Below are 57671 nucleotides of genomic sequence, written 5' to 3' on the forward strand. Positions count from 1 at the left end.
GTTCAGCAGGGACTCGTCGTCCAGTGCGAGCAGGTCGAAGGCGACGAACGAGGCCGGTGTCCGCTCCGCCAGCGTCCGCACCCGCGAGGCCGCCGGGTGGATGCGCTCGCTCAGCGCGTCGAAGTCCAGCCGTCCCTCCCGAGCCACCACGATCTCCCCGTCCATCACGCAGCGCCTCGGCAGCCGCTCCCCCAGCGCCTCCACCAGCTCGGGGAAGTACCTGGTCAGCGGCTTGCCGTTACGGCTGCCCAGCTCGACCTCGGCGCCGTCGCGGAACACGATCGCACGGAAGCCGTCCCACTTCGCCTCGTAGCTCATGTCCGGCGGGATCCGCGCCACGGACTTGGCGAGCATCGGCAGGACGGGGGGCATCACCGGCAGGTCCATGCCCCGATTCTGGCGCCGGGCGTCCGCCTTCGCCCGGTGTGCGAGGTATGCGGCGTACGCCTACCGTGGCTCGCATGGGCGAAGCGGTGGAACTGCGGGTGGCGGGCCGGACCGTGCGGCTGTCCAGCCCGGACAAGGTCTTCTTCCCGGAGCGCGGCTTCACCAAGCTGGACGTCGCCCGCTACTACCAGGCCGTCGCCCCCGGCATCCTGCGCGCCCTGCGCGACCGCCCCACCACCCTGCAGCGCTACCCGGACGGCGTGGAGGGCGAGTGGTTCTACCAGAAGCGCGCGCCCAAGAGCATGCCCGACTGGATCCCCACCGCCCACATCACCTTCCCCAGCGGCCGCAGCGCCGACGAGATGTGCCCCACCGAGGAGGCCGCCGTGCTGTGGGCCGCCCAGTACGGCACCCTCACCTTCCACCCCTGGCCGGTGCGCCGCGGGGACGTCGACCACCCCGACGAACTCCGGATCGACCTCGACCCGCAACCCGGCACCGGTTACCCCGAAGCCGTCCACGCCGCACACGAACTCCGGTCCGTCCTCGAGGAGTTCGGCGGGCTGCGCGGCTGGCCCAAGACCTCCGGCGGCCGGGGACTGCACGTCTTCGTGCCCATCGAGCCGCGCTGGACCTTCACCCAGGTGCGTCGCGCCGCCATCGCCGTCGCCCGCGAGGTCGAGCGCCGGATGCCGGACCGGGTCACCACCGCCTGGTGGAAGGAGGAGCGCGGCGCCAGGATCTTCGTCGACTACAACCAGACCGCCCGCGACCGCACCATCGCCTCCGCCTACTCGGTACGCCCCGAGCCGCACGCCCCCGTCTCCGCCCCGCTGCGCTGGGAGGAGGTCGCCGAGGCCCGCCCCCGCGACTTCGACCTGGGGACCATGCCCCGCCGTTTCGCCGAACTCGGCGACGTCCACGCGGACATGGACGCGCACGCGTACTCCCTGGACGCCCTCCTCGAACTCGCCCGCCGCGACGAGCACGACCACGGACTCGGCGACCTGCCGTACCCGCCGGAGTACCCGAAGATGCCCGGCGAGCCCAAGCGCGTCCAGCCCAGCCGCGCCCGCAAGGGAACCCCTGCCCACCCGCGCGGCGGAGACCGGAGCGCGGCCGGGGACGGCTGAGCGGCCGGAGCTATCCTGGCCGCATCCGCCGAGGAGGAGTGCCGAGTGACCGAGACCGCGCCGCGGCCCACGCTGGAGGAGGTGGCCGCCCTGGCCGGCGTCTCCCGGGCCACCGTCTCCCGGGTCGTCAACGGCGGCGACGGCGTGCGCGAACGCCTCGCCGAGCGGGTCCGCCGGGCCGTCGACGAGCTCGGCTACGTCCCCAACCAGGCCGCCCGCAGCCTGGTCACCAAACGGCACGACGCCGTCGCCGTCGTCATCGCCGAACCCGAGACCCGGGTCTTCGCCGACCCCTTCTTCGCCGTCCAGCTCCGCGGCATCAGCAAGGAACTCACCGCCCACGACTCCCAGCTCGTCCTGCTGCTCACCGAGGGCCGCGAGGACCACACCCGAGTGGGCCGCTACCTCGCCGGCGGGCACGTCGACGGGGCGCTCGTGTTCTCCCTGCACCTCGACGACCCGCTGCCCGGCCTGGTGCGCCGCGCCGGGCTCCCCACCGTGTTCGGCGGGCGGCCCGGCTGGGGCGGGGGCACCGACGGGACGGGGGACGCCGTCTACGTCGACAGCGACAATCGCGGCGGCGCCCGCGAGGCCGTACGCCACCTGGTAGGCCTCGGCCGCACCCGGATCGCGCACATCGCCGGGGCCCTCGACCAGACCTCGGGCGTGGACCGGCTGGAGGGCTTCCGGGACGTCATGGGCGAGAGCGAGCCCGGGCTCGTGGTGGAGGGCGACTTCACGCCCGCCGGCGGGGAGCGGGCGATGCGGGAACTGCTGGCCCGACACCCGGACGTGGACGCCGTCTTCGCCGCCAACGACCTGACCGCCGCGGGCGCCCTGCGGGTGCTGCGGGAGACGGGGCGGCGGGTGCCGGACGACGTCGCCCTCGTGGGCTTCGACGACATGCTGCCGGTCGCCGAGCAGACCGACCCGCCGCTCACCACGGTCCGCCAGGACATCGAGGAGATGGGTCGCCTGATGGCCCGCCTGCTGCTGCGCACCCTGGACGGCGACGGCGACGGCGACGGGACGGGCGGGGCCTTGGACGGCACGCCCGCCGGGATGGTGCTGCCCACCACGCTGGTGCGCCGCGCCTCCGCGTGAATCCGCTCTGCGCCTCCGCCCGCGTTCTCGCGCGCGGGCCGAGCGGAGCGGCAGGTCCCCTCAGTCCTGCCGAGGTGCGGGTCGCAGCAGCGCGAACCGTGCCCCGTAGGGGTCGGTGAGCCGCGCGAGCCGGCCGACGTCCGGCACGTCCGTCGGCGGCAGGAGCACGGTGCCGCCCTCCTCCGCGGCCCTGCTCGCCACGGCGTCCGCGTCCGCCACCGCGAAGTACGGCAGCCAGTACGCGTCCGGCGCCGCCCCGGGCCCCGTCTCCCGCGTCTCGGAGGCCAGCGGGTCCTCGCCCTTCGCGACCAGGCCGCCGAACATGCCGTCCGGGCCGCCCTCCGCCGGGTTCACGCAGGTGTACGTCGTGTCGCCGGGGAAGGGCACGCCCTCGACCTCCCAGCCGAGGACCCGGTGGTAGAAGGCCGCCGAGGCGGGCACGTCCGCGGTGTGCAGCTCCACCCAGCACAGGGCGCCGAGGGTGCCCGCCGCGTCCAGCCCCTTCAGCCGGCCCGGCTGCCAGACCCCGAACGCGGCCCCCGCACGGTCGGCGAAGACCGCCATCGTGCCCTCGCCCATCACGTCCATGGGCGGCACCAGGACCCGGCCCCCCGCCTGCTCGACCGCCTGCGCGGTGGCACCCGCGTCCGGGACCTGGAAGTACACGTTCCACGAGGGCGGGCCCTGCTCGGGGGTGATCGGCATGCCGCCGGCGACGGTCTTCTCGGTGAGCCGGAAGAAGCCGTAGCCGCCGGCGCCGGGACCGGCCGGCCCGAACTGCCAGCCGAAGAGGGCGGCGTAGAAGGCGGCGGCGCCGTCGATGTCGGGGGCGCCGAGGTCGAGCCAGTTCGGTGCGCCGCTGACGTAACGCGTACTGAGCATGTCCGGTTCCTCCGCACGGTCCTGACCGGGTCCCCTGCCGAGTCTGCCACCGCACCCCGTCCGGCGCGCGGGAGTCGAGCGCGTTGATCCCGCGTTGATCGAACGTTTTTCGCCCTACGGCACCATCCCCCCATGCACTCGGAACCGTCGGCCACCTCCGACATCGCCTGGCAGCAGCGCGCCCTCTGTGCCCAGACGGGGGCGGACTTCTTCTTCCCCGAGCCGGGAAGCTCGCTCCGCGAGGCGAAGCGCATCTGCGGCATGTGCGAGATGCGCTCCGCCTGCCTCGACTACGCCCTCCGGCACGACGAACGCTTCGGCGTCTGGGGCGGCCTCTCCGAAGGGGAACGCCTGCGCCTGGTCCGCGTGGACGAGAGCTGAGCATCCGGCCGACCGCCTCCGCCGACCTCGGCTCAGGTGCGCGGAGCGGGCCCGGGCCACCAGCGCAGCACGGCCTCGACGGTCGTCGTCGGGCTCACGTTGAAGCAGAGTCTCGCCCCCGGCATCAGCTCGTGCGTCGTGTTGACCAGCATCTCGAACAGCGGGGTCAGCGCCGGGTCCAGCCGTACCCCGGCGCCGACCATGACCAGGTCGTACTCCTTTCCGGCCAGTGCGGCCCGGTAGACCGCCTCGGCCGTACGGCCGTAATCGAGCAGGCACACGTCGACGGTGAGGCCGAGCTCCTCGAGCCGGGCCCGGGCCGCGGCCACCCCGGCCCGGACCGCCGCCGCGTCGATCTCCGGGAACGCCGCCCGTGAGGAGGGCGCGTCGTCCACGAGCGCGGGGTCGAGACCGACGGAGAGCAGGGACGGGGACATGCCGGTACCTCCTGGTGACGGGGTGTTCCCGGCCGACGGTAGGCGCGCGGGGAGGCGCGCGGCTCTCCCCCTTCCGGGGGATGGAGATACATTCGGTCCGGTGAGACACCCGGCGAACACCCCGGTGGCCCGGCGCGAGGCCGTGCGCGACGTCGAGGCACTGTGCCGCCTCGACCTCGGCTCCCGGGAGCTGCGGCGCCGCGTCACCGAGCGGCTGACGCGGCTCGTCCCGGCCGATTCCCACTGCTTCGGCACGGTGGACCCGGAGACACTGCTGATCACCGACGACGTGAGCGTCAACCTCACGCCGGAGGCGGCCGCGGCAGCCGCTCACAACGAGTACCTGGTGGACGACGTGCTGAAGTTCGCGGCACTCGCCCGCCCCGGGCCGTCCGCGGACACGCTCGCCGCGGCCACCGGCGGTGATCCCCGGTCCAGCCCTCGGTACCGGCACGTGCTGCCGCTGATCGACGCGCGGCACGAGCTGCGGGCGGGCTTCGTGGTGGACGGCCGGTGCTGGGGCGCCCTCGCCCTGTTCCGCGGGGGAGCGCGGCCGGACTTCGACCCGGCCGACGTCGCCGTGTTGCGGCGGCTGTCCGCCCCGGTCGGCGCGGCCCTGCGCCGGGCCGCCCACCGGGCGCCGGTCGAGGCGGTGCCCGGCCCGGACGAGGCGGGAGTGCTCCTGCTCGACGAGGAGCTGCGGCCGCTCTCGCAGAACCCGGCCGCGAAGCTCTGGTGGGACGAGCTGGGGTCCGCCGTGGGCGCCTCCCCGGGCGCAGGGCTGCCGATCGCGGTCCTGGAGGTCGCCGCGCGGGGGAGGGGCGCGACCCTTCCCGCGTACGGGCGGATCCGCGGCCGCTCGGGCCGGTGGCTGTCGGTCCGCGCCGCCCCGCTCGGCGGGGCCGGGCCCGCCCCGGCCGCCGTCGCTGTCACGCTGCACCCGGCGCCGGCCGCGGAGGTGGCCGAGGTGCTGCAGCTCGCCTACGGGCTCACCCCGCGCGAGCGGGAGGTGCTGGCCAAGGTGGTCGCGGGCCTGCCCTCGCGGGAGGTCGCCCGGGACCTGCACCTGACGACGGGGACCGTGCGGGACCATCTGAGGAGCGTCTTCGCGAAGACGGGCACGCACAGCCGGACCGAGCTGGTGGCGAGGATCCTCGGCCTGTGAACCGTGCGCCGCGCCGCGGGGCACGGCGCGGCCGGGGAAGCACGCGCAGGGCCCCGCGCCCTGTTCGGAGCGCGGGGCCCTGCGGTCGTGCGGTGGTGCTTCTGCGGTTGCGCCTTCGTGCGGTGCGGCGGGGGCCCGGAGGGGTCAGCCCGCGGCGCGCGCCGCCATGCGGGCCTTGCGGGCCGCGAGCTTCTCGTCGAACTTCGAGGCCTCGGAGTCCAGGCCCCCCAGGAACATGCCCAGTTCCTCCTGGGCCTTCAGGCCCTCCGGGCCCAGGCCGTCGAGCTGCAGCACCTTCAGATGGCGCAGTACCGGCTGGAGCACGTCGTCGTGGTGGATGCGCAGGTTGTAGACCTCGCCTATGGCCATCTGCGCCGCCGCCCGCTCGAAGCCGGGGATGCCGTGGCCCGGCATGCGGAACTCGACGACCACGTCCCGCACCGCCTGCATCGTCAGGTCGGGGGCCAGCTCGAACGCGGCCTTGAGCAGGTTGCGGTAGAAGACCATGTGCAGGTTCTCGTCCGTGGCGATCCGGGCCAGCATCCGGTCGCACACCGGGTCGCCCGACTGGTGGCCGGTGTTGCGGTGCGAGATGCGGGTGGCCAGCTCCTGGAAGGCGACGTACGCGATCGAGTGGAGCATCGAGTGCGCGTTGTCCGACTCGAAGCCCTCGCTCATGTGCGACATCCGGAACTGCTCCAGCTTGTCCGGGTCCACCGCGCGCGAGGCGAGCAGGTAGTCGCGCATGACGATGCCGTGCCGGCCCTCCTCGGCCGTCCAGCGGTGCACCCAGGTGCCCCAGGCACCGTTCCGGCCGAAGAGGGTGGCGATCTCGTGGTGGTAGCTGGGGAGGTTGTCCTCCGTGAGAAGATTCACCACGAGGGCGGTGCGGCCGATCTCGGTGACCTTGGACTGACCCTTCTCCCAGGCCTCGCCGTCCTCGAAGAAGCCGGGGAAGTTGCGGCCCTCGCTCCACGGGACGTACTCGTGCGGCATCCAGTCCTTGGCGACCTTCAAGTGCCGGTTCAGTTCCCTCTCCACCACTTCTTCGAGCGCGTAGAGCAGCCGGGCGTCGGTCCAGGCGGTGGACGGGCTGCCGAGAAGGGGGGAGGTTACGGTCACGAGGCACTCCAGGGGGACGAACGGATACGGGAGTCGTGCGTGCGGCGAGCGGACCCGAGCGGTGGGCCCGCACCTACGGCACCGTAACCTACGGGCTCGTAGGCTACGAAACCGTAGGTTACGCAGGCGTAGGTTAAGCGCGCTGTAAAGGCCTCTGGCCAGGCACGACTCCCGGGCCTAGCCCGACACCACCTCCTCGGCCGAGGTCTCGCGCAGTTCGCCCCCGTCCAGCTGCAGCCAGCGGGTGATGCCGACGGACTCCAGGAACGGCAGGTCGTGGGAGGCGATCACGAGGGCGCCCTCGTAGGACTCCAGCGCCGAGACGAGCTGCCGCACGCTCGCCATGTCGAGGTTGTTGGTCGGCTCGTCCAGCAGCAGGAGCTGCGGCGCGGGCTCGGCGAGCATGAGCGCCGCCAGGGCCGCGCGGAACCGCTCGCCGCCGGACAGGGTCCCCGCCGTCCGGTCGGCCCGGGCACCCCGGAACAGGAAGCGGGCCAGCCGCGCCCGGATCCGGTTGTCGGTGGCGCCGGGCGCGAACCGGGCCACGTTCTCCGCGACCGTCAGCGCCTCGTCGAGCACGTCGAGCCGCTGCGGCAGGAACCGGACCGGCACATGGACGTCCGCCTCGCCCCGCACCGGCGGCAGCTCGCCCGCGAGGGTCCGCAGCAGGGTGGTCTTGCCGGCGCCGTTGCGCCCGGTCAGCGCGACCCGCTCGGGCCCGTGCAGATCGAGCGCACCCTCCCGCAGGGCCCCGTGGGCCACCTCGAGCGCGCGCAGGGTGAACACGGTGCGGCCCGGGGGCACCGCGGTGTGCGGCAGCTCGACGCGGATCTCGTCGTCCTCCCGGACGGCGTCCGCCGCCTCGTCGAGCCGCTCCCGGGCGGCGCTCAGCCGCTCCTCGTGCAGGATGCGGTGTTTGCCCGCGGACTCCTGGGCGGCCCGCTTGCGCGCCCCCATCACGATCTTCGGCTCGCGTTTGCTGTCCCACATCTTCTGCCCGTACCGCTTGCGGCGGGCCAGTTTCTGCTGCGCCTCGACGAGTTCGCGCTTCTGCTTGCGCAGGTCCGACTCCGCGACGCGCACCATCCGGGCGGCGGCCTCCTGCTCGACGGCGAGCGCCTCCTCGTACGCGGAGAGGTTGCCGCCGTACCAGGTGAGCTCGCCGGCGCGCAGATCGGCGATCCGGTCCACGCGGTCGAGGAGTTCGCGGTCGTGGCTGACCACCACCAGCGCGCCCGGCCCCGACCACGTGTCCACGGCCTCGTAGAGCCGGCGGCGCGCGTGCAGGTCGAGGTTGTTGGTGGGCTCGTCGAGCAGCAGCACATCGGGGCGGCGCAGCAGCAGGGCGGCCAGCCGGAGCAGGACCGACTCGCCGCCGGAGACCTCGCCGAGCGTGCGGTCCAGCCCGATGTGACCGAGGCCCAGCTCGCCGAGGACCGCGAGCGCGCGCTCCTCCACGTCCCAGTCGTCGCCGACGGCAGTGAAGTGCGCCTCGTCCACGTCGCCCGCCTCGATGGCGTGCAACGCCGCGCGCACGGCGGCGATGCCGAGGGCCTCGTCCACCCGCAGGGAGGTGTCGAGCGTGATGTTCTGCGGCAGGTACCCGAGTTCGCCGGTGACGCGCACGGTGCCGCCCGAGGGGGTCAGTTCCCCGGCGAGCAGCTTCAACAGGGTCGACTTGCCCGATCCGTTGACGCCGACGAGTCCGGTGCGGCCGGGGCCGAACGCGGCGTCGAGGCCGTCGAGGACGGGGGTGCCGTCCGGCCAGGAGAAGGAGAGGGAGATACAGGTGAGGGAGGTATGCATGCGGCCTCGCAGAGCGTGTGGGGCGGATCGTGAACACGCGTGCGGGACACCGCGAGGAGGAGGGAAGAAGAAGTGACGGTCCTCCGTCGGCGGGACGGCTCGTGGAACGAGGTCGCACACGACGCGCACACGTCCCGGCCCGGCCGAGTACGACTCGGCACGGCGCGGTAGGAGTGCGGCGCGGTGTCCCAGAACCTCAGACGAGCAACGTCCTTCTCCGATCGACGGCAACAGAACCGTTGTCCACGGTAGGAACGGGTAGCAGGGGTGTCAACGGAATAATCGCGGACCGGTGGCGCCCGGAAGTGCGGCGGCGGCCCGCCCGAGCACCAGGAGGCCGACGTGCTCCATGGCTCCCTCAGCCTGCCCGCCCGCCTCTGCCTGCTGTCCTGGGACACGGCTACGGGCGAACCGCTCGCCGCCGACCGGCTGCCGTACCTGGTGCGGGCCGGGGCCCTCACCGAACTGGCGCGGCGCGGGCCGCTGACCGACGTGGACGGCATCGTCACCCCCGCCGACCTCGACGCGAGGACGGGGGACGACGCGCTCGACGACTTCCTCGAACTGGTCATGGAGTCCCGGCCGCGCACCTGGGCCGAGTGGGTGACGGCGCACGCCTCCGTCACGCTGGACGCGGTGCGGGCCGGTCTGGCCGCCGACGGCCGCCTGCGGCCCGGGAAGCGGCGGGCGCTCGGCTTCCTGCCGAGGGTGGACTACTCGCCGGTGGACCCCGGGGAGACGACGGCCCTCCAGAAGGCCGTCCGGCGCGCGCTCGCGGCACCGTCGGCGGCGCGGGTCCCGCCGGAGGACGCGGCTCTGGCCGCGCTGGCGACGACGGCGGGCGCGCTGGCGCCCCCGTCCGGGGCCGACCTCGCCCGCGCGGAGGAACTGACCCGGGGAGCGGTCGCCGGGGAGATCAGGGGCGGCCTGGCGGCCGCGGTGGAGGCGAGGGCCCGGGCCGCCTGAGGAAGGCGGGCGGGGCCACCCGCCGGGGGCAGGGAAACCGAGGAGGGGCGGACCGCCTCAGGCCTCGCGCATCAGCTCCGCCAGATCGCGGTCCAGGTCGACCTGTTGGTGTTCGAGGCCCACCGGCACCAGCTCCGCCGCCCTGCGCAGGAAGCTGCGCACGTCCCGCGAGTGCACGTGGACCACGGCCGTGCCCTCGGGCGCGTGGAACTCCAGCACCGTCCGGTCGTAGCCGTACGGCCGCACCCGCACGTCGCCCTCGCCCTCCGCGCGCTCCAGACCGCTCGCGAGCAGCTCCCGCGCGAACGTCCAGCACACGTCCACGCCTTCCAGCGTGGCCGGCGCGGGGAAGGTCATGCGGACCGCGAACGGGTCGGCGCGGTCGTAGTGGAGCGCGGCGGGGATGCTCGACATCCGAGGCGCGGCGGCGACCAGGCGTGCCTCGACGGGCTGCTCTATGACGGTGGACATCGCCTTGCTCCCTTGTGGTGGGCTGGACGGGCTCCCGGTGGCCAGAACCCGTCGACCGAAAAGACGCCGGAACCGGCCGTTCCGTGCACACGAGACGCGAGTGACCTCTGTCACCGAGTCCAATCACCGGGGCGCGTGTTCCGCAGAGTGATCCACACCTCGTCCGAAGGACGCCGTGACATGACAGAAGGACACCTCCCGGCGCCTCCCGGTTCCCACCCGGGCGCAACAGGCCCGGGCGGCCCCACGCGTTCCGGCCCGCGCGGGGCTTGCCCGGCCGAGGCGGGGTACCCGCTTCGCACGATGTCCCGAAAGGAAGTGAACGTCCATGCCCAGCGGGTCGAGCCCGAAGCGTGAACGCCAGTACGAGCACATCAAGAAGAGCGCCGAGGACCGCGGCGAGAACACCGGGCGCGCGAAGGAGATCGCCGCCCGCACGGTGAACAAGGAGCGCGCCCGGTCGGGCGAGGCCAGGTCGGCGAGCAGGACCTCGACGCAGGACATGTCCTCGGGCGAGCGGGGCGGTCGGCGGTCCGGCAAGGGCGCGCAGGGGCCGACGTACGAGCAGCTCTACCAAGAGGCCAGGAAGAAGAACGTGCACGGCCGTTCGGACATGAACAAGGCGCAGCTCCAGCGGGCCCTCGGCAAGTGAGCGCGGCCCGCGGGGCCGTACCCTCGTCGGCATCATGACGACCGTACGCATCCCCGCGGGCCCTCCCGTCCCCGCCACCGTGGAAGAAGCCCTCGCCGTCCAGGACGCGCTGCGCGGCGAGGTGATCCTGGACGAGCCCGGACCGCCGCCGGGGACCGGCAGGGTGACGGGTGTGGACGTCGCCTACGACGACGCGCGCGACGTCGTCGCCGCGGCGGCCGTCGTCCTCGACGCGGCCACACTGGAGCCCCTCGCCGAGGCCACCGCCGTCGGCGAGGTCGCCTTCCCCTACGTGCCCGGCCTGCTGGCGTTCCGTGAGATCCCCGCCGTGCTGGCCGCCCTGCGGGCGCTGCCCTGCGACCCCGGCCTCGTCGTGTGCGACGGGTACGGGCGCGCCCACCCCCGCCGCTTCGGGCTCGCCTGTCACCTCGGCGTGCTGACCGGACTCCCGGTCCTCGGCGTCGCGAAGAACCCCTTCACCTTCACCCACGAGCCCCCGGCCGCACCGCGCGGCAGCGCGAGCCCCCTGCTCGCCGAGGACGGCGAGGAGGTGGGCCGCGCCCTGCGCACCCGGGCCGGCGTCAAGCCGGTCTTCGTGTCGGCGGGCCACCGGGTCGGCCTCGACAACGCCTGCGCGCACACCCTGGCCCTGACGCCCCGGTACCGCCTCCCCGAGACGACCCGCAGGGCGGACAGGCTCTGCCGCGAGGCCCTGGCGGCGGCGACCTCCTAGGGCCCTTCGTCCGGATCATCCCGGCGTCGCGGGGCCCGGCACGCCCGCCCGCGGCGTTGTCGTCGGTTGCCAGGACTCCGCCCTGGCGCCCTCCTCCGTCCTGCGGCCGCACGCACCGGACCCCGCTCAGGTCGGCCGAGGACGCACCGCGCCTCCCAGCCCGCCTGATCCGAACGAAGGGCCCAGGGCCAGGGCGCCCGCCAGGGGGGGGCGGGGCCGTGGCGACGTGCGGCTCCTCGGCGGGGGCGCGAACTTTCGCGCCGACGTGGGGGTGGGCTCCCCGGGACGGGTAGGGCTGCAGGGGGCGCGCGGAATCGCGCCCCGTGTCCTACCCTGGACCCACCAGTGACCAAGCGCTTGCTCGCCCCCGAGGATTCCATGCCAGGAGCACCGACCCCGCCCGCACCGCCGCCCTTCGAGGGCCCGCTCACCGGTGTCCGCGTCGTGGAACTCGCCGGCATCGGCCCCGCGCCCTTCGCCGCCATGCTCCTCGCCGACCTCGGCGCCGACGTCGTCCGCGTGGACCGCCCCGGGGGACCCGGCCTCGGCATCGACCCCGCCCTCGACGTCACCAACCGCGGCAAGCGCTCCGTCGTCCTCGACCTGAAGTCCCCCGAAGGCCCCGCGCGCGTCCTCGACCTGGCCGCCCGCGCCGACATCCTCCTGGAGGGCTACCGCCCCGGCGTCGCCGAACGGCTCGGCGTCGGCCCCGCCGACTGCCACGCCCGCGACCCCCGCCTCGTCTACGGCCGGATGACCGGCTGGGGCCAGGAAGGCCCCCTCGCCGACCGGGCCGGCCACGACCTCGCCTACCTCGCCCGCACCGGCGCCCTCGGCATGACCGGCGAGCCCGGCCGCCCGCCCGTCGCCCCCGCCAACCTCCTCGGCGACTACGCGGGCGGCTCCCTCTACCTCGTCGTCGGCTGCCTCGCCGCGCTGCACCACGCCCGGGCCACCGGCACCGGCCAGGTCGTGGACGCCGCCATCGTCGACGGCGCCGTCCACCTCACCGCGATGCTCCACGGCATGCTCGCCGCCGGTGCCTGGCAGGACCTGCGCGGCGCCAACCTCCTCGACGGCGGCTGCCCGTTCTACGGCACCTACGAGACCTCAGACGGCCGGTACATGGCGGTGGGCGCCCTGGAGGAACGGTTCTACGCCGAGTTCACCGACCTCCTCGGGGTGAGCCGGCCGCTTCCGCCGCGCGAGGACCCGGCCCGCTGGCCCGAGCTGCGGACCGCCGTCGCCGCCCGCTTCCGCACCCGCACGCGGGAGGAGTGGACCGAGGTGTTCGCCGGCTCCGACGCCTGCGTGGCCCCCGTCCTCTCGCTGCGCGAGGCACCGAAGGACCCGCACCTCGCCGCGCGCGGTACCTTCACCGACCACGGCGGCCTCACCCAGCCGGCCCCCGCGCCCCGCTTCTCCGCGACCCCCACGGCCGTACGGAGCGGACCCGCGCTGCCGGGTGCCGACACGGCCGCCGTCGCACGAGACTGGAACCTGCCGCACCTCGTCACCGACGCCCCCCGACCCCCGCACGACTCCCGAAAGGTCCGCCCGTGAGCACCGAAGCGTACGTCTACGACGCGATCCGCACCCCGCGTGGCCGGGGCAAGGCCGACGGAGCCCTGCACGGCACCAAACCCGTCGACCTCGTCACCGGCCTCATCCACGAGCTGCGGGCCCGCTTCCCCGGACTCGACCCGGCCGCCGTCGACGACATCGTCCTCGGCGTCGTCGGCCCGGTCGGCGACCAGGGTTCCGACATCGCCCGGATCGCCGCGATCGCCGCCGGGCTGCCCGACACCGTGGCCGGTGTACAGGAGAACCGCTTCTGCGCCTCCGGGCTCGAAGCGGTCAACATGGCCGCCGCCAAGGTGCGTTCCGGCTGGGAGGACCTGGTGCTCGCGGGCGGCGTGGAGTCGATGTCCCGGGTGCCGATGGCCAGCGACGGCGGCGCCTGGTTCGCCGACCCGATGACCAACCTCGCCACGAACTTCGTCCCCCAGGGCATCGGCGCCGACCTCATCGCCACGATCGAGGGCTTCTCCCGGCGCGAGGTCGACGAGTACGCCGCCCTCTCCCAGGAGCGCGCCGCGACCGCCTGGAAGGAGGGCCGCTTCGAGCGGTCCGTCGTCCCCGTCAAGGACCGCGCCGGCCTCACCGTCCTCGACCACGACGAGCACCTGCGCCCCGGCACCACCGCCGACTCCCTGGCCAGGCTGAAGCCCTCCTTCGCCGACATCGGCGACCTCGGCGGCTTCGACGCCGTCGCGCTGCAGAAGTACCACTGGGTGGAGAGGATCGACCACGTCCACCACGCGGGCAACTCCTCCGGCATCGTGGACGGTTCCGCGCTCGTCGCGATCGGCTCCAGGGAGATCGGCGAGCGCTACGGCCTCACCCCGCGCGCCCGGATCGTCTCCGCCGCCGTCTCCGGCTCCGAGCCGACGATCATGCTCACCGGCCCCGCCCCCGCCACCCGCAAGGCGCTGGCCCGCGCCGGGCTCACCATCGACGACATCGACCTCGTCGAGATCAACGAGGCCTTCGCGGCCGTGGTCCTCCGCTTCGTCAAGGACATGGGCCTGTCCCTCGACAAGGTCAACGTCAACGGCGGCGCCATCGCGCTGGGCCACCCGCTCGGCGCCACCGGCGCCATGATCCTCGGCACGCTCGTCGACGAACTCGAGCGCCAGGACAAGCGGTACGGCCTCGCCACCCTCTGCGTGGGCGGCGGCATGGGCATCGCCACCATCGTCGAGCGCGTCTGACCCCTCCCGACGGATCACCCGATCACCTGGAGCACCCCCGCATGAGCACCGAAGCCACCACCATCCGCTGGGAGCAGGACGACACCGGCATCGTCACCCTCGTCCTCGACGACCCCACCCAGTCCGCGAACACCATGAACGCGGCGTTCCGCGCCTCCCTGGCCGCCATCGCCGACCGCCTGGAGGCCGAGAAGGACGGCATCCGCGGCGTCGTCCTCACCTCCGCGAAGAAGACCTTCTTCGCCGGCGGCGACCTGCGCGACCTGATCCGCGTCACGTCCGCCGACGCCCAGGCGGTCTTCGAGAACAGCATGGCGATCAAGCGGAACCTGCGCCGCATCGAGACCCTCGGCAAGCCGGTCGTCGCCGCGCTCAACGGCGCCGCCCTGGGCGGCGGTTACGAGATCGCCCTCGCCTGCCACCACCGCGTCGCCCTGGACGCCCCCGGCTCCCGGATCGGCTGCCCCGAGGTCACCCTCGGCCTGCTCCCCGGGGGCGGCGGCGTCGTCCGCACGGTCAGGATGCTCGGCATCGCCGACGCCCTGCTCAAGGTCCTCCTCCAGGGCACCCAGTACACCCCGCGCCGGGCGGCGGAGCACGGCCTGGTCGACGAGGTCGCCGACAGCCCCGAGGACATGCTCGCCAGGGCCCGCGCCTTCATCGACGCCCACCCCGAGTCCGCCCAGCCCTGGGACGAACCCGGCCACCGCATCCCCGGCGGCACCCCCGCCAACCCCAAGTTCGCGGCCAACCTGCCCGCCTTCCCGGCCAACCTGCGCAAGCAGACGGGCGGGGCGCCCTACCCGGCCCCGCGCAACATCATGGCCGCCGCCGTCGAGGGCTCCCAGGTCGACTTCGAGACCGCGCAGGTCATCGAGGCCCGCTACTTCGTCGACCTGGCCGTGGGACAGACCGCGAAGAACATGATCCAGGCGTTCTTCTTCGACCTCCAGGCCGTCAACTCCGGCGCCAACCGGCCCAAGGGCGTCGCCCGGCGCGAGGTGCGCAAGGTCGCCGTCCTCGGGGCCGGGATGATGGGCGCGGGCATCGCCTACTCCTGCGCCCGCGCGGGCATCGAGGTGATGCTCAAGGACGTGTCCCTGGAAGCCGCCGTCAAGGGCAAGGGGTACAGCGAGAAGCTGTGCGCCAAGGCCGTCTCGCGCGGCCGCACCACCCAGGACAAGGCCGACGCGCTGCTCGCCCGGATCACGCCCACCGCCGAGGCGGCCGACCTCGCCGGGTGCGACGCGGTGATCGAGGCGGTGTTCGAGGACACCTCGCTCAAGCACAAGGTGTTCCAGGAGGTCCAGCAGGTCGTCGCCCCCGACGCGCTGCTGTGCTCCAACACCTCCACGCTGCCCATCACCGCCCTCGCCGAGGGCGTCGAGCGCCAGAGCGACTTCATCGGGCTGCACTTCTTCTCACCCGTCGACAAGATGCCTCTGGTCGAGATCATCAAGGGGGAGCGGACCGGGGAGGAGGCACTGGCCCGCGCCTTCGACCTCGTCCGGCAGATCAACAAGACGCCCATCGTCGTCAACGACTCGCGCGGCTTCTTCACCTCGCGCGTCATCGGGCACTTCCTCAACGAGGGCGTGGCGATGGTCGGCGAGGGCATCGAGCCCGCCTCCGTCGAGCAGGCCGCGGCGCAGGCCGGCTACCCGGCGAAGGTGCTCTCCCTCATGGACGAGCTCACGCTCACCCTCCCGCGCAAGATCCGCACCGAGACGCGGCGCGCGGTGGAGGAGGCGGGCGGCACCTGGACCGCGCACCCCGCCGAGGCCGTCGTCGACCGCATGGTCGACGAGTTCGGGCGGACCGGGCGCGGCGGCGGCGCGGGCTTCTACGAGTACGGCGAGGACGGCCGCCGGGGCGCCCTGTGGCCCGGGCTGCGCGAGCACTTCACCAAGCCCGGGCACGAGATCCCGTTCCGCGACATGCAGGAACGCATGCTGTTCGCGGAGGCGCTGGACACCGTGCGGCTGCTGGACGAGGGGGTGCTGACCTCGGTCGCCGACGCCAACATCGGGTCGATCTTCGGCATCGGTTTCCCGGGCTGGACCGGCGGCGTGCTGAGTTACGTCAACGGCTACGAGGGCGGCCTGCCCGGGTTCGTCGCGCGGGCGCGGGAGCTGGCCGAGCGGTACGGGGAGCGGTTCGCACCGCCGGCGTCCCTGGTGGCCAGGGCGGAGCGGGGCGAACGGTTCGAGGACGCGGGCTGAGACGCGAGCCCCGCGCCCCCTTGGCAGGGGCGCGGGGCCGTATCGCCATGCGGCTCCGCCGCGTGGGTGCGAGCAGCCCTCACCCGGCGTGCACGTCGTTCGTCGCCTGGATCTTCGTCCACGACGCGGGCCGCACGGGGGCCGTACCCCGTGCCGAGGCCGAGGCCACCGCCGGCTGCGCGGGCCGCACCGTGTCGTACAGCCACGTGTCGAACAGCGCCTTCAGCGAACGCCCGGCCACCCCCTCCGCGTACGCCCGGAACTCGCCCACCGACGCGTTCCCGTACGCGTGGCTCTTCGGCCATCCCTTGAGGATCGCGAAGAACGTCTCGTCGCCGACCGCGTTCCGCAGCGCCTGCACCGCGAGCGCCCCGCGGTCGTACACGGCCGCGGCGAACTGGTTGTCCGGCCCCGGGTCCCCGGGCGCGACCGTCCAGAACGGGTCGTCGGCCGGGTGCGAGGCGTAGGTGTAGTCGGCCAGTTCCTGGGCCGTCCCCTCGCCCTCGTGCTCCGACCAGAGCCACTGCGCGTAGCGGGCGAAGCCCTCGTTGAGCCAGATGTCCTTCCAGCCGGCGATCGACACGTCGTCGCCGTACCACTGGTGGGCCAGCTCGTGCACCACGACCGAGGTGTTGGACCCGCCCGCGAACTGCTTCGGCGAGTAGTAGACCCGCGTCTGGGTCTCCAGCGCGTACCCGGTGGTCGTGTTCGGCACGTAGCCGCCGGCCGAGGAGAAGGGGTACGGGCCGAGGTAGCCGCTCAGCCAGTCCACGATCTCACCGGTCCGCTCGACGCTCGCCCGGGCGGCCCCGTCGTTGTCGCCGAGGTCCTTGCTGTAGGCGTTGAGGACCGGGACGCCGCCGTCGGAGGTAGCGGTGGTGACGTCGAAGCGGCCGAGGGCGAGAGTGGTCAGGTAGGTCGCCTGGGGCTTGTTCTGCCGCCAGTTGTAGCGGGTCCAGCCGCGCTGTGAACTCGTCGACTGCAGCGTCCCGTTGGAGAGGGCCTGGGTGCCGTCGGGGACGGCGACCGAGACGTCGTAGGTGGCCTTGTCGCTCGGGTGGTCGTTGCTGGGGAACCACCACCACGCCGCCTCGGGCTCGTCCGCCGCGATCGCCCCGTCCGGGGTGCGGTGCCAGGTGGTGAAGCCGTAGGCGCTCTTCGTCGAGGGCACCCCGCTGTAGCGGACGACGACGGTCACGGGCGTGTCCTTGGCCAGCGGGCTCTTCGGGGTGATCTCCAGTTCGTGCTCACCGGAGGTGGCGAACCTCGCCGCGTTGCCGTTGACCCGCACCTCGCTGACGTCGAGCAGGAAGTCGAGGTTGAAACGGTTGAGGCTCTGCGTGGTGCGGGCCGAGATCGTGGCGGTGCCCGAGAGCTCGTCGGTCGAGGGCCGGTAGGTCAGCCGCAGGTCGTAGTGGGAGACGTCGTAGCCGCCGTTGCCGTAGTACGGGTAGTAGGGGTCGCCGATACCCGGCGCCCCGGGTGAGGCCTCGGCCGCCGATGCCGGGATCGCCAGCAGGAGGGAGGCGGCGGCGAGCGCGCCCGGGGCGATGAGTCTGCGGTGCACGGGAACTCCAAGTCGTGGGGGTCCGGGGTCCGTTGAACCGTTCGGAGCCTATTGAGTCCCCTGCGGGGGCGTGGTGTCCATGGGGCCCCCGCCACACGATCGCCATCCGGCCGTCACAGTCCCCGTGGCGCGCGGCCCGCGCGCCACGGGGACTGTGACGGCCGTGCGGTCAGCGCCCCTTGGGGTTCACCAGCCCGGCCCGGCGCAGGGCGTCCGCCATCGCGCTGTTGGCGGGCGCCGCCTGGCGCGGGGCGGCGCCGCCCCGCTTGCCACCGCCGCCGCCCTGGCGCGGCTGCGGGGCCCGTCCGGCCCGCTGCGGCCGCCCCCCGCCCGCCGAGGGGGCACCGGCCGCGGCCTCGTCGTCGAGGCGCAGCGTCAGCGAGATCCGCTTGCGCGGGATGTCGACGTCGAGCACCTTCACCTTCACGATGTCGCCCGGCTTCACCACGTCCCGGGGGTCCTTCACGAACGTCTTCGACATCGCCGAGACGTGCACCAGGCCGTCCTGGTGCACACCGACGTCCACGAACGCCCCGAAGGCCGCCACGTTCGTCACCACGCCCTCCAGGACCATCCCCGGGGTCAGGTCGGAGATCTTCTCCACGCCGTCCCTGAAGACGGCCGTCCTGAAGGCCGGGCGCGGGTCGCGCCCCGGCTTCTCCAGCTCCCTGAGGATGTCGGAGACGGTGGGCAGACCGAAGGTGTCGTCCACGAAGTCCTGCGGCCGCAGCGAGCGCAGCACTCCCGTGTTGCCGATCAGCGCGGCCACCTCGCTGCCCGCCGTCTTCACCATCCGCCGCACCACGGGGTACGCCTCGGGGTGCACGCTGGAGGAGTCCAGCGGGTCCTCGCCGCCGCGGATGCGCAGGAAGCCCGCGCACTGCTCGTACGCCTTCGGGCCGAGCCGCGCCACCTTCTTGAGCTGCGCGCGGGAGGTGAACGGGCCGTTGGTGTCCCGGTGGGTGACGATGTTCTCGGCGAGGCCGGAGGTGATGCCGGAGACGCGGGCCAGTAGCGGCGCGGAGGCCGTGTTGACGTCCACGCCCACGCCGTTCACGCAGTCCTCCACCACCGCGTCCAGCGAGCGCGAGAGCTTCACCTCGGAGAGGTCGTGCTGGTACTGGCCGACGCCGATCGACTTGGGGTCGATCTTCACCAGCTCGGCCAGCGGGTCCTGCAGCCGGCGTGCGATGGAGACGGCGCCCCGCAGCGAGACGTCCATGTCCGGCAGCTCCTGCGAGGCGAAGGCCGAGGCCGAGTACACCGAGGCGCCCGCCTCCGAGACCATGACCTTGGTGAGCTTCAACTCCGGGTGCTTGGCGATGAGTTCACCGGCGAGCTTGTCGGTCTCGCGGGAGGCCGTGCCGTTGCCGATCGCGATCAGCTCGACCGCGTGCTCCTTCGCCAGCCGCGCCAGCTTCGCCAGCGCCTCGTCCCACCGGTTGGCCGGCACGTGCGGGTGGATGACGTCGGTGGCGACGACCTTGCCGGTCGCGTCCACCACCGCGACCTTCACGCCGGTACGGAAACCGGGGTCCAGGCCGAGCGTGGCGCGCGTGCCGGCCGGGGCGGCGAGCAGCAGGTCGCGCAGGTTGGCCGCGAAGACCCGCACCGCCTCGTCCTCGGCGGTCGTCCGCAGCCGCAGCCTCAGATCGATGCCCAGGTGGACGAGGATGCGGGTGCGCCAGGCCCAGCGGACGGTGTCCTTGAGCCACTTGTCGGCCGGCCGGCCCTTGTCGGCGATCCCGAACCGCGAGGCGACGATCCCCTCGTACGACGACGGGGCGGACGGCGTCTCGGAGGGCTCCTCCGGCTCCAGGACGAGGTCGAGGACCTCCTCCTTCTCGCCGCGCAGCAGCGCCAGGACGCGGTGCGAGGGCAGTTCGGTGAACGGCTCGGTGAAGTCGAAGTAGTCGGCGAACTTGGCGCCCGCCTCCTCCTTGCCGGGGCGCACCTTGGCGGCCAGCCGGCCCCGCACCCACATGCGCTCGCGCAGCTCGCCGATCAGGTCGGCGTCCTCCGAGAAGCGCTCGGTCAGGATGGCCCGGGCACCGTCCAGCGCGGCCTGCGGGTCGGCGACGCCCTTGTCCGCGTCGACGAACGCGGTGGCCGCGGCGAGCGGGTCGACCGAGGGGTCCCCGAGCAGGCCCTCCGCCAGCGGTTCGAGCCCCGCCTCGCGGGCGATCTGTGCCTTGGTGCGGCGCTTGGGCTTGTAGGGGAGGTAGATGTCCTCCAGCCGCGCCTTCGTCTCGGCGCCGAGGATCCGCGCCCGCAGTTCCTCGGTGAGTTTGCCCTGCTCGCGCACCGACTCCAGGACCGCCGTGCGCCGCTCCTCCAGCTCGCGCAGATACCGCAGCCGCTCCTCGAGCGTGCGCAGCTGCGCATCGTCGAGCATCTCGGTGGCTTCCTTGCGGTAGCGGGCGATGAACGGCACGGTCGAACCGCCGTCGAGCAGTTCCACCGCGGCCTTCACCTGCCGCTCCCGCACGCCGAGTTCCTCGGCGATCCTGCCCTCGATCGACCCTGCCCCAGTGGTCCCGGCTGTCGTCACGTTCCCGTACCGCCTTCTCAGATCCCGGCTTGCCGGGCAATTCTTACAGGCGGCACCGACAGCGACCCGCAAGGGGCGCGGGCAGTCGCGCGGCGCACCGGAAGGCGGAGCCGGCGGGGGCGCGCGAGTGGCGCGCCCCCGTTCAGGCCCGTCGCGTACTGCTGGACGCACCTCCGAACAGGCGCGCCACCGCCCGGAACGGCAGCGTCACCACGGTCGCCACCGCCCCGCCGATCTGCCGCAACACATCCGCGATCGCTCGGAACACAGCGTTTCTCCCTTCGTCTCCCCGGCAGGCCCGCCGGGAGACATCCGGGTACCCTCAGCCCTTGCCCGTCATGCCCGCGGGGAAGGCACCCGCCGCGAGCGCCCGCCCGGCGAGCCCGCCGGCCAGCTCGGTCAGCCGCTCGACCCCGGCCGCTCCCAGGTGCGCGTAGGGCGCCCGGTCCAGCCGGTCCGTCTCCGCCTCGATCTCCCGCCGCAGCGCGGCCCCGGCCGGTGTCAGCTCGCCGTCCCCGTCCAGCAGTCCGCGCCCGCGCAGCCGCTCGACCGCCGCGTCCCACTCCGCGCGCTTCCAGCCCCGGGTGCCGAGCGCCCACTGGGGCGCCATGCCCTTGCCGGTCGCGGTGTGGCTCACCAGGGCCTCCAGCGGGTCCAGCTCCGCGGCCAGGAGGACCGCCAGATGCCCGTCGCCGCGGTGCTCGCGCAGCAGTGTGGCCGCGTGCCAGAGGGCCAGGTGCGGTTCCTCGGGCACAGGCAGCCCGGCGTGCGCCGCGTACAGGGGGCGCGCGACCGGCGTGCACGCCTGCGCGGCCACCAGTGCCAGTTCCGCCGCCTCCGCCACCTCCTCGGCGGTGCGCACCTCCTCGCCCAGCAACCGCCGCAGCGTCGCGTCGACGGCCCGCAGCCGGGCCGCGAGGACCACGGCGGGGGAGGCGGTCTCCCAGACGGCGGGCACGTGCCGGGCGACCAGCCCGGGACGGAAGTTGTAGAACGTGGCGGTCACCACCCCGGCGTCCACCGCCCCCATCGCGGCCGCGCGCGCGGCGAGATAGGCGGCCGTCGGGTCCCCGACGCCCAGCGCGGCCAGCTCCCGCCCCAGGTCGGGCGAGAAGTAGTGCGTGGAGTGCAGCGGATTGAGCCGGTTGTGGCAGCGCCGCCCGGCGCGCTCCGGCAGGGGAGAGGTCATGCCACGAGGTTACCGACTGGTCAGTACGTACGGAAGCCGGTGGCCCCCGGACGGCCGGAATCCCGTCTCCCCGGCCGCGGGGCGTGGCAGGAAAGGTGGGAAGCTCGTCATTGCGGACGTCACCGGACGCCACCGAGAATCGAGGACATGCGAAACGTCCTGGTCGTCCTGTTCGACGGTGTGCAGAGCCTCGACGTCACCGGCCCCGTGGAGGTCTTCGCGGGCGCCGAACTCCAGGCCCCCGGGACCTACCGCGTCACCACCGCCTCCCTCGACGGCGCCCCCGTGCGCACCTCCTCCGGTCTGACCCTCGTCCCCGAGGGCACCCTCGCCGAAGCCGCCGCCCCGGACACCCTCCTCGTTCCCGGCGGCAAGGGCACCCGCGCCCCCGACCCGGCCCTGCTCGACTGGCTGCGCCGCCACGGCCCCCGCGCCGGCCGCCTGGTCTCCGTGTGCACCGGCGCCCTGCTGCTCGCCGAGGCGGGCCTGCTCGAGGGGCGCCGGGTCACCACCCACTGGGCGTACTGCGAGCGGCTCGCCGGCCGGCACCCCGGTATCGACGTCGACCCCGACCCCATCTACGTCCGCGACGGACACATCGCCACCTCCGCGGGCGTGACCTCCGGCATCGACCTCGCCCTGGCCCTCGTCGAGGAGGACCTGGGACGCGAGGTCGCGCTCACCGTCGCCCGTCACCTCGTCGTCTTCCTGCGCCGCCCCGGAGGCCAGGCCCAGTTCAGCGCCCAGCTCGCGGCCCAGACCGCCCGGCGGGAGCCGCTGCGCGAGATCCAGCAATGGATCACCGAGCATCCGGCCGAGGACCTCGGGGTCGACGCCCTCGCCGCCCGCGCCCGCCTCTCGCCCCGCCACTTCGCCCGCGCCTTCCGGGCGGAGACCGGCACGACACCCGGCCGCTACGTCGACCGCGTCCGCCTCGAACACGCCCGGCGCCTGCTGGAGGACGGCACCGACGGCGTGGAGGAGGTCTCCCGCGCCAGCGGGTACGGCACGCCCGAGGCGATGCGCCGCGCCTTCGTCAGGACGCTCGGCACGGCCCCGGCCGAGTACCGCCGCCGCTTCCGCCCGCTGCCCCGCCGTGAGGCCCCGGCCGCGTCGTCGCCTTCGTCCTCACCGAGGTCCCGGCCCCTGCGTACGTGACCGCCCAGAGAACCCGAGAAGAGGAACCCCCGCATGCGCATCGCCCTCGTGCTCTTCGACCGCTTCACCGCCCTCGACATCGTCGGCCCCTACGAGATCCTCGGCCGCCTCCCGGACGCCGAGACCGTCTTCCTCGCCGAGCGGACCGGCCCCGTCCGCAACGAGAGCGGAACCCTCGCGCTCACCGCCGACCGCACCCTGGCCGACATGCCCCACCCGGACATCGTCGTGGTGCCCGGCGGCCCGGGGCAGAGCGCGCAGATGGACAACCCGGTCCTGCTGGACTGGCTGCGCACCGCCGACGCCACCAGCAGCTGGACGACCTCCGTCTGCACAGGCTCCCTTCTGCTGGCCGCCGCCGGCCTGCTGGAGGGCCGACGCGCCACCTCCCACTGGCTGGCCCTGACCGAGCTGAAGCGGCTCGGGGCCGAGCCGACGGGGGAGCGGGTGGTCACCGACGGCAAGTACGTCACCGCCGCCGGCGTCTCCTCCGGCATCGACATGGGCCTCACCCTGCTCGGCCGGATCGCCGGCGAGGAACACGCCCAGGCCGTCCAGCTCATGACCGAGTACGACCCCCGGCCGCCCTACGACGCCGGATCACCGGAGAAGGCCCCCGCCCACCTCGTCGAACGGATGCGGACCCGGAGCCGCTTCCTCCAGGCGTAGGGGGACGGGCGCGGGGCGGCCGCGTCACTCGGGCGCGGACGCCGTCGCCCGGTCCGGGGTCCACGCGAAGCGCGGCTCCCGGCGCTCCAGGAACGCGGCCACGCCCTCCGCCGCCTCACCGCTCGCCCCCGCCTGCGCGGCCCAGTACGCGTCCCGGTCCGTGCGCCCGTCGGCGAACTCCTTCGCCGCGGCCTGGGTGAGCCCCGAGCGGGCGGCCAGGACGCCGGTGAACTCCTCGACCCGCGCCCGCAGCGCGCCGGCCGGCAGCACCTCGTCCACCAGGCCGGTGCGCAGCGCCCGCCCGGCCTCGATCAACTCACCCGAGAACAGCAGGTACTTGGCGGTCGCCGGGCCCACCAGTGCGGTCAGCCGCCGGGTGGCGGAGGACGGGTAGACGATCCCCAGCCTGGCCGGCGTCACCCCGAACAGCGCGCCCTCCTCGGCGAACCGCAGGTCGCAGGCGGCCGCGAGCTGCGCCCCGCCGCCCACGCAGTGCCCCCGCACCGCGGCCAGCGTCGGCTTGGGGAAGGCGGCCAGCGCCTCCTCGGCCAGGACCGCGAGCTCCTGCGCCTCCCGCGGCGACTGCCGCAGCTCGGTGACGTCGGCGCCCGCGCAGAACGTCCCGCCCTCGCCGGTCAGCACGAGCACCCGCACGGCGGGATCGGCTGCCAGGGTGTCGAGCAGCGGTGGGAGCGCCCGCCACATGCCGGTCGTCATGGCGTTGCGCCTGACCGGATGGTGGATGACGACGGTGGCGACCGGACCGGTCGCCTCGTGCAGCAACTGGGGCTCCATGAGCATGAGCGGATGGTATCCATCCGTCCCCCAGGTGATCGGAAGCGGTCGGGAGGGCGCAGAGGGCATGCCGCTTCGGTCGGAAGCCGTCGATACCTGCTGACTTCTGTTCAGCTCCGTGGGCGGGCGGGCCGCTTCCCCACACTCGACCCGTGGTGACAATCGAGCGCGAGGACGGCGACCGGACCAGGGGCGGGGAAGGGGGCGCGGCCGGTGGCGGCACCCGCCCCGCCGAGGGAGAGGGCCCCGCGGCCGGCGGACCCCCGGGGGCGCTGCCCCACGAGGGCGTGTGGCGCTTCACGGCGCCCACCGTGGACGCCTCGGTGCCGCAGGCCCGGCGGGCCGTACGGGACCTGCTGGCCCGGCAGCGGGTCCCGGCCGCCGAGGACGTGGTCGAGGGGCTGCTGCTGATCGTCTCCGAGCTGACCACCAACGCGGTCCGGCACGCGGCACTGCTCTCCCCGACGCTCGCCGTCGAGGTGGCCGTCGGCACGGACTGGGTGCGGGTCTCGGTCGAGGACGAGCATCCCTACCGCCCCACCGCCCTGGAGACCGACCACGGGAGGACCGGCGGGCGCGGCCTGCTGCTCGTGCGTGAGATCACGCGGGAGGCGGGCGGGGCCTGCGACATGGCGCGCACGGCGAGCGGCGGCAAGGTGATCTGGGCCACCCTGCCGCTGCGTCCCCTCGTGTGACCCGCTCCGGGCTAAGGCGTCGGGGGCGGCCGCGGCGGAGGCACTCACCAGCCGGCGGTGTCCCCCGTCAGCTCCCGGACCGCCGGGCGGGCCGCGTCCAGCACGGTCATGAACCAGGCGGAGAAACGGTCCCGCGCGTGGCGCTCCGCCAGCTCGGCGGGCGTCACGAAGGCGGTCGCGCCCACCTCCTCCGGATCCGGCCGCACCGGCGACTGCACCAGACCCACGAAGAGGTGGTTGTACTCCTGCTCGACCAGGCCGGAATCGGGGTCCGGGTGGTTGTAGCGGACCGTGCCCGCCTCCGCGAGCAGCGAGGGCGAGACGCCGAGCTCCTCGTACGTCCGCCGGGCCGCCGCCGCGAAGGGCGACTCCTCGGGGTAGGGGTGGCCGCAGCAGGTGTTGGACCACACGCCGGGGGAGTGGTACTTGCCGAGCGCGCGCTGCTGGAGCAGCAAGCGGCCCCGCTCGTCGAAGAGGAACACCGAGAACGCCCGGTGCAACTGCCCCGGCGGCTGATGGGCGGCGAGCTTCTCCGCGGTGCCGATCGTGGTGCCGTCCTCGTCCACCAGCTCCAGCATGATCGCTTCCGCGGTGCCGTTCGACGCGCTGTGCGTCGCGGTGGCAGGTGTGATCGCCATACCCATCCTTCGCCTCGGTCTTCCAGCCCCAAGTCTGCCGCACGAATCCGGCACTCCCGGCACTTCGCTGCCCCGCATGTCCTGCCGGGACGTCACCGGACGGTCACCGGTCGTGGCCGTGATCCCTGATCGTGCCCCGCGCCGAGGGCCGGGAACCGCCCCGCGGGGGCGCACTCACCGGCGTGCGGCCGCCGGGTGGTGCAGGAGCCAGCCCTGCCAGGCCGACTCCACCATCTCGCGCACCCCGCGCCGGGCGCGCCAGTCCAGTTCGCGCGCGGCGCGCGCGGCGGACGCGACGGCGCGCGGGGCATCGCCCGGGCGCCGCGGTTCCACGAGGGCAGGGGTGGTGTCGCCGGTGACCTCGCCGATGAGGGTGATCAGCTCGCGCACCGAGACCCCCTCGCCCCGGCCGATGTTCAGCGTCAGATCGCCCGCCGAGGTCGCCGAGGACAGCCGCCGGGTCGCGGCGAGGTGGGCCTCGGCGAGGTCCGCCACATGAATGTAGTCACGGACACAGGTGCCGTCCGGGGTGGGGTAGTCATCGCCGAAGATGCGCGGGGCCTCGCCCCGGGTGAGGCGGTCCAGGACCATCGGGACGATGTTGTACACGCCGGTGTCCGCCAGGGCGGGCTCGGCGGCGCCGGCCACGTTGAAGTAGCGCAGGCAGGTCGTCGCCATGCCGTGCGCCCGGCCGGCGGCCCGGACCAGCCACTCACCGGCGAGCTTGGTCTCGCCGTAGGGGTTCACGGGGGCGCAGGGGGCGTCCTCCGTGATGAGGTCCACGTCGGGATTGCCGTAGACGGCGGCGGAGGAGGAGAAGACGAACCGCTCGACCCCGGCGCCTGCGGCGGCGTCCAGAAGAGTGGCCAGACCGCCGACGTTCTCCTGGTAGTAGCGGGCCGGCTCGGCCACGGACTCGCCGACCTGCTTGCGGGCGGCGAGGTGGACGATGCCGGTGACGGCGTGCTCGGAGAGCACGCGCTTGAGGAGGGTGGCGTCGAGCGAGGAGCCCGCGACGAGGGGGACGTCGGCGGGGAGGCGGTCGGCAACCCCGGCCGACAGGTCGTCCAGGACCACGACGTGCTCGTTCGCGGTGGTCATGGCCCGGACCACGTGCGCCCCGATGTAACCGGCTCCGCCGGTGATCAGCCAGGTCATGACGCCCCACCCTACGCCGAGCACCTCGCCCCCGCCGCCCGTACCCTCCCCGCGCCCCGGGCGGACGGCACGCGGGGCTCCACCCCGGCACCCCGGCGGGGGGCTCGGCCCCCAGCACCCCCGCACGGGGCTCCGCCCCGTTCCGCGCAGTTCCCCGCGCCCCTGAGAAGCAGCGGCCCAGCCCCGAGACAGACGCCACCCTCCCGTTCCCGGTCGGCGGCACGGCCGCCTCGGGGGGGCGCCGGCCTGTGTCGTTCTGCGGCTTCGCCGCGTGGGTGCGGTCCGAGGGGTCGTGCTCTCGGCTTCCGGTCGGCCCGGTCGGCCCAGGGGCGCGGGGAACTGCGCACACGGCGACGCCACCCGGCCTTGACCTGTGAACCCCCGGCCGACCCACGCGAACCCCCGAGCCACCACGCGCTCCGACCCCGGGCGAGCCCACCCCCTCCCCACCGGCGGAGCCATTTCGTACGGTTCGCCCCAGGGGGCGACCCCCCGGTTTGGAGGCCAACCCCCGCATGACCCAAGATGATCGCGGCCGGAGGCGGCCGACCGGTGGGCGGACCCCCGCGTGAACACGCGGTGAACTCGCACTTCCGGCCATCCGATAACCTCTGCCGACACGTCGCCCCACCGGGCAGTACGCCCAGGGACGTACGGTCCCCTTCATCGCGCACGCCGAGGCGTGCCCGCGCCGGCCCAGGGAGTGAGTTCGCTGTCGACCGCCATCCTCACCGGTCAGCCGGTACCCGGATCGTCGCTCGAGGGCGATCTGCGGTCGCTCGGCTTCGAGGTGCGGATCGCCTCGGACGTCGGTGACGTCGAGGCCCTCCTCACCGCCCTTCCCGCCGACCGCCGCGTCGCCCTCGTCGACGCCCGCTTCGTGGGCCACCTCCACGCCCTGCGGCTCGGCCTCACCGACCCCCGCTTCGACGCCGCCGCCCTCCCGGGCGCCGTCACCGCGCGTCCCGCCGCGCGCCAGGCGCTCGCCCGCGCCCTGGCCGGCGCCCGCGCGGCCACCACGGGGGCCGCGGACAACGGGGGCGTGACCGCCACCGTCGTCCTCGAGGACCTGCCCGACCTCCCCGGGCGCCTCGCCGCGGCCCTGGAGGCGGAGGACACCGCCGTGCACCGGCCCGAGCTCGGCTCGCTCGTGGCCACCGTCCCCACGGACCCGCAGGCCCGCAACGAGGCCCGGCAGGCCGTCGCCGCCGTCGACGACGAGGCGATCCGGCTGAAGTCCGCAGTGAAGTCCCGCGACGGCTTCTTCACCACGCACTTCATCAGCCCCTACTCCCGCTATCTCGCCCGCTGGTGCGCCCGCCGCGGTCTGACCCCCAACCAGGTCACCACCGCTTCCCTGCTCACCGCGCTGATCGCGGCCGGCTGCGCGGCCACCGGCACCCGCGCCGGCTTCGTCGCCGCCGGCGTCCTGCTGATCGCCTCGTTCGTCCTGGACTGCACCGACGGCCAGCTCGCCCGCTACTCGCTGCAGTACTCCACGCTCGGCGCCTGGCTCGACGCGACCTTCGACCGGGCCAAGGAGTACGCCTACTACGCGGGCCTCGCCCTCGGCGCCGCCCGCTACGCCGGCCCCGGCGGCCACGATGACGTATGGGCGCTCGCGCTCGGCGCGATGGTCCTGCAGACCTGCCGGCACGTCGTCGACTTCGCCTTCAACGAGGCGAACGTCGGGGAGTCCGGCGCCGCCAACAGCAGCCCCACCGCCGGCCTCTCCGGCAAGCTCGACCGGGTCGGCTGGACGGTCTGGCTGCGCCGCATGATCGTGCTGCCGATCGGTGAGCGCTGGGCGATGATCGCCGTGCTCACCGCGCTCACCACGCCCCGCGTCACCTTCGTCGTGCTGCTGATCGGCTGCGCCCTCGCCGCCCTCTACACGACCTCCGGTCGCGTCCTGCGCTCGCTGACCAACAAGGCACCCCGCAGCGACCGGGCCACCCGCGCGCTGGCCGACCTCGCCGACGCCGGACCGCTCACCGAGGCGCTGACCCGGGCCGTGCGCCGGGTGCCCGGCGGCGCCGCCCCGTTCCTCGCCGTCCTCGGCGGAGCGCTGGTCGTGCTCGCCGCCGCACTGTGGGGCGCGAGCTGGGCCACCGCCGCGGCCGCCGCCGTCTATGTGCTGACCTCCTCCGCCGCCGTCGCACGCCCCCTGACCGGCGCGCTCGACTGGCTCGTCCCGCCCTTCTTCCGGGCCGCCGAATACGGCACGATCCTCGTGCTCGCGGCCCGGTCCGAGGTGAACGGGGCGTTGCCTGCGGCCTTCGGGCTGGTTGCGGCGGTCGCCTACCATCACTACGACACGGTGTACCGCATCCGCGGCAACGCCGGCGCGCCCCCGCGCCGGCTGGTGCGGGCGATCGGGGGGCACGAGGGCAGGACACTGCTCGTCGCCGTCCTCGCCGCGGCACTCACCGCCACCGCTTTCCAGGTCGCGCTCACGGTGCTCGCCGTGGCCGTGGCACTCGTGGTGCTCGCCGAGAGCATCCGCTTCTGGGTCTCCGCTGGAGCACCCGCCGTACACGATGAAGGAGAACCCGCATGATCGGCCTCGTGCTGGCGGCCGGCGCCGGACGGCGTCTGCGTCCCTACACCGACACCCTGCCCAAGGCGCTGGTGCCGGTCGGGCCCGAGGGCGCGGAGGACAGCATCACCGTGCTGGACATCGCCCTCGGCAACTTCGCCGAGATCGGCCTGACCGAGGTCGCGATCATCGTCGGTTACGCCAAGGAGGCCATCTACGAGCGCCGCGAGGCCCTCGAGCAGCGTTACGGCCTGAAGATCACCCTGATCGACAACGACAAGGCCGAGGAGTGGAACAACGCCTACTCCCTGTGGTGCGGCCGGGACGCGATCAAGCACTCGGTGATCCTCGCCAACGGCGACACCGTCCACCCGGTCTCCGTCGAGAAGACCCTGCTGGCCGCCCGCGGTGACGGCAAGAAGATCATCCTCGCCGTCGACACCGTGAAGTCGCTGGCCGACGAGGAGATGAAGGTCGTCGTCGACCCCGAGAAGGGCATGACGAAGATCACCAAGCTGATGGACCCGGCGGAGGCGTCCGGCGAGTACATCGGCGTCACCCTCATCGAGGGCGAGGCCGCCGACGAGCTCGGCGACGCGCTGAAGACGGTCTGGGAGACCGACCCGCAGCAGTTCTACGAGCACGGCTACCAGGAGCTCGTCAACCGGGGCTTCCAGATCGACGTGGCGCCCATCGGCGACGTCCAGTGGGTCGAGATCGACAACCACGACGACCTCGCCAGGGGACGGGAGATCGCGTGCCGGTACTGACTCGGCTCATCCCCTCGCCGATCGTCGTGGACATCCGCCCGGGTGCCCTCGACGATCTGGCCACGGTCCTGGCCGACCAGCGGATCTCCTCCTCCGGGAAGCTGGCCGTCGCGATCAGCGGCGGCTCCGGTGCCCGGCTCCGCGAGCGGATCTCGCCCGCGCTGCCCGACGCCGACTGGTTCGAGGTCGGCGGCGGCACTCTGGACAACGCGATCAAGCTCGCCGAGGCCATGAAGCGCGGTCACTACGACGCGGTCGTGGGCCTGGGCGGCGGCAAGATCATCGACTGCGCCAAGTTCGCCGCGGCCCGCGTCGGGCTGCCGCTGGTCGCCGTCGCGACGAACCTGTCGCACGACGGCCTGTGCTCCCCGGTCGCGACCCTCGACAACGACGCCGGGCGCGGCTCCTACGGCGTGCCCAACCCGATCGCCGTCGTCATCGACCTCGACGTCATCCGCGCCGCCCCGGTCCGCTTCGTGCGCTCCGGGATCGGCGACGCCCTGTCCAACATCTCCGCGGTGGCGGACTGGGAGCTGGCCAACCGGGAGAAGGGCGAGTCCATAGACGGCCTCGCCGCCGCGATGGCCCGCCAGGCCGGCGAGGCCGTGCTGCGCCACCCCGGCGGGGTCGGCGACGACAGCTTCCTGCAGGTGCTGGCCGAGGGCCTCGTCCTCACCGGCATCTCCATGTCGGTCGCGGGCGACTCCCGCCCCGCCTCCGGCGCCTGCCACGAGATCAACCACGCCTTCGACCTGCTCTTCCCCAAGCGTGCCGCCAGCCACGGCGAGCAGTGCGGGATGGGCGCGGCCTTCGCGATGCACCTGCGCGGAGCCCGCGAGGAGTCGGCGTACATGGCCGCGGTGCTGCGCCGCCACGGCCTTCCGGTGCTGCCCGAGGACATCGGGTTCACCCCGGAGGAGTTCGTCCAGGTCGTGGAGTTCGCCCCGAGCACCCGCCCCGGCCGCTACACCGTCCTGGAACACCTCGACCTGTCCACCGACCAGATCAGGGACGCATACGCCGACTATGCAAAAGCCATCGGTAGCTGAGCTCCGCCCGGTCGTCCACCCCGCGGGGGTCAAGGACCGGCGCAGCGGTGAGCACTGGGGCGGCCGCCTCTACATGCGCGAGATCTCGCTGCGCATAGACCGCCACCTGGTGAACACCCGGGTCACGCCCAACCAGCTGACGTACCTGATGACCGTGTGCGGCGTGCTCGCCGCACCGGCGCTGCTGGTGCCCGGCATCCCCGGCGCCGTCCTCGGCGTCGTCGCCGTCCAGCTGTACCTGCTGCTGGACTGCGTGGACGGCGAGGTCGCCCGCTGGAAGAAGCAGTTCTCGCTCGGCGGGGTCTACCTCGACCGGGTCGGGGCCTACCTCACGGACGCCGCCGTCCTCGTCGGCTTCGGGCTGCGCGCCGCCGACCTGTTCGGCAGCGGGCGGATCGACTGGCTGTGGGCCTTCCTCGGCACGCTCGCCGCGCTGGGCGCCATCCTGATCAAGGCGGAGACCGACCTGGTCGGCGTCGCTCGTCACCAGACCGGAAAGGAGCCCGTCAAGGAGGCGGCCTCCGAGCCGCGCTCCTCCGGCATGGCTCTGGCCCGCCGGGCGGCCGCCGCGCTCAAGTTCCACCGCCTGGTCCTGGGCATAGAGGCGTCCCTGCTGATCCTGGTCCTGGCGATCGTGGACCAGATCCGCGGCGATTTGTTCTTCTCCCGGCTCGGGGTCGCCGTCCTCGCGGGCATCGCGCTGCTGCAGACCCTGCTGCACCTGGTGTCCATCCTCGCCTCGAGCAGGCTCAAATGAGTGCCGGCACGGGAGGGGGCGGGGAGAACGGCCTGAAGGTCGGCGCGGTGATCATCACCATGGGCAACCGCCCCGAGGAACTGCGCGCCCTCCTCGACTCGGTCGCCAAGCAGGACGGCGACCCGGTCGAGGTGGTCGTGGTCGGTAACGGCTCCCCGGTGCCCGAGGTGCCGGAGGGCGTGCGGACGGTGGAGCTGCCGGAGAACCTCGGCATCCCCGGCGGCCGCAACGTCGGCATCGAGGCCTTCGGGCCCGGCGGCGGAGACGGCACAGACGTCGATATCCTGCTCTTCCTGGACGACGACGGCCTCCTCGCCCGCACCGACACCGCCGAGCTGTGCCGGCAGGCCTTCGCCGCCGACCCGGAGCTGGGCATCATCAGCTTCCGCATCGCGGACCCGGAGACCGGCGTCACCCAGCGCCGGCACGTGCCGCGGCTGCGGGCCTCGGACCCGATGCGCTCCTCCCGGGTGACCACCTTCCTCGGCGGCGCCAACGCCGTCCGCACGAAGGTGTTCGCCGAGGTCGGAGCGCTGCCCGGCGAGTTCTTCTACGCCCACGAGGAGACCGACCTCGCCTGGCGGGCGCTGAACGCGGGCTGGATGATCGACTACCGCTCCGACATGGTGCTGTTCCACCCGACGACGGCGCCCTCCCGGCACGCGGTCTACCACCGCATGGTCGCCCGCAACCGGGTCTGGCTCGCCCGCCGCAACCTGCCCGCCCTGCTCGTCCCCGTCTACCTCGGGGTCTGGCTGCTCCTCACGCTGGCCCGGCGTCCCTCGGGGGCCGCGCTGAAGGCCTGGTTCGGCGGCTTCCGGGAAGGCTGGGCCTCCTCCTGCGGACCCCGTCGGCCCATGAAGTGGCGTACGGTGTGGCGGCTGACCCGACTGGGCCGGCCACCGATCATCTGACAAGCTCGATATCTGAGAGCATGCGGGACGACACCACGCCCCGGGCTCTTCCCTGCCCATCAGGCGCGCATCTTTGAGGACGAAAGCTTCCTACCTGTGAGTGAGACCACGCACGACGGCGGAGTCGCGGTGAGCGCCCGGCCGTCGCCCGATGACGGGATGAGCGCGGCCGACCTGGCCGCCAAGTACGGGCTGAGCGTCAGCGGCGCCCGGCCCGGGCTCGTCGAGTACATCCGCCAGTTGTGGGGGCGACGCCATTTCATCCTCGCCTTCTCGCAGGCGAAGCTCACCGCCCAGTACAGCCAGGCCAAGCTGGGTCAGCTATGGCAGGTGGCGACACCGCTGCTCAACGCGGCCGTCTACTACCTGATCTTCGGTCTGATCCTGAACGCCAGCCGGGGCATGTCGCACGACGTGTACATCCCGTTCCTGGTGACCGGCGTCTTCACCTTCACCTTCACCCAGAGCTCGGTGATGTCGGGCGTGCGGGCGATCTCCGGCAACCTCGGGCTGGTGCGCGCGCTGCACTTCCCGCGCGCCTCGCTCCCCATCTCCTTCGCCCTCCAGCAGCTCCAGCAGCTGCTCTTCTCGATGATCGTCATGGTCCTCGTGGTGGTCGGCTTCGGCAGCATGCCGGGACTGTCCTGGGCGCTGGTCGTGCCGATCCTCGTGCTGCAGTTCCTCTTCAACACCGGCCTCGCGATGATCATGGCGCGGCTCGGTTCGAAGACCCCGGACCTCGCCCAGCTGATGCCGTTCGTGATGCGCACCTGGATGTACGCCTCCGGTGTCATGTTCTCCATCACGCACATGCTCAAGGGCCGGCCGGAGTGGATCGCCGACGTGCTGCAGGTGAACCCGGCCGCCGTCTACATGGATCTGATGCGCTTCGCGCTGATCGACGAGTACGGCTCCTCGAACCTGCCGTCCCACGTCTGGGCCATCGCACTGTTCTGGGCCGTCGTCCTCTTCGCAGGCGGGTTCGTGTTCTTCTGGAAGGCGGAAGAGAGGTACGGCCGTGGCTGAGCAGCACTCCGACCGCCCCACCGTGATCGCGGACGATCTGCACATCGTCTACCGGGTCAACGGCTCCCGCGGGGGCAAGGGCAGCGCCACCTCCGCCCTCAGCCGCATCATCAGGCGGGGTGAGGAGCGGGGCGTGCGCAAGGTGCACGCCGTGCGCGGTGTCTCCTTCACCTCCTACCGGGGCGAGGCCATCGGCCTGATCGGCTCCAACGGCTCCGGCAAGTCCACCCTGCTGCGGGCCATCGCCGGGCTGCTGCCCGCCGAGAGCGGCAAGGTCTACACCGACGGCCAGCCCTCGCTGCTCGGCGTCAACGCCGCCCTGATGAACGACCTCACCGGCGAGCGCAACGTCATCCTCGGCGGTCTCGCGATGGGAATGTCCCGCGAGCAGATCAGGGAGCGGTACCAGGACATCGTCGAGTTCTCCGGCATCAACGAGAAGGGCGACTTCATCACCCTGCCGATGCGGACGTACTCCTCCGGCATGGCGGCGCGGCTGCGGTTCTCCATCGCCGCCGCCAAGGACCACGACGTCCTCATGATCGACGAGGCGCTCGCCACCGGTGACCGCAAGTTCCAGAAGCGTTCCGAGCAGCGCATCAGGGAACTGCGGAAGCAGGCCGGCACGGTCTTCCTCGTGAGCCACAACAACAAGTCGATCCGCGACACGTGCGACCGCGTGCTCTGGCTGGAGCGCGGCGAGCTGCGCATGGACGGCCCGACCGCTGAGGTTCTCAAGGAGTACGAGAAATTCACGGGCAAATAGCCCGCAATGACCCGCTCGTGCGCAAGGGGCCCCGCCGGAGTGAACCGGCGGGGCCCTGTCATTCGCAAAGGAAACGTCAACTCCTGTCGCCGTTAGGAATCTTGACGGCAATCGGTGTGTTGTTGTGATGTGCAGGACACCCCCGCGCGGCAGGCTGCGTTGTACAACGTAAGCTGAGCTTCGGTGCTGATTCGCGGCAACCGGGTCGATAACGCGCGAGATCAGCACGAAGGCCGCGCGGCGCGGACATCAGGGCGACGTGTTCTAAATAGGATGTATTCGGTCCGCAGTGGAGAACGGGAGACGTGACGGCAATGGCTACGGATGAACCTCACCTCCGCGAGGCATGCGCCGTCTCCCGGCCGGGCGGCTCATGGTGACCGAAGCCGGCGCCAGGCGGGCCGGCGATCCCGGGCGCGACACCCTCGACAAGGCCGCGGACGAGAACTTTCCCGTGGCCCCCTTCTTCCTGCCCCGCGCCTGGCGCGAGGACCTGATGGCCGTCTACGGCTTCGCCCGCCTCGTCGACGACATCGGTGACGGCGATCTCGCCCCCGGCGGCGCCGACGCCCGGCTCCTCGGCGTCGCACCCGAACGGGCGGACGACCGGCTCGCCCTGCTCGACGCCTTCGAGGCCGATCTGCACCGGGTCTTCGACGCCACCCCGCGCCACCCCCTCCTGCGCCGGCTGCAGCCGACGGTCCGGCGCCGTGCGCTGACCCCCGAACCCTTCCTCGGGCTGATCGCCGCCAACCGCCAGGACCAGCTCGTCACCCGCTACGAGACCTACGAGGACCTGCTCGCCTACTGCGAGCTGTCGGCCAACCCGGTCGGCCGCCTCGTACTCGCCGTCACCGGCACCACGACCCCCGAACGCGTCCGCCGCTCCGATCTCATCTGCACCGCGCTGCAGATCGTCGAGCATCTCCAGGACGTCGCCGAGGACCTGGGCCGCGACCGCATCTACCTCCCCGCCGAGGACATGAAACGCTTTCACGTCCAGGAGGCGGACCTCGCCACTCCCTCAGCAGGCGCATCGGTGCGCGCACTGGTTGCATTCGAAGCAGAACGCGCCCGCGAACTGCTGAATGAAGGCGCCCCCCTGGTGGGTAGCGTCCACGGCAGGCTCAAACTGCTGCTCGCAGGGTTCGTGGCAGGAGGAAGGGCGGCGGTCGAAGCGATCGCCGCCGCCGATTTCGACGTACTTCCCGGCCCGCCCAGACCCGGCAAGCTCCGGCTGCTGCGCGAGGTGGGCGTGACTCTGCGAGGAGAGGGGTGATCCGGACCGTGGAGTCGGAACAACACGTGTCCCCACCGGTACTCGCCGCGTACCGCTACTGCGAGACCGTCACCGGGCAGCAGGCCCGCAACTTCGCGTACGGCATCAGACTGCTGCCGACGCCGAAGCGCCGCGCGATGTCCGCGCTCTACGCGTTCTCGCGGCGGGTGGACGACATCGGTGACGGCGATCTGGCGGACGACGTCAAGAAGACCCGCCTGGAGGAGACCCGGGCGCTGCTCACCCGGGTCCGCGCGGGCGAGGTGGGGGAGGACGACACCGATCCGGTGGCCGTCGCCCTCGCGCACGCCGCCGACCGGTTCCCGATCCCGCTCGGCGGGCTCGACGAGCTCCTCGACGGCGTCCTGATGGACGTCGCGGGCGAGACCTACGAGACCTGGGACGACCTCAAGGCGTACTGCCGCTGCGTCGCCGGCGCCATCGGGCGGCTCTCGCTCGGCGTGTTCGGCACCGAACCCGGAGCGCCCGGCGCCGACCGCGCCTCCGAGTACGCGGACACCCTGGGGCTCGCCCTGCAGCTCACCAACATCCTGCGGGACGTGCGTGAGGACGCCGAGACCGGCCGCACCTACCTCCCCGCCGACGACCTGGCGAAGTTCGGCTGCGCCGGCGGCTTCACCGGACCCCTCCCACCCGAGGGCTCCGACTTCGCGGGCCTCGTGCACTTCGAAGTGCGTCGGGCCCGCGCCCTTTTCGCCGAGGGCTACCGGCTGCTGCCCCTGCTCGACCGGCGCAGCGGCGCCTGCGTCGCCGCCATGGCGGGCATCTACCGCCGGCTCCTCGACCGCATCGAGCGCGAACCGGAGGCCGTGCTGCGCGGCCGGGTCTCGCTGCCCGGGCACGAGAAGGCCTATGTCGCCGTGCGCGGCCTGTCCGGCCTCGACGCCCGGAACGTCACCCGGCGCACCGTCAGGAGGCGTGCTTGATGAGCTCCGCCCCCCGCCCGCAGGGCACGCCGGGTGGGCACGGCCCCGACCGCCCGCCGGCCTGCGTGGACACGCTTTCGCAACGGCGGGAGAGCCGGGCAACCCTGTGCCCCCGCACCGCGTCCCTGACTGCGTCGGTCCGCCGCACTCACCACTGCCGCGGCGGGGCCGCCGCAGGAAAGGGTGTGCGATGAGCGAGGCCACGCTGCCGGGCGAGCCGGAAGCGGGTACGGCCGGCCGGGCCGGAGCGCCGGCCACCGCCGTCGTGATCGGCGGCGGTCTTGCCGGCATCACCAGCGCGCTCGCGCTCGCCGACGCCGGCGTCCGGGTCACCCTGCTGGAGGGCAGGCCCCGCCTCGGCGGGCTGGCCTTCTCCTTCCACCGCGGCGACCTCACCGTCGACAACGGCCAGCACGTCTACCTGCGCTGCTGCACCGCCTACCGCTGGTTCCTCGACCGCATCGACGCCGCCTCCCTCGCCCCGCTGCAGGACCGGCTCGAGGTCCCCGTCGTCGATCCGCGGCGCAAGCCGGGACGCAGACTCGGCACTCTGCGGCGCGACGCGCTGCCGGTGCCCCTGCACCTCGGACGCAGCCTCGCCACCTACCCGCACCTCTCGCTGGCCGAGCGCGCGAAGGTGGGCAGAGCCGCCCTCGCCCTCCGTGCCCTGGACCTCGCGGACCCCGCGCTGGACGAACGGGACTTCGCCGGCTGGCTGGCCGAGCACGGCCAGTCCGAGCGTGCCGTCGAGGCACTGTGGGACCTCGTGGGGGTCGCCACCCTCAACGCGGTGGCCAAGGACGCGTCCCTGGCGCTCGCCGCGATGGTGTTCAAGACCGGTCTGCTGTCCGACCCGGGAGCGGCCGACATCGGCTGGGCCCGCGTCCCGCTGGGCGAACTGCACGACACCCTGGCCCGCAAGGCGCTCGACTCCGCGGGCGTGCGTACCGAAGTCCGTACACGAGTCACCTCCGTCTCCCCTTACGGGAACGGGCGCTGGGCGGTTCAGGTTCCCGGCGAGACCCTCGAGGCCGACACCGTCGTCCTCGCCGTGCCCCAGCGCGAGGCCCACGGCCTGCTGCCCGAGGGAGCGCTGGAGGAGCCCGAGAGACTGCTGGAGATCGGCACCGCGCCCATCCTCAACGTGCACGTCGTCTACGACCGCAAGGTGCTGACCCGGCCCTTCTTCGCCGCCCTCGGCTCACCCGTGCAGTGGGTCTTCGACCGCACCGAGGCCTCCGGACTGCGCGAGGGCCAGTACCTCGCCCTCTCCCAGTCGGCCGCCCAGGACTGGATCGACGAGCCGGTGGCCGCCCTGCGGGAGCGATTCCTGCCCGAGCTGGAGCGGCTGCTGCCCGCCGCCCGCGAGGCCCGGGTGCGCGACTTCTTCGTCACCCGCGAACGCACCGCCACCTTCGACCCCGCCCCCGGCACCGGACGGCTGCGGCCCGGTGCCCGTACCCGAGCTCCCGGCCTGTACCTGGCCGGTGCGTGGACCGCCACCGGGTGGCCCGCGACCATGGAGGGCGCGGTCCGCAGTGGCGCCGCCGCCGCCGACGCGGCGCTCGGCGCGCTGGGCCGGCCCCGCGACCATCTCCTCGCCCTGCACGAGGAGGCGGCATGACAACGGACGGGCGGACGACCGCCACCCGCGCTCCCGGTAACGCGACAAGAGGAGAGACTGTGCCCACCGTGCCCCCGGCGTCCACGGCCGCGTCAGCGACCGAAGTGGACGTGACCGCGCTCCTGGAGCGCGGCCGCACCCTGGCCACCCCGGTACTCCGGGCGGCCGTCGACCGCTTGGCGCCGCCGATGGACACCGTCGCCGCCTATCACTTCGGCTGGATCGACGCCGCCGGCAACCCCGCCGACGGCGACGGCGGCAAGGCCGTGCGCCCCGCCCTCGCCCTGCTCTCCGCGCAGGCCGCGGGCGCCGCCCCCGAGGTCGGCGTCCCCGGTGCCGTCGCCGTCGAGCTGGTGCACAACTTCTCGCTGCTGCACGACGACCTGATGGACGGCGACGAGCAGCGCCGTCACCGCGACACGGTGTGGAAGGTGCACGGGCCCGCCCAGGCCATCCTGGTCGGCGACGCCCTGTTCGCGCTGGCAGGCGAGGTCCTGCTGGAACTCGGCACCGTCGAGGCAGGCCGCGCGGCCCGCCGCCTCACCTCCGCCACCCGCGCGCTGATCGACGGCCAGGCCCAGGACATCTCCTACGAGCACCGCGACCGCGTCAGCGTCGAGGAGTGCCTGGAGATGGAGGGCAACAAGACCGGAGCCCTGCTCGCCTGCGCCTGCTCCATCGGCGCCGTCCTCGGCGGCGCCGACGACGAGGTGGCCGACACGCTGGAGACCTACGGCCACCACCTCGGCCTGGCCTTCCAGGCCGTCGACGACCTCCTCGGCATCTGGGGCGACCCGGACGCCACCGGGAAACAGGCCTGGAGCGATCTGCGCCAGCGAAAGAAGTCGCTGCCCGTCGTCGCCGCGCTCGCCGCCGGCGGCCCCGCCTCCGAGCGGCTGGGCCGGATCCTCGCCGAGGACGCCAAGAGCAGCGACTTCGAGAACTTCTCCGAGGAGGAGTTCGCCGCGCGCGCCGCGCTCATCGAGGAGGCCGGCGGCCGCGAGTGGACCGCCGGGGAGGCCCGCCGCCAGCACGAGGTGGCGGTGCGGGCACTGGACTCGGTCCGGATGCCGGACCAGGTGCGGGCGCAGCTCGTGGCGCTCGCCGACTTCGTCGTCGTACGGAAGAGATGATCACTATCGGTTCAACGAACCTCGCGTAGTCGCCGGCCGGTGCCGCGAGCACCGGCCGACGGCGGACCCAGCAGAGACACACCACTGCACGAAGGGGAAGCCATGACAGCGACGACCGACGGAAGTACCGGGGCGCTCCCGCCCCGCGCTGCCTCGGCCAGCGAAAGCACCATCGGCACCAACAGCACCACCGGCACGACCCCCCGCACCACCGGTGCGAAGGGCGGCGTCCCCACCGCGTCCGGCACCCGCGACGCCGCCACGCGCGCCATGCTGCGCGCCACCGACTTCCTCCTCGCCCGCCAGGACGCGCAGGGCTGGTGGAAGGGCGACCTGGAGACCAACGTCACCATGGACGCCGAGGACCTCCTGCTCCGACAGTTCCTCGGCATCCGGGACGAGCGCACCACCCGGGCCTCCGCCCTCTTCATCCGCGGGGAGCAGCGTGAGGACGGCACCTGGGCCACCTTCCACGGCGGCCCCGGCGAACTGTCCACCACCATCGAGGCCTACGTCGCCCTGCGGCTGGCCGGCGACGCCCCGGACGCCCCGCACATGGCGAAGGCCTCCGCCTGGGTGCGGGCCCGGGGCGGAATCGCCTCCGCCCGCGTCTTCACCCGGATCTGGCTCGCCCTGTTCGGCTGGTGGAAATGGGAGGACCTGCCCGAACTCCCCCCGGAACTCATCTACTTCCCCACCTGGTTCCCGCTCAACATCTATGACTTCGGCTGCTGGGCACGCCAGACGATCGTGCCCCTGACCATCGTCTCGGCCAAGCGGCCGGTGCGCCCGGCCCCCTTCTCCCTGGACGAACTGCACGTCGACCCCGACCGCCCCAACCCGCCGCGGCCGCTCGCGCCCCTGGGCACCTGGGACGGCGCCTTCCAGCGCCTGGACAGGGCGATGCACCGCGTCCGCAAGGTGGTGCCGCGCCGGCTGCGCCGGGCCGCCATGAACAGCGCCGCCCGGTGGATCGTCGAGCGGCAGGAGAACGACGGCTGCTGGGGCGGGATCCAGCCGCCCGCCGTCTACTCCGTCATCGCCCTCTACCTGCTCGGTTACGACCTCGAACACCCCGTGATGCGCGCGGGCCTTCAGTCGCTGGACCGTTTCGCCGTGTGGCGTGAGGACGGCGCCCGGATGATCGAGGCCTGCCAGTCCCCGGTGTGGGACACCTGCCTCGCCACCATCGCCCTCGCCGACGCCGGACTGCCCGCCGACCACCCGCAGTTGATCAAGGCGGCCGACTGGATGCTCGGCGAGCAGGTGGTGCGCCCCGGCGACTGGTCGGTGCGCCGGCCCGGACTGCCGCCCGGGGGCTGGGCGTTCGAGTTCCACAACGACAACTACCCCGACACCGACGACACCGCCGAGGTCGTCCTCGCCCTGCGGCGGGTCGCCCACCACGATCCCGAGCGGATGGAACGGGCCATCGGCCGCGGGGTCGCCTGGAACCTGGGGATGCAGTCGAAGAACGGCGCGTGGGGCGCCTTCGACGTCGACAACACCAGCAGGTTCCCCAACCGGTTGCCGTTCTGCGACTTCGGCGAGGTCATCGACCCGCCCTCCGCCGACGTCACCGCGCACGTCGTGGAGATGCTCGCCGTCGAGGGCCTCGCCCACGATCCGCGCACCCGCCGCGGCATCGAGTGGCTCCTCGCCGAACAGGAGGAGGACGGCTCCTGGTTCGGCCGCTGGGGCGTCAACTACGTCTACGGCACCGGGTCGGTGGTGCCCGCGCTGGCCGCCGCGGGACTGCCCGGCTCCCACCCCGCCCTCCGCCGCGCGGTGGCCTGGCTGGAGTCCGTGCAGAACGAGGACGGCGGCTGGGGCGAGGACCTGCGCTCCTACCACGAGGTCGCCGAGTGGAGCGGCCGGGGCGAGTCCACCGCCTCCCAGACCGCCTGGGCGCTGATGGCGCTGCTCGCGGCCGGGGAACAGGACTCCAAGGCCGTCGAGCGGGGCATCTCCTGGCTCGCCGCCACCCAGCGCGAGGACGGCTCCTGGGACGAGCCCCAGTTCACGGGCACCGGCTTCCCCTGGGACTTCTCCATCAACTACCACCTCTACCGGCAGGTCTTCCCGCTCACCGCGCTCGGCCGGTACGTCCACGGCGAGCCCTTCAGCAAGCTCTCCGGTGCCACGGGCGGGTCCCCCGCCGGGACCGAGGGGCACTGATGACCACCCGGCCCGCCCCCACCCCGCTGCTCGTCGCCTGCGCGCTCGGCATCGAGCGCCTCGCGCTGCGCAGCGGCGGCCGCCTCGGCGCCGCGGGCGGGCCGGTCACCGTGGTGCGGACCGGCATGGGCCCCCAGGCGGCCGAACGCGCGGTCACCCGGATGCTCACCACCCCGGCGTTCCACGAGGCCGCGGTGCTGGCCACCGGGTTCTGCGCGGGCCTCGCGCCCGGCATGCACCCCGGCGACCTCGTCGTCGCGGAGGAGACCCGCCACCCGGGCGGCGTCACCCCCTGCGTCGGCACCGAACTGCTGGTGAAGGAGCTGGCGCGGACGGTGCCCGGGCGTACCGTGCACACCGGCCCCCTCACCGGCTCCGACCACGTCGTGCGCGGCCACGAACGCGCCGACCTGTACGCGACCGGGGCGCTCGCGGTGGACATGGAGTCCGCCGCCACGCTCCACAGCGCCGTCCGCACGGGCGCGCGCCCGGTTGCGGCCGTCCGAGTGGTCGTGGACGCTCCAGAACATGAACTCGTCCGAATCGGCACGGTGCGCGGTGGAATATCTGCTTTCCGCGTCCTTCGTGCCGTGCTTCCCGCATTTTTCGAATGGCACCGATCCTTGCTGCTCCCCCGGAGGTGAGCCCGATGGCCATGCCGTTGCGCCAGTCCATCAAGGTCGCTACGTATCTGGCTGAACAGAAGCTTCGCAAGCGGGACAAGTTTCCGCTCATCGTGGAGCTCGAACCCCTCTACGCCTGCAATCTGAAGTGCGAGGGCTGCGGCAAGATCCAGCACCCGGCGGGGGTGCTCAAGCAGCGCATGCCGGTGGCCCAGGCCGTCGGCGCGGTGCTGGAGTCCGGCGCGCCGATGGTGTCGATCGCCGGTGGCGAGCCGCTGATGCACCCCCAGATCGACGAGATCGTGCGTCAGCTCGTGGCGAAGCGGAAGTACGTCTTCCTCTGCACCAACGCCATGCTGCTGCGCAAGAAGATGGACAAGTTCAAGCCCTCCCCCTACTTCGCGTTCACCGTGCACATCGACGGCCTGCGCGAGCGCCACGACGAGTCCGTGGCCAAGGAGGGCGTGTTCGACGAGGCGGTGGAGGCGATCAAGGAGGCCAAGCGGCGCGGCTTCCGGGTCACCACCAACTCGACCTTCTTCAACACCGACACCCCGCAGACCATCATCGAGGTGCTGAACTACCTCAACGACGACCTCAAGGTCGACGAGATGATGATCTCGCCCGCCTACGCCTACGAGAAGGCGCCCGACCAGGACCACTTCCTGGGCGTCGAGCAGACCCGCGAGCTGTTCCGGAAGTCCTTCGCGGGCGGCAACCGCCGCAAGTGGCGGCTCAACCACTCGCCGCTGTTCCTCGACTTCCTCGAGGGCAAGGTCGACTTCCCGTGCACCGCCTGGGCCATCCCCAACTACTCCCTCTTCGGCTGGCAGCGCCCCTGCTACCTGATGGCGGACGGCTACGTCCCGACGTACCGCGAGCTGATCGAGAAGACCGACTGGGACAAGTACGGCCGCGGCAAGGACCCGCGCTGCGACAACTGCATGGCGCACTGCGGCTACGAGCCGACCGCCGTGATGGCCACCATGGGCTCGCTCAAGGAGTCCCTGCGCGCGATGCGCGAGACGGTCGCGGGCAACGCGGCGGCGAACGCGGGAAGCGGCAGGTGAGGTCATGACCGCCGTGTCCCTGGGCCTGCCCGGGGTGCCCGCACGTCCGGTGGCACCGCGCCGCGACAGCCGGCGGATCCAGGTCGGATCCGTACCGGTCGGTGGCGGTGCCCCGGTGTCGGTGCAGTCGATGACGACGACCCGGACTTCCGACATCGGTGCCACGTTGCAGCAGATCGCGGAGTTGACGGCGTCGGGCTGTCAGATCGTGCGGGTGGCGTGTCCGACGCAGGACGACGCGGACGCGCTGGCGACGATCGCGCGGAAGTCGCAGATCCCGGTGATCGCGGACATCCACTTCCAGCCCAAGTACGTGTTCGCCGCGATCGAGGCGGGTTGTGCGGCGGTGCGGGTGAATCCGGGCAACATCAAGCAGTTCGACGACAAGGTGAAGGAGATCGCGCGGGCGGCGAAGGACCACGGGACGCCGATCCGTATCGGGGTGAACGCGGGTTCGCTGGACCGCCGGCTGCTGCAGAAGTACGGCAGGGCGACGCCGGAGGCTCTGGTGGAGTCGGCGTTGTGGGAGGCGTCGCTGTTCGAGGAGCACGGTTTCCGGGACATCAAGATCTCGGTGAAGCACAACGACCCGGTGGTGATGATCGAGGCGTACCGGCAGTTGGCGGAGGCGTGCGAGTATCCGCTGCACCTGGGGGTGACGGAGGCGGGTCCGGCGTTCCAGGGGACGATCAAGTCGGCGGTGGCGTTCGGTGCGCTGCTGTCGCAGGGCATCGGTGACACGATCCGGGTCTCGCTGTCGGCGCCGCCGGCGGAGGAGGTCAAGGTCGGGTTGCAGATCCTGGAGTCCCTCGGTCTGAAGGAGCGCGGTCTGGAGATCGTGTCCTGTCCGTCCTGCGGTCGTGCGCAGGTGGATGTGTACAAGCTGGCGGAGGAGGTCACCGCCGGGCTGGAGGGCATGGAGGTGCCTTTGCGGGTGGCGGTCATGGGCTGTGTCGTGAACGGTCCCGGTGAGGCCCGTGAGGCGGACCTCGGCGTGGCCTCGGGCAACGGCAAGGGGCAGATCTTCGTCAAGGGCGAGGTCATCAAGACCGTGCCGGAGTCGAAGATCGTGGAGACCCTCATCGACGAGGCCATGAAGCTGGCCGAGCAGATGGAGAAGGACGGCACCGGTTCGGGGGAGCCGGCCGTCACCGTGAGCTGAACAGCACGGACCGAGAGGGGGCCCGAGCGTGACCAGACTGGAGAACATCCGGGGACCACGCGACCTGAAGGCGCTGTCCGAGGCGGAACTCGGCGAACTGTCGGAGGAGATCCGGCAGTTCCTCATCCACGCGGTCGCCAGGACCGGTGGACACCTGGGGCCCAACCTGGGCGTGGTGGAACTGACCATCGCGCTCCACCGGGTCTTCGAGTCGCCGGTCGACCGCATCCTGTGGGACACCGGCCACCAGAGCTATGTGCACAAGGTGCTGACGGGGCGTCAGGACTTCTCCAAACTGCGCGGCAAGGGCGGACTGTCCGGCTATCCCTCGCGGGAGGAGTCCGAGCACGACGTCATCGAGAACAGCCACGCCTCCACCGCGCTCGGCTGGGCCGACGGCCTCGCCAAGGCCCGCGAGGTGCGCGGCGAGGAGGGGCACGTCGTCGCCGTCATCGGCGACGGCGCGCTCACCGGCGGCATGGCCTGGGAGGCGCTGAACAACATCGCCGCCGCAAAGGACCGTCCGCTGATCATCGTCGTCAACGACAACGAGCGCTCCTATTCGCCCACCATCGGGGGCCTCGCCAACCACCTGGCGACCCTGCGCACCACCGACGGCTACGAGAAGGCGCTCGCCTGGGGCAAGGACGTGCTCCAGCGCACCCCCGTCGTCGGCAACACCGTCTACGAGGCCCTGCACGGCGCGAAGAAGGGCTTCAAGGACGCCTTCGCCCCACAGGGCATGTTCGAGGACCTGGGCCTGAAGTACGTCGGGCCCATCGACGGCCACGACATCGGCGCCGTCGAGTCCGCGCTGCGCCGCGCGAAACGCTTCCACGGGCCCGTCCTGGTCCACTGCCTCACCGAGAAGGGCCGCGGCTACGAACCCGCGCTCGCCCATGAGGAGGACCACTTCCACACCGTCGGTGTCATGGACCCGCTGACCTGCGCACCCCTCGCCCCGGCCGGCGGCCCCTCGTGGACCTCGGTGTTCGGCGAGGAGATCGTGGCCATCGGCGAGGAACGCGAGGACGTGGTCGCCCTCACGGCGGCCATGCTGCACCCGGTGGGGCTGGGGAAGTTCGCCGAACGGTTCCCCGACCGGGTCTGGGACGTCGGCATCGCCGAGCAGCACGCCACCGTCAGCGCGGCCGGGCTCGCCACCGGCGGACTGCACCCCGTGGTCGCCGTCTACGCCACCTTCCTCAACCGCGCCTTCGACCAGCTCCTGATGGACGTGGCCCTGCACCGCTGCGGGGTCACCTTCGTCCTGGACCGGGCCGGGGTCACCGGCGTCGACGGGCCCTCGCACAACGGCATGTGGGACATGTCGGTGCTCCAGGTCGTCCCCGGACTGCGGATCGCCGCCCCGCGCGACGCCGAGCAGCTCCGCGCCGAACTGCGCGAGGCCGTCGCCGTGGACGACGCGCCGACCCTGATCCGCTTCCCCAAGGAGTCGGTCGGCCCCGCGATCCCCGCTCTCGACCGGATCGGCGGGATGGACGTGCTGCACCGGGCCGAGGAACCCGAGGTGCTGTTCGTCGCCGTCGGCGTCATGGCGCCCGTCTGCCTCCAGGCCGCCGAATTGCTTCAGGCCCGCGGCATCGGCTGCACCGTCGTCGACCCACGCTGGGTCAAACCGGTCGACCCCGACCTGCCGGGACTCGCCGCCCGGCACCGCCTGGTCGCCGTCGTCGAGGACAACAGCCGCGCCGCCGGGGTCGGTTCCGCCGTCGCGCTCGCCCTGGGCGACGCCGACGTGGACGTGCCTCTGCGCCGCTTCGGCATCCCGGAGCAGTTCCTCGCGCACGCCAAGCGGGGCGAGGTGCTCGCCGACATCGGGCTGACGCCCGTCGAGATCGCGGGCCGGATCAGCGGCTGCCTCGCCACCGGCGCCCGGCCGGGCCAGGACCCGCAACCACCTGTGAAGACGTCCGAGGAGAACCACGTATGACCACCGCGGAACCCGCGCCCCGCCAGACCGCCCGAGGCCAGGAGGCGGACACGGGCAAGGAGTTCGACCTCGCGGGACTGCTGGCCGAACGCGGCGGCGAACGCTACGACCTGCACGGCCGCTACATGAACCACCAGCTGCCCCGCATGCTGCACACCATCGGTTTCGACAAGGTCTACGAACGGGCCGAGGGCGCCCACTTCTGGGACGCGGACGGCAACGACCACCTCGACATGCTCGCCGGCTTCGGCGTCATGGGCCTGGGCCGCCACCACCCGGTGGTCCGCAAGGCCCTGCACGACGTCCTCGACGCGGGCCTCGCCGACCTGACCCGGTTCGACTGCCCGCCGCTGCCCGGGCTGCTCGCGGAGAAACTGCTGTCCCACAGCCCGCACCTGGACCGCGTCTTCTTCGGCAACAGCGGCACCGAGGCCGTCGAGACGGCGCTGAAGTTCGCCCGGTACGCCACCGGACGGCGCCGCGTGCTGTACTGCGACCACGCCTTCCACGGCCTGACCACCGGGTCCCTCTCCGTCAACGGCGAGGACGGCTTCCGCGAGGGCTTCGCCCCGCTGCTGCCCGACACCGCGATCCCGCTCGGCGACCTCGACGCACTGGCCCGGGAGCTGAAGAAGGGCGACGTGGCCGCCCTGATCGTCGAGCCGATCCAGGGCAAGGGCGTGCACGAGGCGCCCCCCGGCTACCTGCGCGCCGCGCAGGAGCTGCTGCACAGGCACAAGGCGCTGCTCATCGCCGACGAGGTGCAGACCGGCCTCGGCCGCACCGGCGACTTCTACGCCTACCAGCACGAGGACGGGGTCGAGCCGGACCTCGTGTGCGTGGCGAAGTCGCTCTCGGGCGGCTACGTGCCGGTCTCGGCCACGCTCGGCAAGGACTGGATCTTCAAGAAGGTCTACTCGTCCATGGACCGCGTCCTGGTCCACTCCGCGAGCTTCGGCGCGAACGCGCAGGCGATGGCGGCGGGACTCGCGGTGCTGCACGCGATGGAGAACGAGCAGATCGTCGCGCACGCGCGCGCGATGGGGGAGCGGCTCAAGTCCGGGCTCCAGGCCCTGACGGAGCGGTACGAGCTGCTCTCCGAGGTGCGCGGGCGGGGGCTGATGATCGGCATCGAGTTCGGCCGGCCGAAGTCGCTGAAACTGCGGAGCCGGTGGGCGATGCTGCAGGCGGCCCGCAAGGGGCTGTTCGCGCAGATGGTCGTCGTCCCGCTGCTGCAGCGGCACCGCATCCTCACGCAGGTGTCCGGGGACCACCTGGAGGTGATCAAGCTGATCCCGCCGCTGGTGGTGGACGAGGCCGACGTCGACCGCTTCCTGGAGGCGTTCACCTCGGTCATGGACGACGCCCACGAGGGCGGCCTCATGTGGGACTTCGGCAAGACCCTCGTGAAGCAGGCGGTGGCCGCCAGGTAGTCGGCGACCGGTGGGGCCCCGCGGCACGCGGTCCGCGGGGCCCCACCGGTTTTTGCCTGTCAGGCAAGAAAATTGCCCCAGGGGTAAAAGTCTGGCTCAATCGGGGGTATGAGCCCATCCGATCCGCCCCCGTCGGCGGAGACCGGCGCGGCCCTCTCCACCGTAGCGCCCCAGCTCCGCGCCCTGCGCCACCACGCGGGCCTGACCCTGGAGAGCGCGGCCCGGGCCGCGGACCTCTCGCCGGCCCACCTCTCCCGTCTGGAGACCGGTCACCGCCAGCCGTCCCTCCCCGTGCTGCTCACGCTCGCCCGCGTCTACGGCACGACCGTCTCCGAGCTGCTCGGCGAGACCACCGCCGCGCGTGACGCGGTCGTCCGCGCCGACCGCGCGGAGCCGACCCGGGCCGGCGGCTGGACGTACTGGCAGGCCGGCGCCCCCGGCCGCGGCATGCAGGCACTGCGCGTCCACGTCCCCCACGGCACCCAGGGCGACATCGTCCGCGTCCACCCGGGGGAGGAATGGCTCCACGTCCTGCGGGGGCGGCTGCGGCTGCGGCTCGGCGACACCGCGCACCTGCTGGACACCGGGGACAGCGCGCACTTCGACTCGCTCACCCCGCATCGCCTCGCCGCCGCCGACCCCTCCGGCTGCGAGCTGCTGTTCGTCCATACCCTCCTGCAGAGCCCCAGTACCGCGCTCTGCCTCGGCCCCCTCACCGGAGAGACCCCATGAGCGACTACGAGACGAAGTTCCCGCGTGCCCTGTGGATCAGGCTGCTCGTCTACCTGGCCGTCGGCCACCTCTTCGCCGCCTTCATCTGGCTGCTCTTCGAGGTGGGCGCCAAGTAGCGCGCGCCGCGCGGGCCGGGCCGGGCGCGGCGGGGCCCAAGGGCTCAGTGGCGCGGGGGCTCAGTCCAGCAGGTGGTCCCGCAGCCGCGCACGCACCTCGGGAGTGACCCCGAGGCCCTGCTCCAGGTAGGCGTCCACCCCGCCCCAGGTCTCCTCGATCGCGGCGAACGCCGCCTGGAGGTACTCGGCCCGCGCGTCGAACAGCGGGGCGATCAGTTCCATCACCTCGGGGGAGTGCGCGTCGGGCGAGGACGCGGTGCGGCGCACCTTGTACCTGCGGTGCTTCGCGTTCGACTCCAGGTAGTCGGCGAGGATCGCGTCCCGCTCCACGCCCAGCGCGAGCAGCGTCACGGCGATCGACAGTCCCGCCCGGTCCTTGCCCGCCGAGCAGTGCATCAGCGCCGGCACTCCGCCCTCGGCCAGCGTGCCCAGCACCCGCGCGTGCTCGGCCGTGCGTCCGCGCACGATCGCGCGGTACGAGGCGATCATCCGCGCCGCGGCCCTGCCCTCGTCCAGCAGCTCCCGCAGCTGGTCCAGGTTCCCCTCGCGCACCATCTTCCAGAACTCCGCCCCGTCGGCCGGGTCGGACAGCGGCAGGCCCACGTTGCGTACGCCCGGCAGCTCCACGTCCGGGCCCTCCAGCCTGTGGTCCGCGGCGTTGCGGAAGTCGAAGACCGTGTGCAGGCCCAGGGAGGCGAGGAACACCGCGTCCTCGGCCGTCGCGTGCGCGAGGTGGCCGCTGCGGTACAGCCGCCCCAACGCCACCCGTCGGCCGTCCGCGGTCGGCAGCCCGCCCAGATCGCGGAAGTTGCGCACTCCGGCCAGCTCGGGCTCGGTCGACGGGACCTGCTGTGTCACGGGTGCTCCTCCCATCCGTCCGCCGACGCGGCTCGTCGGCGGGGCGCGTTCCGCCGACGACGATACGGCACCGGTGCCCCCTGCACGCAGGTCGCGCGCAGGTCTCACCCGCGCACGAGCGCGCACGTCACGCCCGCCTCCCTCTCCCCGCGAATGCCGCAGAACCGACGAATCGCCCAGCCGGTCGCTCCCCATAAGGGAGTTCTGTCCGAATAGTCATCGGTCGGCACCTTCGCTCCAACTGGCCCGGTATTGCTCCGCGTCGGTGAAGGCGCGGGTGAGCAGCGTCATATTCGTGACGGGGCGTCGAACGTCATGTTCACGTAATTCACCTGTTCCGTCGGCGAATTCGGCGGCAAAGGAAGATCGCCACTTGTGGCGCCGTACCCCGAATTCCCTGAATCGATCAAGGGAAAAAGGTGTCCGGGAAAGCCGAAGGTTGTGGTCGCGGCGCCATTTCGCTTACGTTCCCCCTCGTTCCGAGCGGAACGCCGAATCCTGCCGCCGCCCGGAAATCCGCACTCACCCACCCGTACACGGCAGGAGCGGGGGACCCACAGGTACAACGCCTGGTCCGGTCTTCCGGGACAGGCTCGGGGTATAGCCGCCACAGCGCGGCCGGGCATCTCCAGCTCGCACCCGACAGCTCACCTCGCAGGCGCCGGAGAGGAATTCGACATGCCCGCGAAGGGTAAGCACCGCCGCACCAAGGCCCGGTTCATCACCACGACCCTCGCCGCCGCCGGAACCGGTGGCGCCGCGATCGCGCTGCCCCTCCTGGGTGCCACCGGCGCCCACGCCGCGACGCCCGCGTCCTCCGCCCCCGAGCACTCCGCCGCCTCCGTCTCGGCGGGCGCCCACGAGAACGCCGCCCGCACCTACACGGTGAAGGCCGGAGACTGGCTCGCCAAGATCGCCGGTGACCAGCACGTGGCCGGTGGCTGGCACAAGCTGTACGAGGACAACCGCGAGGCCGTCGGCAGCGACCCCTCGCTCATCCACCCCGGCCTGAAGCTCACCCTCGGCGCCAAGGCCCCGGCGAGCGCGCAGGGTTCCTCCTCCGCCGCGCACGAGGCCCCCGCGAAGAGCGGCGCCGCCGAGAAGACCCAGAAGACCGAGAAGGCCGAGCAGCCGCAGGCCGCGCAGGGCAGCCAGTCCGCCGCGAAGGAAGCCCCCGCCGCCAAGCCCGCCACGAGCAGTTCCTCCGGCTACACCCTGCCGGTCCAGGGCGCCGCCATCGGCACCTCCTACCACGCCTCCGGCAGCATGTGGTCCAGCGGCTACCACACCGGCACCGACTTCGTCGTCCCGACCGGCACCAGCCTCAAGGCGATAGCCGACGCCACCGTCGTCTCCGCCGGATGGGGCGGCGCGTACGGCAACCAGGTCGTCCTCAAGCTCGCCGACGGCCACTACGCCCAGTACGCCCACCTCTCGCAGCTCTCCGTCTCGGCCGGCCAGACCGTGACCGTGGGCCAGCAGCTCGGCCTCTCCGGTGCCACCGGCAACGTGACCGGCCCGCACCTGCACTTCGAGATCCGCACCACCCCGAACTACGGCTCGGACCTCGACCCGGTCGCGTACCTGCGCGCCCACGGCGTCGCCATCTGACGGCTGACGGCCCACGGCCCTCACGGCCCGCGGCACCCGCCTCCCGAAGGCCGGACCCCTCGATCCCCGGGGTCCGGCCTTCGGCCGTGTCCGGACCCGCATCCGCGCCCGTCCCCGCTCCCGCGCCCGTCCCCGTCCCCGTCCCCGTCCCCGTCCTTATTCCGATGTTGACCAAGCCTTGACCCGTGGCTTATCTCACCGCCCGTCAACCCCTCCCTACGGTCGCGCAGCTCACATCCCAGGAGGAAAGATGGGCCGACGTGGCAGACGATTCGAAGAGTGACAACAGATCAGTGATCGGGTCGTACGTGGCGGTGGGGGACAGCTTCACCGAAGGCGTGGGCGATCCCGGCCCGGACGGGTCCTTCCTCGGCTGGGCCGACCGCTTGGCGGTACTCCTCGCCGACCGCCGTCCCGAGGGCGACTTCCGGTACACCAACCTCGCCGTGCGCGGGAAACTGCTCGACCAGATCGTCGCGGACCAGCTCCCGGGGGCCCTGGAGCTCGCCCCCGACCTGGTCTCCTTCTGCGCGGGCGGCAATGACATCATCCGCCCCGGTACCGACCCGGACGAGGTCGCCGAACGGTTCGAGCGGGCCGTCGCCCGCCTTGCCGGAGCGGTCGGCACGGTCATGGTCACCACGGGCTTCGACACCCGCGGCGTCCCCGTGCTCAAACACCTGCGCGGCAAGATCGCGACCTACAACGGGCATGTGCGTGCCATCGCCGACCGGTACGGCTGCCCCGTGCTCGACCTGTGGTCGCTGCGCACGGTGCAGGACCGGCGGGCCTGGGACACCGACCGGCTCCACCTCTCGCCCGAGGGGCACACCCGGGTCGCCCTGCGGGCCGGCCAGGTGCTCGGCCTCGACGTCCCGGCCGACCCCGACCAGCCGTGGCCGCCGCTGCCGCCGCGCGGGACGCTGGAGATCCGGCGCGACGACATCCACTGGGCGCGGGAACATCTCGTGCCGTGGATCGGCCGGCGGCTGCGCGGCCAGTCCTCCGGGGACGCCGTGGTGGCCAAGGGCCGGATCTCGCCCGAGGACATCAGGATGCGGATCGGCGCGGCGGTCTGAGGCAGGCGGTACCGGCCGCCGGGTCCCCAACCGCACTCATTCACCCCGGGGTTGGGCCGCCGCGTGTTCCCCGCGTCCCCCACGGGCGGGGAACACGCCCCGGCCGCCGTCCGTTGACGCCGGTAATGGACCGCACCACGCACACCTCTGGAGACGCCGTGACCGGCCTTCCTTCCCTCGGCTCCGGGCGCAGCCCGCTACGGCCCCTGTCCTTCGGCGCGGATCCCACGGGCGAGCGCCTGGCCCGCATCCGCCGTTCCCCGAACTTCGCCGACGGCGTCTTCGTGAACCCCGACGGCCCCCGCACCCGCGAGTCCGGCGGCTCCGCCCTGGGGATCGCCAAGCAGTACTTCGAGAAGGGGTCCCGCGCCCGCCGCGCTCCCACCGGCACGATCCCGGTGCACCCCACGACCGTCGCCGACCTGGCCCGCCCCCCGAAGAGCGGCCTGCGGATCACCTGGGTGGGGCACTCCAGCGTCCTCGCCGAGATCGACGGCCGGCGCGTGCTGTTCGACCCGGTGTGGGGGCAGCGCTGCTCCCCCTTCGACTTCGTCGGCCCCAAGCGGCTGCACCCCGTCCCTCTCCCGCAGGCCGCGCTCGGCCCGGTCGACGTGGTCGTCATCTCGCACGACCACTACGACCACCTCGACCTGCCCACGATCAAGAAGCTGGCCGGCACGGACACGCTCTTCGCGGTGCCGCTCGGCGTCGGCGCCCACCTGGAGCGCTGGGGTGTCTCACCGGACCGCCTGCGCGAGCTGGACTGGAACGAGTCGACCCGCGTCGGCGGGCTCACGCTGACCGCCACCCCCGCCCGCCACTTCTGCGGTCGGGGCATCCGCAACAGGCAGCACACTCTGTGGGCGTCCTGGGTGGTCGCGGGCGAGAACCACCGGATCTATCACAGCGGCGACACCGGCTACTTCCACGGCTTCAAGGACATCGGCGCCGAGCACGGCCCGTTCGACGCGACGATGATCCAGATCGGCGCCTACAGCGACATGTGGCCCGACATCCACATGACCCCCGAGGAGGGCATCGACGCCCACGTCGACCTCCAGAACGGGGACGCGGCCGCGGGCGTCCTGCTGCCGATCCACTGGGGCACCTTCAACCTGGCGCCGCACCCGTGGGCGGAGCCCGGGGAACGGACGATGTGGGCCGCGCGCCGTGCGGGCGCCAGGATAGTGGCCCCGCGCCCGGGGGAACCCTTCGAGCCGGCCGCGGTCGGAGCCGTCGTCCCGTGGTGGCGCGAGGTGGCACGGACCCCGGCCGAGGGGTGGCGGGCCTGGCCCCCGGTGGGCGAGCCCGAGAAGCACGCGCCGGCGGTCGGCGCCTGAGCCGATCTGCCCGCGCGAGCCGAGCGGCTCAGGCGCCGACCGGGCCGCCGGGCGGGTCCTCCTGCGGCAGCTCCCCTTCCGGGTGTGGCAGGTCCTGTTCTGTCCAGATGCACTTGCCGTCGGCCAGGTAGCGGGTGCCCCAGCGGCGGGAGAGGGCGGCCACCAGGTGCAGGCCGCGGCCGCCCTCGTCGGTCTGGCCGACGCGGCGGATGCGGGGTGTGGTGAGGCTGCCGTCGTAGACCTCGCAGATCAGTGAGCGGCTGCGCATGAGGCGCAGCCGGATCGGCCCCCCGGCGTGCCGCACCACATTGCCGATCAGCTCGCTGACCAGCAGCTCGGTGCTCATCACCAGGTCGTCCAGGCCCCAGACGTCGAGCTGGCTGCGGACGTACTCGCGGGCCTGGCCGGCCGCGCGGGGGTCCTCGGGAAGGCTGCACGAGGCGACGTCGTCGGTGGGGGTGCAGCGGGTGTGGGCGATCAGCAGGGCCGCGTCGTCGTTGGTGGCGGCGTGATCGGGGAGCAGCGTCGAGACGACGAGGTCGCACAGTTCCTCCAGCCGGGCGGTGCCCGCCCCCGGACCCGTTGTCCCGGGCGGGTCGAAGTAGCCCGAGCGCGTCACCGCCGCGCCCAGGGTCTGCCGGAGGAGCGTCAGCCCCTGGTCGGCGTCCCGTTCCGGGGACTCGACCAGCCCGTCGGTGCAGAACACCAGCAGCGCCTCCTCGGGCAGTCGCAGCTCGTGCACGTCGAAGGGCGGGTCGGCGGCGCCCAGCGGCGGGTTGATGTCGACGTCCGGGGCGTGGACCGTGCCGTCGGGGTGGACGAGGAGCGGCGGCAGATGGCCGGCCAGCGCGTACGAGCAGACCCGGGTGACCGGGTCGAACACCGCGTAGAGGCAGGTCGCGTAGTAGTCGTAGCCGAGGTCGCCGACGATCTCGCTGAGGTGGGTCAGCAGTTCGTCCGGGTCCATGTCGAGGTCCGCCAGGGTGCGCACGGCCGTGCGCAGCCGGCCCATGGTGGCGGCCTCGGTGATGCCGTGCCCCATGACGTCGCCGATCACCATGGCGACCCGGTCCGCGGAGAGCGGGATGACGTCGTACCAGTCCCCGCCCACCTCGTCGCCCCGCCCGGCCGGCAGATAGCGGGCGGCCGCGGTGACCGCGGGCAGCGAGGGCAGGGTGCGGGGGAGCAGGCCGCGCTGGAGGCCCTGCGCGCGGGTGTGCTCGACGTCGAACAGCCGGGCCCGCTCCAGCGCCTGGGCGACGAGACTGCTGAGCGCGGTGAGCAGCGTGCGGTCGTCCTCGCTGAAGGTGCGCGGCTCGGAGAAGGAGATGACGCAGGAGCCGGTGGCCCGGCCGGACACGATCAGCGGCAGGAAGGCCCAGGCCCGGGAGGGCGAGTTGTCCGAGAGGTACTTCAGCCGCGGGTACAGCTTCTCGAACTCCGCGGCGGAGCCGACGAACAGGGGGGTGCGGTTACGGAGCACGTCGGCGACGGCCGTGTGCTCGGTGAGCGGGACACCGTCGATCCGCCGCAGGAAATCCCGCGTGTACCCCACGGAGTCCACCACGCGGATGCGGCCGCCCTCCAGGGTCTCCACCACGAGGCCGTCGGCGGCGACGGGCGGCAGGACGTGTTCGGCGACGGCCCGGACGACGTCCTTGGACGTGACGGCCTCGGCGAGTGCCGTGGTGAGTTCGGCCATGCGTGCGGCGCGCTCCCTGGCCGGTACCCCCAGCGGCTGCCCGTCCTCGCGCGGGCGGTGGTCGGTGACGTCGACGAAGGAGATGCCGAGGCCGCCCTCCGGGACGGGTACGAGGCGCAGGAAGTACAGCCGTCCGTCGAGGGGGCGGGTGAGGTCGAAGCCGATCGGCCGGCCCTCGGCGGCGGCCCGCCGGCACTGGCCCTCCAGACCGGGCGCGGCGATCGCGGCCACCTGCCACAGGCTCCTCCCCGGCCGGACCGGCTCGGCGCCGAGGAGTCTGACGGCCTCCCGGTTGGCGAAGGAGATCCGCCAGGCCTCGTCGACCGTGAGGAAGCCCTCGCTCATGTCGGAGAGGGTCCGCAGCACGGTCTCGCGGGGGGCGGCGGGACGACGGGCCGGGCGTGCGGTGTCGTCGCGGCCGCCGGGGCGGTCACGGTCGCCGGAGCCGTCCGGCTCGCCGGCCGGGTACCGGTCTCCGGCACCGCCGGCGGCACCACCAGCCGCCACGTCGCCTCCCGCTCGCCTCGCCTCGCGTGTCGGGCCGCGGCCGGGGGCGCGCGATGGCGGCGGGCGCCCCTGAGGGAAGGGGCAGGGTCCGTTCCACCGCGGGACCGGAGGGGCCCGCTCCTGTCCACAGTAGTTCGTGGCGTCCCCGAGGGCCGTTCGGGAGGCGGCGGTCCGCGGGCCGGGCGCGGGGCCGAGGTCGAACACGCGCTGTGACCTCGTACGGAGGCGTCCGGACGGGGCATCGGGCTCCGTGGGAGGCGCGGAGAGGGGCCGCGGGCGTCGCGGGAGCGGGCGGGGGGCCTCGGACCGGCAGCCGCGCCCGCCCGAGCCATCGCCCACTCCTGACCGCTTCTGACCAGCTCTGATCGCTTAGCCCAAACAGGGGAACGCGTGTCCGAGACGGTTATCGGTCTGTCGTACGACGCGTCATACCAGAGCGGGATGCTCCACGCAGGACTTTGCCAACTGCCCACCGCACACGCTCCCGTGCCGACTACTGTGAGTGGCCGCCGGACGACGGGGGGCCGCCCATGCGTGACCCTCCCGGCCGGTGGGGCGACGGCGCACGCCCACGCCGCGCCGACCGCGGGAGCCCCGTGCCCCCGAGCCCCCAGGCCCCCCATGTACGAGGACACCGATGTCTCACCTACGCGCACCGGCCACCCGTGCGGACCGCCGTGAGGGCGGGCGGCACGGGCGACCGGCCGCCCGCACCGCGCCCACGCCGACCGAGACGCACATACGGCCGCAACTGCTGCGGCTGGCGGTGCTGCCTCCCGTCGCGGTCGCCCTCGCCGGCTGCGCGGCCGTGCTCTTCACCATCCGCTCCACCGGCACGCTGCCCACGCTCACGCTGTGGGCCGTGCTCTCCGGGGCCCTCGGGGTGGCCGTCGCGGGCGTGCTGACCGCCGCGGTGGCCGCGGGCCGGGCGGCGGACTCCGTCAAGGAGCGAGTGGACACACTGCGGCGCACCGCCACCCGCGGCGAGGCCGACCTGCGCGCCCTCGTCGAGGCACTGCGCCGCGGGGAGACGGTGCCCAAACGGGGCGGCCGGGGCCGGCCCGCCGCCGACGCCTCCGGCGCCGACGACTTCGAGCTCCTCGCCGCCGACCTCGCCCGCGCGCAGGAGGGCGCGGTCGCCGCCGTCGTACGGGCCGCCCAGCTGTCCAGCCGGGCGGGCAGCGAACAGAAACTCGAGGTCTTCCTCAACCTGGCCAGGCGGCTGCAGTCCCTGGTGCACCGCGAGATCTCCACGCTCGACGAGCTGGAGAACGAGATCGAGGACCCCGACCTGCTCAAGGGCCTCTTCCACGTCGACCACCTCTCCACCCGCATCCGCCGCCACGCCGAGAACCTCGCCGTGCTCGGCGGCGCCGTCTCCCGCCGGCAGTGGAGCAACCCGGTGGAGATGACCGAGGTCCTGCGCTCGGCCATCGCAGAGGTCGAGCAGTACTCCCGGGTGCGGCTGGTCCCGCCGGTCGACGGCCGGCTGCGCGGACACGCCGTCGCCGACGTCATCCATCTGCTCGCCGAACTCGTCGAGAACGCCACGGTGTTCTCGGCGCCGCACACCCAGGTCCTGCTCCGCGTCAACCTCGTCACGGCAGGGCTCGCGGTCGAGGTCGAGGACCGCGGCCTGGGCATGCCGCTCGCCGAACAGCACCGCATGAACGCGCTGCTCGCCGACCCCGACCAGGTCAACGTCGCCAGCCTGCTGCAGGACGGCCGCATCGGCCTGTACGTCGTCTCCCAGCTCGCCCGCCGCCACGGGATCCAGGTGCGCCTGGGCACCAACATCTACGGCGGTGTCCAGGCGGTCCTGGTCCTGCCCAAGGACGTCCTCGGCG

Annotated in this window: 51 protein-coding genes and 1 riboswitch (2 of these 52 running past the window's edge); of the genes, 36 read left to right on the forward strand and 15 right to left on the reverse strand. The window is 73.0% G+C overall.

The genetic code is table 11. The features are described 5' to 3' along the window. A protein-coding gene (locus OHB09_RS27970) for an ATP-dependent DNA ligase (RefSeq protein WP_006139850.1) crosses the window boundary here: on the reverse strand, nt 1–387 show its 5' end (the start). It extends 678 nt beyond the left edge of the window; the window shows 387 of its 1065 coding nt (coding positions 1–387); it begins with the start codon at nt 385–387; its stop codon lies off the left edge, out of view. 74 nt (nt 388–461) lie between these two features. Between OHB09_RS27970 and ligD the strand changes: the two genes are divergently transcribed. Together ligD and OHB09_RS27980 are read left to right on the forward strand one after the other, a co-directional pair. Further along, nucleotides 462–1520 (forward strand): non-homologous end-joining DNA ligase, encoded by a 1059-nt coding sequence (ligD, locus tag OHB09_RS27975; RefSeq protein WP_234528359.1) that lies wholly within the window; start codon nt 462–464, stop codon nt 1518–1520. Between the two features lie 45 nt (nt 1521–1565). Then, the gene (locus OHB09_RS27980; protein ID WP_191851788.1) at nt 1566–2624 is read left to right on the forward strand and encodes a LacI family DNA-binding transcriptional regulator; all 1059 of its coding nucleotides are present in this window, start codon (nt 1566–1568) and stop codon (nt 2622–2624) included. Nucleotides 2625–2684: 60 nt separating this feature from the next. On the opposite strand, the gene OHB09_RS27985 is transcribed toward OHB09_RS27980, so the two are convergent. Continuing rightward, nucleotides 2685–3506 carry a VOC family protein gene (locus tag OHB09_RS27985; RefSeq protein ID WP_093592894.1) on the reverse strand — a complete coding sequence of 274 codons (822 nt, stop codon included), beginning with the start codon at nt 3504–3506 and terminating at the stop codon, nt 2685–2687. 132 nt (nt 3507–3638) lie between these two features. Between OHB09_RS27985 and OHB09_RS27990 the strand changes: the two genes are divergently transcribed. Then, nucleotides 3639–3887, forward strand: coding sequence for a WhiB family transcriptional regulator (locus OHB09_RS27990; RefSeq protein WP_006139856.1), 249 nt, complete (start codon nt 3639–3641; stop codon nt 3885–3887). A 32-nt stretch (nt 3888–3919) separates the two neighbouring features. On the opposite strand, the gene OHB09_RS27995 is transcribed toward OHB09_RS27990, so the two are convergent. Further along, nucleotides 3920–4324 (reverse strand): hypothetical protein, encoded by a 405-nt coding sequence (locus OHB09_RS27995; protein ID WP_006139857.1) that lies wholly within the window; start codon nt 4322–4324, stop codon nt 3920–3922. A gap of 100 nt (nt 4325–4424) precedes the next feature. Between OHB09_RS27995 and OHB09_RS28000 the strand changes: the two genes are divergently transcribed. Continuing rightward, nucleotides 4425–5489, forward strand: coding sequence for a helix-turn-helix transcriptional regulator (locus OHB09_RS28000; RefSeq protein ID WP_167794154.1), 1065 nt, complete (start codon nt 4425–4427; stop codon nt 5487–5489). A 144-nt stretch (nt 5490–5633) separates the two neighbouring features. Here OHB09_RS28000 and OHB09_RS28005 read toward each other — a convergent pair whose 3' ends face one another. Both OHB09_RS28005 and OHB09_RS28010 read right to left on the reverse strand, forming a co-directional pair. After that, entirely contained in the window at nt 5634–6611 is a 978-nt protein-coding gene (locus tag OHB09_RS28005) for an acyl-ACP desaturase (RefSeq protein WP_006139859.1), read from the reverse strand. Between the two features lie 177 nt (nt 6612–6788). Then, complete coding sequence (locus tag OHB09_RS28010) at nt 6789–8417, reverse strand: ABC-F family ATP-binding cassette domain-containing protein (protein ID WP_006139860.1); 1629 nt, start codon at nt 8415–8417, stop codon at nt 6789–6791. 342 nt (nt 8418–8759) lie between these two features. On the opposite strand from OHB09_RS28010, the gene OHB09_RS28015 reads away from it, so the two are divergent. Next, complete coding sequence (locus OHB09_RS28015) at nt 8760–9383, forward strand: GOLPH3/VPS74 family protein (RefSeq protein WP_167793990.1); 624 nt, start codon at nt 8760–8762, stop codon at nt 9381–9383. Nucleotides 9384–9440: 57 nt separating this feature from the next. Here the strand turns inward: OHB09_RS28015 and OHB09_RS28020 are convergent, their stop codons facing one another. Then, a complete protein-coding gene (locus OHB09_RS28020) occupies nt 9441–9854 on the reverse strand; it encodes a spore wall synthesis regulator SsgD (protein WP_006139864.1) in 414 nt (137 codons plus the stop codon). A gap of 328 nt (nt 9855–10182) precedes the next feature. Here OHB09_RS28020 and OHB09_RS28025 point away from each other — a divergent pair, with 328 nt between their 5' ends. From OHB09_RS28025 to OHB09_RS28045, 5 genes are all read left to right on the forward strand, one after another. Next, the gene (locus tag OHB09_RS28025) at nt 10183–10506 is read left to right on the forward strand and encodes a plasmid stabilization protein (protein ID WP_093592882.1); all 324 of its coding nucleotides are present in this window, start codon (nt 10183–10185) and stop codon (nt 10504–10506) included. Nucleotides 10507–10540: 34 nt separating this feature from the next. Next, nucleotides 10541–11239 (forward strand): endonuclease V, encoded by a 699-nt coding sequence (locus tag OHB09_RS28030; protein ID WP_191851786.1) that lies wholly within the window; start codon nt 10541–10543, stop codon nt 11237–11239. Nucleotides 11240–11617: 378 nt separating this feature from the next. Further along, entirely contained in the window at nt 11618–12802 is a 1185-nt protein-coding gene (locus tag OHB09_RS28035) for a CaiB/BaiF CoA transferase family protein (protein WP_328922734.1), read from the forward strand. Continuing rightward, nucleotides 12799–14013: an acetyl-CoA C-acetyltransferase gene (locus OHB09_RS28040; protein ID WP_328922735.1), complete on the forward strand. Its 1215-nt coding sequence runs from the start codon at nt 12799–12801 to the stop codon at nt 14011–14013. The genes OHB09_RS28035 and OHB09_RS28040 overlap by 4 nt, the downstream gene beginning before the upstream one ends. 41 nt (nt 14014–14054) lie before the next feature. Further along, on the forward strand, nt 14055–16235 hold the full coding sequence (locus OHB09_RS28045; RefSeq protein WP_167793992.1) for a 3-hydroxyacyl-CoA dehydrogenase NAD-binding domain-containing protein: 2181 nt from the start codon (nt 14055–14057) through the stop codon (nt 16233–16235). A 79-nt stretch (nt 16236–16314) separates the two neighbouring features. Here OHB09_RS28045 and OHB09_RS28050 read toward each other — a convergent pair whose 3' ends face one another. From OHB09_RS28050 to OHB09_RS28065, 4 genes are all read right to left on the reverse strand, one after another. Continuing rightward, a complete protein-coding gene (locus OHB09_RS28050) occupies nt 16315–17802 on the reverse strand; it encodes a M1 family metallopeptidase (protein ID WP_328922736.1) in 1488 nt (495 codons plus the stop codon). A gap of 169 nt (nt 17803–17971) precedes the next feature. Further along, nucleotides 17972–20353 carry a Tex family protein gene (locus OHB09_RS28055; RefSeq protein ID WP_328918296.1) on the reverse strand — a complete coding sequence of 794 codons (2382 nt, stop codon included), beginning with the start codon at nt 20351–20353 and terminating at the stop codon, nt 17972–17974. 142 nt (nt 20354–20495) lie between these two features. Beyond that, on the reverse strand, nt 20496–20621 hold the full coding sequence (locus OHB09_RS28060) for an LPFR motif small protein (protein ID WP_259297165.1): 126 nt from the start codon (nt 20619–20621) through the stop codon (nt 20496–20498). A 54-nt stretch (nt 20622–20675) separates the two neighbouring features. Then, nucleotides 20676–21542: an SCO6745 family protein gene (locus tag OHB09_RS28065; protein ID WP_093592873.1), complete on the reverse strand. Its 867-nt coding sequence runs from the start codon at nt 21540–21542 to the stop codon at nt 20676–20678. A 147-nt stretch (nt 21543–21689) separates the two neighbouring features. Between OHB09_RS28065 and OHB09_RS28070 the strand changes: the two genes are divergently transcribed. After that, on the forward strand, nt 21690–22700 hold the full coding sequence (locus OHB09_RS28070; RefSeq protein WP_328918295.1) for a GlxA family transcriptional regulator: 1011 nt from the start codon (nt 21690–21692) through the stop codon (nt 22698–22700). A gap of 33 nt (nt 22701–22733) precedes the next feature. Then, on the forward strand, nt 22734–23369 hold the full coding sequence (locus OHB09_RS28075) for a DJ-1/PfpI family protein (RefSeq protein ID WP_328922737.1): 636 nt from the start codon (nt 22734–22736) through the stop codon (nt 23367–23369). Nucleotides 23370–23393: 24 nt separating this feature from the next. Here OHB09_RS28075 and OHB09_RS28080 read toward each other — a convergent pair whose 3' ends face one another. Then, entirely contained in the window at nt 23394–24164 is a 771-nt protein-coding gene (locus OHB09_RS28080) for an enoyl-CoA hydratase/isomerase family protein (protein WP_328923070.1), read from the reverse strand. 152 nt (nt 24165–24316) lie between these two features. Here OHB09_RS28080 and OHB09_RS28085 point away from each other — a divergent pair, with 152 nt between their 5' ends. Continuing rightward, nucleotides 24317–24859, forward strand: coding sequence for an ATP-binding protein (locus OHB09_RS28085; RefSeq protein WP_093592863.1), 543 nt, complete (start codon nt 24317–24319; stop codon nt 24857–24859). 44 nt (nt 24860–24903) lie between these two features. Here OHB09_RS28085 and idi read toward each other — a convergent pair whose 3' ends face one another. Next, nucleotides 24904–25497: an isopentenyl-diphosphate Delta-isomerase gene (gene idi, locus OHB09_RS28090; RefSeq protein ID WP_006139877.1), complete on the reverse strand. Its 594-nt coding sequence runs from the start codon at nt 25495–25497 to the stop codon at nt 24904–24906. Nucleotides 25498–25671: 174 nt separating this feature from the next. Continuing rightward, nucleotides 25672–26655: a UDP-glucose 4-epimerase GalE gene (galE, locus tag OHB09_RS28095; protein WP_093592860.1), complete on the reverse strand. Its 984-nt coding sequence runs from the start codon at nt 26653–26655 to the stop codon at nt 25672–25674. Nucleotides 26656–27367: 712 nt separating this feature from the next. Between galE and OHB09_RS28100 the strand changes: the two genes are divergently transcribed. From OHB09_RS28100 to OHB09_RS28190, 19 genes are all read left to right on the forward strand, one after another. After that, nucleotides 27368–29215, forward strand: coding sequence for a DUF5941 domain-containing protein (locus OHB09_RS28100; RefSeq protein ID WP_328730348.1), 1848 nt, complete (start codon nt 27368–27370; stop codon nt 29213–29215). Continuing rightward, nucleotides 29212–29964, forward strand: coding sequence for a phosphocholine cytidylyltransferase family protein (locus tag OHB09_RS28105; RefSeq protein WP_191851777.1), 753 nt, complete (start codon nt 29212–29214; stop codon nt 29962–29964). The genes OHB09_RS28100 and OHB09_RS28105 overlap by 4 nt, the downstream gene beginning before the upstream one ends. Next, nucleotides 29952–31013, forward strand: a complete 1062-nt coding sequence (locus tag OHB09_RS28110; protein WP_093592854.1) for an iron-containing alcohol dehydrogenase family protein — start codon at nt 29952–29954, stop codon at nt 31011–31013. Before OHB09_RS28105 ends, OHB09_RS28110 begins: the two co-directional genes overlap by 13 nt. Next, nucleotides 30991–31770 (forward strand): CDP-alcohol phosphatidyltransferase family protein, encoded by a 780-nt coding sequence (locus tag OHB09_RS28115; protein WP_006139884.1) that lies wholly within the window; start codon nt 30991–30993, stop codon nt 31768–31770. Before OHB09_RS28110 ends, OHB09_RS28115 begins: the two co-directional genes overlap by 23 nt. 32 nt (nt 31771–31802) lie before the next feature. Continuing rightward, the gene (locus OHB09_RS28120; RefSeq protein ID WP_040894949.1) at nt 31803–32684 is read left to right on the forward strand and encodes a glycosyltransferase family 2 protein; all 882 of its coding nucleotides are present in this window, start codon (nt 31803–31805) and stop codon (nt 32682–32684) included. A gap of 96 nt (nt 32685–32780) precedes the next feature. Continuing rightward, nucleotides 32781–33710, forward strand: a complete 930-nt coding sequence (locus tag OHB09_RS28125; protein WP_006139886.1) for an ABC transporter permease — start codon at nt 32781–32783, stop codon at nt 33708–33710. After that, a complete protein-coding gene (locus OHB09_RS28130) occupies nt 33703–34476 on the forward strand; it encodes an ABC transporter ATP-binding protein (RefSeq protein ID WP_006139888.1) in 774 nt (257 codons plus the stop codon). The genes OHB09_RS28125 and OHB09_RS28130 overlap by 8 nt, the downstream gene beginning before the upstream one ends. Nucleotides 34477–34849: 373 nt before the next feature. Continuing rightward, complete coding sequence (gene hpnC, locus OHB09_RS28135) at nt 34850–35755, forward strand: squalene synthase HpnC (RefSeq protein ID WP_093593475.1); 906 nt, start codon at nt 34850–34852, stop codon at nt 35753–35755. Continuing rightward, entirely contained in the window at nt 35752–36702 is a 951-nt protein-coding gene (hpnD, locus tag OHB09_RS28140) for a presqualene diphosphate synthase HpnD (protein ID WP_328922738.1), read from the forward strand. The genes hpnC and hpnD overlap by 4 nt, the downstream gene beginning before the upstream one ends. 190 nt (nt 36703–36892) lie before the next feature. After that, entirely contained in the window at nt 36893–38326 is a 1434-nt protein-coding gene (gene hpnE, locus OHB09_RS28145; RefSeq protein ID WP_006139893.1) for a hydroxysqualene dehydroxylase HpnE, read from the forward strand. Then, a complete protein-coding gene (locus OHB09_RS28150; protein WP_086010941.1) occupies nt 38323–39459 on the forward strand; it encodes a polyprenyl synthetase family protein in 1137 nt (378 codons plus the stop codon). Before hpnE ends, OHB09_RS28150 begins: the two co-directional genes overlap by 4 nt. Before the next feature lie 102 nt (nt 39460–39561). Continuing rightward, entirely contained in the window at nt 39562–41637 is a 2076-nt protein-coding gene (gene shc / locus OHB09_RS28155; RefSeq protein WP_328922739.1) for a squalene--hopene cyclase, read from the forward strand. Then, nucleotides 41637–42281 (forward strand): phosphorylase family protein, encoded by a 645-nt coding sequence (locus OHB09_RS28160; RefSeq protein WP_093592839.1) that lies wholly within the window; start codon nt 41637–41639, stop codon nt 42279–42281. Before shc ends, OHB09_RS28160 begins: the two co-directional genes overlap by 1 nt. Nucleotides 42282–42286: 5 nt before the next feature. Next, a complete protein-coding gene (gene hpnH / locus OHB09_RS28165) occupies nt 42287–43330 on the forward strand; it encodes an adenosyl-hopene transferase HpnH (protein ID WP_006139897.1) in 1044 nt (347 codons plus the stop codon). Between the two features lie 4 nt (nt 43331–43334). Continuing rightward, the gene (ispG, locus tag OHB09_RS28170) at nt 43335–44492 is read left to right on the forward strand and encodes a flavodoxin-dependent (E)-4-hydroxy-3-methylbut-2-enyl-diphosphate synthase (RefSeq protein ID WP_006139899.1); all 1158 of its coding nucleotides are present in this window, start codon (nt 43335–43337) and stop codon (nt 44490–44492) included. 28 nt (nt 44493–44520) lie between these two features. Continuing rightward, nucleotides 44521–46446 carry a 1-deoxy-D-xylulose-5-phosphate synthase gene (gene dxs, locus OHB09_RS28175; protein WP_319350663.1) on the forward strand — a complete coding sequence of 642 codons (1926 nt, stop codon included), beginning with the start codon at nt 44521–44523 and terminating at the stop codon, nt 46444–46446. Then, on the forward strand, nt 46443–47879 hold the full coding sequence (locus OHB09_RS28180; protein ID WP_319116482.1) for an aspartate aminotransferase family protein: 1437 nt from the start codon (nt 46443–46445) through the stop codon (nt 47877–47879). Before dxs ends, OHB09_RS28180 begins: the two co-directional genes overlap by 4 nt. A gap of 108 nt (nt 47880–47987) precedes the next feature. Beyond that, nucleotides 47988–48611 (forward strand): helix-turn-helix domain-containing protein, encoded by a 624-nt coding sequence (locus OHB09_RS28185; RefSeq protein WP_191851771.1) that lies wholly within the window; start codon nt 47988–47990, stop codon nt 48609–48611. Then, nucleotides 48608–48727, forward strand: coding sequence for a DUF6126 family protein (locus OHB09_RS28190; protein ID WP_006139903.1), 120 nt, complete (start codon nt 48608–48610; stop codon nt 48725–48727). The genes OHB09_RS28185 and OHB09_RS28190 overlap by 4 nt, the downstream gene beginning before the upstream one ends. 60 nt (nt 48728–48787) lie before the next feature. Here the strand turns inward: OHB09_RS28190 and OHB09_RS28195 are convergent, their stop codons facing one another. Further along, on the reverse strand, nt 48788–49585 hold the full coding sequence (locus tag OHB09_RS28195) for a tyrosine-protein phosphatase (RefSeq protein WP_191851770.1): 798 nt from the start codon (nt 49583–49585) through the stop codon (nt 48788–48790). Nucleotides 49586–50098: 513 nt separating this feature from the next. Next, nucleotides 50099–50259, forward strand: a riboswitch (cyclic di-AMP (ydaO/yuaA leader). 4 nt (nt 50260–50263) lie between these two features. On the opposite strand from OHB09_RS28195, the gene OHB09_RS28200 reads away from it, so the two are divergent. The 3 genes from OHB09_RS28200 (at nt 50264) to OHB09_RS28210 (ending at nt 53615) form a co-directional block, all read left to right on the forward strand. Next, nucleotides 50264–51196, forward strand: coding sequence for a M23 family metallopeptidase (locus OHB09_RS28200; protein WP_167794209.1), 933 nt, complete (start codon nt 50264–50266; stop codon nt 51194–51196). A 293-nt stretch (nt 51197–51489) separates the two neighbouring features. Then, nucleotides 51490–52275, forward strand: coding sequence for an SGNH/GDSL hydrolase family protein (locus OHB09_RS28205; RefSeq protein ID WP_040894881.1), 786 nt, complete (start codon nt 51490–51492; stop codon nt 52273–52275). 158 nt (nt 52276–52433) lie between these two features. Further along, nucleotides 52434–53615: an MBL fold metallo-hydrolase gene (locus OHB09_RS28210; RefSeq protein WP_328922740.1), complete on the forward strand. Its 1182-nt coding sequence runs from the start codon at nt 52434–52436 to the stop codon at nt 53613–53615. A gap of 28 nt (nt 53616–53643) precedes the next feature. Here the strand turns inward: OHB09_RS28210 and OHB09_RS28215 are convergent, their stop codons facing one another. Continuing rightward, the gene (locus OHB09_RS28215) at nt 53644–55824 is read right to left on the reverse strand and encodes a SpoIIE family protein phosphatase (RefSeq protein WP_191892327.1); all 2181 of its coding nucleotides are present in this window, start codon (nt 55822–55824) and stop codon (nt 53644–53646) included. 637 nt (nt 55825–56461) lie between these two features. On the opposite strand from OHB09_RS28215, the gene OHB09_RS28220 reads away from it, so the two are divergent. Further along, a protein-coding gene (locus OHB09_RS28220; protein ID WP_328922741.1) for a sensor histidine kinase crosses the window boundary here: on the forward strand, nt 56462–57671 show its 5' end (the start). 1220 nt of this gene lie beyond the right edge of the window; the window shows 1210 of its 2430 coding nt (coding positions 1–1210); its start codon is at nt 56462–56464; its stop codon lies beyond the right edge, outside the window.

Origin of the sequence: Streptomyces griseoaurantiacus (genome assembly GCF_036189845.1) — a bacterium.
In the GTDB taxonomy this organism is placed as follows: domain Bacteria; phylum Actinomycetota; class Actinomycetes; order Streptomycetales; family Streptomycetaceae; genus Streptomyces; species Streptomyces griseoaurantiacus.

Excerpts from the sequence above, each read along its gene's own strand:
- ligD (WP_234528359.1), top strand. The coding sequence starts at position 462 with ATGGGCGAAGCGGTGGAACTGCGGGTGGCGGGCCGGACCGTGCGGCTG.
- OHB09_RS27985 (WP_093592894.1), bottom strand. The coding sequence starts at position 3,506 with ATGCTCAGTACGCGTTACGTCAGCGGCGCACCGAACTGGCTCGACCTC.
- OHB09_RS27990 (WP_006139856.1), top strand. The coding sequence starts at position 3,639 with ATGCACTCGGAACCGTCGGCCACCTCCGACATCGCCTGGCAGCAGCGC.
- OHB09_RS27995 (WP_006139857.1), bottom strand. The coding sequence starts at position 4,324 with ATGTCCCCGTCCCTGCTCTCCGTCGGTCTCGACCCCGCGCTCGTGGAC.
- OHB09_RS28010 (WP_006139860.1), bottom strand. The coding sequence starts at position 8,417 with ATGCATACCTCCCTCACCTGTATCTCCCTCTCCTTCTCCTGGCCGGAC.
- OHB09_RS28020 (WP_006139864.1), bottom strand. The coding sequence starts at position 9,854 with ATGTCCACCGTCATAGAGCAGCCCGTCGAGGCACGCCTGGTCGCCGCC.
- OHB09_RS28025 (WP_093592882.1), top strand. The coding sequence starts at position 10,183 with ATGCCCAGCGGGTCGAGCCCGAAGCGTGAACGCCAGTACGAGCACATC.
- OHB09_RS28030 (WP_191851786.1), top strand. The coding sequence starts at position 10,541 with ATGACGACCGTACGCATCCCCGCGGGCCCTCCCGTCCCCGCCACCGTG.
- OHB09_RS28035 (WP_328922734.1), top strand. The coding sequence starts at position 11,618 with ATGCCAGGAGCACCGACCCCGCCCGCACCGCCGCCCTTCGAGGGCCCG.
- OHB09_RS28045 (WP_167793992.1), top strand. The coding sequence starts at position 14,055 with ATGAGCACCGAAGCCACCACCATCCGCTGGGAGCAGGACGACACCGGC.
- OHB09_RS28065 (WP_093592873.1), bottom strand. The coding sequence starts at position 21,542 with ATGACCTCTCCCCTGCCGGAGCGCGCCGGGCGGCGCTGCCACAACCGG.
- OHB09_RS28070 (WP_328918295.1), top strand. The coding sequence starts at position 21,690 with ATGCGAAACGTCCTGGTCGTCCTGTTCGACGGTGTGCAGAGCCTCGAC.
- OHB09_RS28075 (WP_328922737.1), top strand. The coding sequence starts at position 22,734 with ATGCGCATCGCCCTCGTGCTCTTCGACCGCTTCACCGCCCTCGACATC.
- OHB09_RS28080 (WP_328923070.1), bottom strand. The coding sequence starts at position 24,164 with ATGGAGCCCCAGTTGCTGCACGAGGCGACCGGTCCGGTCGCCACCGTC.
- idi (WP_006139877.1), bottom strand. The coding sequence starts at position 25,497 with ATGGCGATCACACCTGCCACCGCGACGCACAGCGCGTCGAACGGCACC.
- galE (WP_093592860.1), bottom strand. The coding sequence starts at position 26,655 with ATGACCTGGCTGATCACCGGCGGAGCCGGTTACATCGGGGCGCACGTG.
- OHB09_RS28105 (WP_191851777.1), top strand. The coding sequence starts at position 29,212 with ATGATCGGCCTCGTGCTGGCGGCCGGCGCCGGACGGCGTCTGCGTCCC.
- OHB09_RS28115 (WP_006139884.1), top strand. The coding sequence starts at position 30,991 with ATGCAAAAGCCATCGGTAGCTGAGCTCCGCCCGGTCGTCCACCCCGCG.
- hpnC (WP_093593475.1), top strand. The coding sequence starts at position 34,850 with ATGGTGACCGAAGCCGGCGCCAGGCGGGCCGGCGATCCCGGGCGCGAC.
- hpnE (WP_006139893.1), top strand. The coding sequence starts at position 36,893 with ATGAGCGAGGCCACGCTGCCGGGCGAGCCGGAAGCGGGTACGGCCGGC.
- OHB09_RS28150 (WP_086010941.1), top strand. The coding sequence starts at position 38,323 with ATGACAACGGACGGGCGGACGACCGCCACCCGCGCTCCCGGTAACGCG.
- shc (WP_328922739.1), top strand. The coding sequence starts at position 39,562 with ATGACAGCGACGACCGACGGAAGTACCGGGGCGCTCCCGCCCCGCGCT.
- OHB09_RS28160 (WP_093592839.1), top strand. The coding sequence starts at position 41,637 with ATGACCACCCGGCCCGCCCCCACCCCGCTGCTCGTCGCCTGCGCGCTC.
- hpnH (WP_006139897.1), top strand. The coding sequence starts at position 42,287 with ATGGCCATGCCGTTGCGCCAGTCCATCAAGGTCGCTACGTATCTGGCT.
- ispG (WP_006139899.1), top strand. The coding sequence starts at position 43,335 with ATGACCGCCGTGTCCCTGGGCCTGCCCGGGGTGCCCGCACGTCCGGTG.
- OHB09_RS28180 (WP_319116482.1), top strand. The coding sequence starts at position 46,443 with ATGACCACCGCGGAACCCGCGCCCCGCCAGACCGCCCGAGGCCAGGAG.
- OHB09_RS28185 (WP_191851771.1), top strand. The coding sequence starts at position 47,988 with ATGAGCCCATCCGATCCGCCCCCGTCGGCGGAGACCGGCGCGGCCCTC.
- OHB09_RS28190 (WP_006139903.1), top strand. The coding sequence starts at position 48,608 with ATGAGCGACTACGAGACGAAGTTCCCGCGTGCCCTGTGGATCAGGCTG.
- OHB09_RS28200 (WP_167794209.1), top strand. The coding sequence starts at position 50,264 with ATGCCCGCGAAGGGTAAGCACCGCCGCACCAAGGCCCGGTTCATCACC.